56 protein-coding genes and 1 pseudogene (1 of these 57 cut by a window edge) are annotated in these 54,148 nt (G+C 70.8%); 28 read left to right on the plus strand and 29 right to left on the minus strand.

Annotated features, from left to right (window positions below; all coding sequences use genetic code 11):
* The 3 genes and pseudogenes from ACLBXX_RS09975 to ACLBXX_RS09985 all read left to right on the plus strand — a co-directional run.
* A pseudogene (locus ACLBXX_RS09975) lies at positions 1–249 on the plus strand (hypothetical protein); the annotation flags it as partial.
* 51 nt (positions 250–300) lie between these two features.
* Positions 301–678: an STAS/SEC14 domain-containing protein gene (locus ACLBXX_RS09980; RefSeq protein WP_447657895.1), complete on the plus strand. Its 378-nt coding sequence runs from the start codon at positions 301–303 to the stop codon at positions 676–678.
* A gap of 96 nt (positions 679–774) precedes the next feature.
* Entirely contained in the window at positions 775–1,191 is a 417-nt protein-coding gene (locus ACLBXX_RS09985) for a VOC family protein (protein ID WP_387139605.1), read from the plus strand.
* Between the two features lie 63 nt (positions 1,192–1,254).
* Here the strand turns inward: ACLBXX_RS09985 and ACLBXX_RS09990 are convergent, their stop codons facing one another.
* Complete coding sequence (locus tag ACLBXX_RS09990) at positions 1,255–2,172, minus strand: aldo/keto reductase (protein ID WP_447657896.1); 918 nt, start codon at positions 2,170–2,172, stop codon at positions 1,255–1,257.
* A gap of 96 nt (positions 2,173–2,268) precedes the next feature.
* Between ACLBXX_RS09990 and ACLBXX_RS09995 the strand changes: the two genes are divergently transcribed.
* Entirely contained in the window at positions 2,269–2,493 is a 225-nt protein-coding gene (locus ACLBXX_RS09995) for a hypothetical protein (protein WP_387139611.1), read from the plus strand.
* Between the two features lie 70 nt (positions 2,494–2,563).
* A complete protein-coding gene (locus ACLBXX_RS10000; protein ID WP_447657897.1) occupies positions 2,564–2,749 on the plus strand; it encodes a DUF1918 domain-containing protein in 186 nt (61 codons plus the stop codon).
* Between the two features lie 35 nt (positions 2,750–2,784).
* On the opposite strand, the gene ACLBXX_RS10005 is transcribed toward ACLBXX_RS10000, so the two are convergent.
* Positions 2,785–4,932 (minus strand): S9 family peptidase, encoded by a 2,148-nt coding sequence (locus ACLBXX_RS10005; RefSeq protein WP_447657898.1) that lies wholly within the window; start codon positions 4,930–4,932, stop codon positions 2,785–2,787.
* 47 nt (positions 4,933–4,979) lie between these two features.
* On the minus strand, positions 4,980–5,864 hold the full coding sequence (sigJ, locus tag ACLBXX_RS10010) for an RNA polymerase sigma factor SigJ (protein WP_387139617.1): 885 nt from the start codon (positions 5,862–5,864) through the stop codon (positions 4,980–4,982).
* 126 nt (positions 5,865–5,990) lie between these two features.
* On the opposite strand from sigJ, the gene ACLBXX_RS10015 reads away from it, so the two are divergent.
* Positions 5,991–6,734, plus strand: a complete 744-nt coding sequence (locus tag ACLBXX_RS10015) for an SDR family oxidoreductase (protein ID WP_447657899.1) — start codon at positions 5,991–5,993, stop codon at positions 6,732–6,734.
* Positions 6,735–6,919: 185 nt separating this feature from the next.
* Positions 6,920–7,666 (plus strand): SDR family oxidoreductase, encoded by a 747-nt coding sequence (locus ACLBXX_RS10020; protein WP_447657900.1) that lies wholly within the window; start codon positions 6,920–6,922, stop codon positions 7,664–7,666.
* Positions 7,667–7,717: 51 nt separating this feature from the next.
* Here the strand turns inward: ACLBXX_RS10020 and ACLBXX_RS10025 are convergent, their stop codons facing one another.
* The 3 genes from ACLBXX_RS10025 to ACLBXX_RS10035 form a co-directional block, all read right to left on the minus strand.
* On the minus strand, positions 7,718–8,551 hold the full coding sequence (locus ACLBXX_RS10025; RefSeq protein WP_447657901.1) for an aldo/keto reductase: 834 nt from the start codon (positions 8,549–8,551) through the stop codon (positions 7,718–7,720).
* A gap of 53 nt (positions 8,552–8,604) precedes the next feature.
* Positions 8,605–8,823, minus strand: coding sequence for a hypothetical protein (locus ACLBXX_RS10030; RefSeq protein ID WP_387139627.1), 219 nt, complete (start codon positions 8,821–8,823; stop codon positions 8,605–8,607).
* Positions 8,824–8,994: 171 nt separating this feature from the next.
* A complete protein-coding gene (locus tag ACLBXX_RS10035) occupies positions 8,995–9,624 on the minus strand; it encodes a TetR/AcrR family transcriptional regulator (protein ID WP_447657902.1) in 630 nt (209 codons plus the stop codon).
* Positions 9,625–9,724: 100 nt separating this feature from the next.
* Here ACLBXX_RS10035 and ACLBXX_RS10040 point away from each other — a divergent pair, with 100 nt between their 5' ends.
* The 3 genes from ACLBXX_RS10040 to ACLBXX_RS10050 are packed head-to-tail and all read left to right on the plus strand — an operon-like array spanning position 9,725 to position 13,577.
* On the plus strand, positions 9,725–10,759 hold the full coding sequence (locus tag ACLBXX_RS10040) for an agmatine deiminase family protein (protein WP_447657903.1): 1,035 nt from the start codon (positions 9,725–9,727) through the stop codon (positions 10,757–10,759).
* Complete coding sequence (locus tag ACLBXX_RS10045; RefSeq protein WP_447657904.1) at positions 10,756–12,513, plus strand: amidase; 1,758 nt, start codon at positions 10,756–10,758, stop codon at positions 12,511–12,513. Before ACLBXX_RS10040 ends, ACLBXX_RS10045 begins: the two co-directional genes overlap by 4 nt.
* Entirely contained in the window at positions 12,510–13,577 is a 1,068-nt protein-coding gene (locus ACLBXX_RS10050; RefSeq protein WP_447657905.1) for a C45 family autoproteolytic acyltransferase/hydolase, read from the plus strand. Before ACLBXX_RS10045 ends, ACLBXX_RS10050 begins: the two co-directional genes overlap by 4 nt.
* 9 nt (positions 13,578–13,586) lie before the next feature.
* On the opposite strand, the gene ACLBXX_RS10055 is transcribed toward ACLBXX_RS10050, so the two are convergent.
* A complete protein-coding gene (locus tag ACLBXX_RS10055) occupies positions 13,587–15,062 on the minus strand; it encodes an MFS transporter (RefSeq protein WP_447657906.1) in 1,476 nt (491 codons plus the stop codon).
* A 114-nt stretch (positions 15,063–15,176) separates the two neighbouring features.
* Here ACLBXX_RS10055 and ACLBXX_RS10060 point away from each other — a divergent pair, with 114 nt between their 5' ends.
* Positions 15,177–15,824 carry a TetR/AcrR family transcriptional regulator gene (locus ACLBXX_RS10060; RefSeq protein WP_447657907.1) on the plus strand — a complete coding sequence of 216 codons (648 nt, stop codon included), beginning with the start codon at positions 15,177–15,179 and terminating at the stop codon, positions 15,822–15,824.
* 10 nt (positions 15,825–15,834) lie between these two features.
* Entirely contained in the window at positions 15,835–16,677 is an 843-nt protein-coding gene (locus ACLBXX_RS10065) for an esterase/lipase family protein (RefSeq protein WP_447657908.1), read from the plus strand.
* 6 nt (positions 16,678–16,683) lie between these two features.
* Here the strand turns inward: ACLBXX_RS10065 and ACLBXX_RS10070 are convergent, their stop codons facing one another.
* The gene (locus ACLBXX_RS10070) at positions 16,684–17,265 is read right to left on the minus strand and encodes a TetR/AcrR family transcriptional regulator (RefSeq protein ID WP_447657909.1); all 582 of its coding nucleotides are present in this window, start codon (positions 17,263–17,265) and stop codon (positions 16,684–16,686) included.
* A gap of 108 nt (positions 17,266–17,373) precedes the next feature.
* On the opposite strand from ACLBXX_RS10070, the gene ACLBXX_RS10075 reads away from it, so the two are divergent.
* On the plus strand, positions 17,374–18,129 hold the full coding sequence (locus ACLBXX_RS10075) for an SDR family NAD(P)-dependent oxidoreductase (protein WP_310285441.1): 756 nt from the start codon (positions 17,374–17,376) through the stop codon (positions 18,127–18,129).
* Positions 18,130–18,201: 72 nt separating this feature from the next.
* Here ACLBXX_RS10075 and ACLBXX_RS10080 read toward each other — a convergent pair whose 3' ends face one another.
* Genes ACLBXX_RS10080 through ACLBXX_RS10090 form a run of 3 tightly spaced genes read right to left on the minus strand, consistent with a single transcriptional unit; the run spans position 18,202 to position 19,892 of the window.
* Positions 18,202–18,675: an N-acetyltransferase family protein gene (locus ACLBXX_RS10080; protein ID WP_447657910.1), complete on the minus strand. Its 474-nt coding sequence runs from the start codon at positions 18,673–18,675 to the stop codon at positions 18,202–18,204.
* Positions 18,672–19,040, minus strand: a complete 369-nt coding sequence (locus ACLBXX_RS10085) for an HNH endonuclease (RefSeq protein WP_447657911.1) — start codon at positions 19,038–19,040, stop codon at positions 18,672–18,674. The genes ACLBXX_RS10080 and ACLBXX_RS10085 overlap by 4 nt, the downstream gene beginning before the upstream one ends.
* 9 nt (positions 19,041–19,049) lie before the next feature.
* Entirely contained in the window at positions 19,050–19,892 is an 843-nt protein-coding gene (locus ACLBXX_RS10090) for a Cof-type HAD-IIB family hydrolase (RefSeq protein ID WP_447657912.1), read from the minus strand.
* Between the two features lie 122 nt (positions 19,893–20,014).
* Here ACLBXX_RS10090 and pgi point away from each other — a divergent pair, with 122 nt between their 5' ends.
* On the plus strand, positions 20,015–21,697 hold the full coding sequence (pgi, locus tag ACLBXX_RS10095) for a glucose-6-phosphate isomerase (protein ID WP_447657913.1): 1,683 nt from the start codon (positions 20,015–20,017) through the stop codon (positions 21,695–21,697).
* A gap of 323 nt (positions 21,698–22,020) precedes the next feature.
* Here pgi and ACLBXX_RS10100 read toward each other — a convergent pair whose 3' ends face one another.
* Entirely contained in the window at positions 22,021–24,126 is a 2,106-nt protein-coding gene (locus ACLBXX_RS10100) for a glucose PTS transporter subunit IIA (RefSeq protein ID WP_447657914.1), read from the minus strand.
* 132 nt (positions 24,127–24,258) lie between these two features.
* Complete coding sequence (locus tag ACLBXX_RS10105) at positions 24,259–26,214, minus strand: GMC family oxidoreductase N-terminal domain-containing protein (RefSeq protein WP_447657915.1); 1,956 nt, start codon at positions 26,212–26,214, stop codon at positions 24,259–24,261.
* Positions 26,215–26,517: 303 nt separating this feature from the next.
* On the opposite strand from ACLBXX_RS10105, the gene ACLBXX_RS10110 reads away from it, so the two are divergent.
* On the plus strand, positions 26,518–27,411 hold the full coding sequence (locus tag ACLBXX_RS10110; protein WP_447657916.1) for an aggregation-promoting factor C-terminal-like domain-containing protein: 894 nt from the start codon (positions 26,518–26,520) through the stop codon (positions 27,409–27,411).
* Positions 27,412–27,415: 4 nt separating this feature from the next.
* Here ACLBXX_RS10110 and ACLBXX_RS10115 read toward each other — a convergent pair whose 3' ends face one another.
* The gene (locus ACLBXX_RS10115) at positions 27,416–28,186 is read right to left on the minus strand and encodes a DUF899 domain-containing protein (RefSeq protein WP_447657917.1); all 771 of its coding nucleotides are present in this window, start codon (positions 28,184–28,186) and stop codon (positions 27,416–27,418) included.
* Between the two features lie 177 nt (positions 28,187–28,363).
* Here ACLBXX_RS10115 and ACLBXX_RS10120 point away from each other — a divergent pair, with 177 nt between their 5' ends.
* Positions 28,364–29,962, plus strand: a complete 1,599-nt coding sequence (locus tag ACLBXX_RS10120; RefSeq protein WP_447657918.1) for a DUF5060 domain-containing protein — start codon at positions 28,364–28,366, stop codon at positions 29,960–29,962.
* Between the two features lie 462 nt (positions 29,963–30,424).
* On the opposite strand, the gene ACLBXX_RS10125 is transcribed toward ACLBXX_RS10120, so the two are convergent.
* Both ACLBXX_RS10125 and ACLBXX_RS10130 read right to left on the minus strand, forming a co-directional pair.
* Positions 30,425–32,041: a solute symporter family protein gene (locus tag ACLBXX_RS10125; RefSeq protein WP_310285456.1), complete on the minus strand. Its 1,617-nt coding sequence runs from the start codon at positions 32,039–32,041 to the stop codon at positions 30,425–30,427.
* Positions 32,041–32,409: a DUF485 domain-containing protein gene (locus ACLBXX_RS10130; RefSeq protein ID WP_310285457.1), complete on the minus strand. Its 369-nt coding sequence runs from the start codon at positions 32,407–32,409 to the stop codon at positions 32,041–32,043. The genes ACLBXX_RS10125 and ACLBXX_RS10130 overlap by 1 nt, the downstream gene beginning before the upstream one ends.
* 180 nt (positions 32,410–32,589) lie before the next feature.
* Here ACLBXX_RS10130 and ACLBXX_RS10135 point away from each other — a divergent pair, with 180 nt between their 5' ends.
* The 4 genes from ACLBXX_RS10135 to ACLBXX_RS10150 are packed head-to-tail and all read left to right on the plus strand — an operon-like array spanning position 32,590 to position 36,453.
* Positions 32,590–33,828, plus strand: a complete 1,239-nt coding sequence (locus ACLBXX_RS10135) for a sensor histidine kinase (RefSeq protein WP_447657919.1) — start codon at positions 32,590–32,592, stop codon at positions 33,826–33,828.
* Complete coding sequence (locus tag ACLBXX_RS10140) at positions 33,825–34,568, plus strand: LytR/AlgR family response regulator transcription factor (protein WP_447657920.1); 744 nt, start codon at positions 33,825–33,827, stop codon at positions 34,566–34,568. The genes ACLBXX_RS10135 and ACLBXX_RS10140 overlap by 4 nt, the downstream gene beginning before the upstream one ends.
* Positions 34,565–34,975, plus strand: coding sequence for a hypothetical protein (locus ACLBXX_RS10145; RefSeq protein ID WP_447657921.1), 411 nt, complete (start codon positions 34,565–34,567; stop codon positions 34,973–34,975). The genes ACLBXX_RS10140 and ACLBXX_RS10145 overlap by 4 nt, the downstream gene beginning before the upstream one ends.
* The gene (locus tag ACLBXX_RS10150) at positions 34,972–36,453 is read left to right on the plus strand and encodes a sodium/solute symporter (RefSeq protein WP_447657922.1); all 1,482 of its coding nucleotides are present in this window, start codon (positions 34,972–34,974) and stop codon (positions 36,451–36,453) included. Before ACLBXX_RS10145 ends, ACLBXX_RS10150 begins: the two co-directional genes overlap by 4 nt.
* A gap of 34 nt (positions 36,454–36,487) precedes the next feature.
* Here the strand turns inward: ACLBXX_RS10150 and ACLBXX_RS10155 are convergent, their stop codons facing one another.
* Positions 36,488–38,287 carry a DUF2207 domain-containing protein gene (locus tag ACLBXX_RS10155; protein ID WP_447657923.1) on the minus strand — a complete coding sequence of 600 codons (1,800 nt, stop codon included), beginning with the start codon at positions 38,285–38,287 and terminating at the stop codon, positions 36,488–36,490.
* Positions 38,288–38,329: 42 nt separating this feature from the next.
* On the opposite strand from ACLBXX_RS10155, the gene ACLBXX_RS10160 reads away from it, so the two are divergent.
* Positions 38,330–38,770 carry a MarR family winged helix-turn-helix transcriptional regulator gene (locus ACLBXX_RS10160; protein WP_447657924.1) on the plus strand — a complete coding sequence of 147 codons (441 nt, stop codon included), beginning with the start codon at positions 38,330–38,332 and terminating at the stop codon, positions 38,768–38,770.
* Between the two features lie 15 nt (positions 38,771–38,785).
* On the opposite strand, the gene ACLBXX_RS10165 is transcribed toward ACLBXX_RS10160, so the two are convergent.
* From ACLBXX_RS10165 to ACLBXX_RS10175, 3 genes are read right to left on the minus strand one after another with little or no spacing between them, the layout of a single operon-like run.
* Positions 38,786–39,520: an ABC transporter permease gene (locus ACLBXX_RS10165; RefSeq protein WP_447657925.1), complete on the minus strand. Its 735-nt coding sequence runs from the start codon at positions 39,518–39,520 to the stop codon at positions 38,786–38,788.
* Positions 39,517–40,341 (minus strand): ABC transporter ATP-binding protein, encoded by an 825-nt coding sequence (locus tag ACLBXX_RS10170; protein ID WP_447657926.1) that lies wholly within the window; start codon positions 40,339–40,341, stop codon positions 39,517–39,519. Before ACLBXX_RS10170 ends, ACLBXX_RS10165 begins: the two co-directional genes overlap by 4 nt.
* 54 nt (positions 40,342–40,395) lie before the next feature.
* On the minus strand, positions 40,396–41,445 hold the full coding sequence (locus ACLBXX_RS10175) for a DUF2804 domain-containing protein (protein WP_447657927.1): 1,050 nt from the start codon (positions 41,443–41,445) through the stop codon (positions 40,396–40,398).
* A 63-nt stretch (positions 41,446–41,508) separates the two neighbouring features.
* Here ACLBXX_RS10175 and ACLBXX_RS10180 point away from each other — a divergent pair, with 63 nt between their 5' ends.
* On the plus strand, positions 41,509–42,090 hold the full coding sequence (locus tag ACLBXX_RS10180) for a thymidine kinase (RefSeq protein ID WP_447657928.1): 582 nt from the start codon (positions 41,509–41,511) through the stop codon (positions 42,088–42,090).
* A 39-nt stretch (positions 42,091–42,129) separates the two neighbouring features.
* Here the strand turns inward: ACLBXX_RS10180 and ACLBXX_RS10185 are convergent, their stop codons facing one another.
* Both ACLBXX_RS10185 and ACLBXX_RS10190 read right to left on the minus strand, forming a co-directional pair.
* Positions 42,130–43,713, minus strand: coding sequence for an L-serine ammonia-lyase, iron-sulfur-dependent, subunit alpha (locus ACLBXX_RS10185; protein ID WP_447657929.1), 1,584 nt, complete (start codon positions 43,711–43,713; stop codon positions 42,130–42,132).
* A gap of 106 nt (positions 43,714–43,819) precedes the next feature.
* A complete protein-coding gene (locus tag ACLBXX_RS10190) occupies positions 43,820–44,191 on the minus strand; it encodes a VOC family protein (protein ID WP_447657930.1) in 372 nt (123 codons plus the stop codon).
* A gap of 104 nt (positions 44,192–44,295) precedes the next feature.
* Here ACLBXX_RS10190 and ACLBXX_RS10195 point away from each other — a divergent pair, with 104 nt between their 5' ends.
* Together ACLBXX_RS10195 and ACLBXX_RS10200 are read left to right on the plus strand one after the other, a co-directional pair.
* The gene (locus ACLBXX_RS10195; protein ID WP_157549612.1) at positions 44,296–44,466 is read left to right on the plus strand and encodes a hypothetical protein; all 171 of its coding nucleotides are present in this window, start codon (positions 44,296–44,298) and stop codon (positions 44,464–44,466) included.
* A 97-nt stretch (positions 44,467–44,563) separates the two neighbouring features.
* A complete protein-coding gene (locus tag ACLBXX_RS10200) occupies positions 44,564–44,974 on the plus strand; it encodes a GreA/GreB family elongation factor (protein WP_447657931.1) in 411 nt (136 codons plus the stop codon).
* 45 nt (positions 44,975–45,019) lie between these two features.
* Here ACLBXX_RS10200 and ACLBXX_RS10205 read toward each other — a convergent pair whose 3' ends face one another.
* Together ACLBXX_RS10205 and ACLBXX_RS10210 are read right to left on the minus strand one after the other, a co-directional pair.
* Positions 45,020–45,859 (minus strand): ADP-dependent NAD(P)H-hydrate dehydratase, encoded by an 840-nt coding sequence (locus ACLBXX_RS10205; protein WP_447657932.1) that lies wholly within the window; start codon positions 45,857–45,859, stop codon positions 45,020–45,022.
* Positions 45,843–46,568 (minus strand): histidine phosphatase family protein, encoded by a 726-nt coding sequence (locus tag ACLBXX_RS10210; protein WP_447657933.1) that lies wholly within the window; start codon positions 46,566–46,568, stop codon positions 45,843–45,845. Before ACLBXX_RS10210 ends, ACLBXX_RS10205 begins: the two co-directional genes overlap by 17 nt.
* A 227-nt stretch (positions 46,569–46,795) precedes the next feature.
* Here ACLBXX_RS10210 and ACLBXX_RS10215 point away from each other — a divergent pair, with 227 nt between their 5' ends.
* Entirely contained in the window at positions 46,796–47,527 is a 732-nt protein-coding gene (locus ACLBXX_RS10215; protein WP_387139793.1) for an alpha/beta fold hydrolase, read from the plus strand.
* A gap of 37 nt (positions 47,528–47,564) precedes the next feature.
* On the opposite strand, the gene ACLBXX_RS10220 is transcribed toward ACLBXX_RS10215, so the two are convergent.
* From ACLBXX_RS10220 to ACLBXX_RS10230, 3 genes are all read right to left on the minus strand, one after another.
* Positions 47,565–48,236, minus strand: coding sequence for a class I SAM-dependent methyltransferase (locus ACLBXX_RS10220; protein ID WP_447657934.1), 672 nt, complete (start codon positions 48,234–48,236; stop codon positions 47,565–47,567).
* A 76-nt stretch (positions 48,237–48,312) separates the two neighbouring features.
* A complete protein-coding gene (locus ACLBXX_RS10225) occupies positions 48,313–49,344 on the minus strand; it encodes an alpha/beta fold hydrolase (RefSeq protein WP_447657935.1) in 1,032 nt (343 codons plus the stop codon).
* 69 nt (positions 49,345–49,413) lie between these two features.
* The gene (locus ACLBXX_RS10230) at positions 49,414–50,478 is read right to left on the minus strand and encodes a winged helix DNA-binding domain-containing protein (protein ID WP_447657936.1); all 1,065 of its coding nucleotides are present in this window, start codon (positions 50,476–50,478) and stop codon (positions 49,414–49,416) included.
* A gap of 207 nt (positions 50,479–50,685) precedes the next feature.
* On the opposite strand from ACLBXX_RS10230, the gene ACLBXX_RS10235 reads away from it, so the two are divergent.
* Entirely contained in the window at positions 50,686–52,386 is a 1,701-nt protein-coding gene (locus ACLBXX_RS10235) for a hypothetical protein (protein ID WP_447657937.1), read from the plus strand.
* Between the two features lie 27 nt (positions 52,387–52,413).
* Here the strand turns inward: ACLBXX_RS10235 and ACLBXX_RS10240 are convergent, their stop codons facing one another.
* Together ACLBXX_RS10240 and ACLBXX_RS10245 are read right to left on the minus strand one after the other, a co-directional pair.
* Positions 52,414–52,584 carry a hypothetical protein gene (locus tag ACLBXX_RS10240; RefSeq protein WP_447657938.1) on the minus strand — a complete coding sequence of 57 codons (171 nt, stop codon included), beginning with the start codon at positions 52,582–52,584 and terminating at the stop codon, positions 52,414–52,416.
* Between the two features lie 58 nt (positions 52,585–52,642).
* Positions 52,643–53,170 carry a DUF1269 domain-containing protein gene (locus ACLBXX_RS10245; RefSeq protein ID WP_387139813.1) on the minus strand — a complete coding sequence of 176 codons (528 nt, stop codon included), beginning with the start codon at positions 53,168–53,170 and terminating at the stop codon, positions 52,643–52,645.
* A gap of 212 nt (positions 53,171–53,382) precedes the next feature.
* Between ACLBXX_RS10245 and ACLBXX_RS10250 the strand changes: the two genes are divergently transcribed.
* Positions 53,383–53,721 (plus strand): ArsR/SmtB family transcription factor, encoded by a 339-nt coding sequence (locus tag ACLBXX_RS10250; RefSeq protein ID WP_447657939.1) that lies wholly within the window; start codon positions 53,383–53,385, stop codon positions 53,719–53,721.
* A gap of 1 nt (position 53,722) precedes the next feature.
* A protein-coding gene (locus tag ACLBXX_RS10255; protein WP_387139817.1) for a dihydrofolate reductase family protein crosses the window boundary here: on the plus strand, positions 53,723–54,148 show its 5' portion. 237 nt of this gene lie beyond the right edge of the window; the window shows 426 of its 663 coding nt (coding positions 1–426); it begins with the start codon at positions 53,723–53,725; its stop codon lies beyond the right edge, outside the window.

Here is a 54,148-nt window from a genome sequence, read left to right on the forward strand (position 1 = left end):
CCCCCCCCCCCCGCCCCGCCCGCCGGCCCCCCGGCCCCCCCCGACGCCGTGAGCGTCGGCGACTATCACGTGGCGCACGAGGTGGGCTATGCGCTGACCGGCCACCGCACGGACGATGAGGGGATGCTGCGGCTTCTGGCCGCGTGGCCGGGTCAGCGTCAGCGCGTCATCCGCCTCATCGGCGCGAGCGGTGTGCGAGAGCCCCGGCGCGGCGCGCGCCTGCACCCCGAGGACCACCGCGACCGCTGACTCTCCGCGCGTCCGCGTCGCGGTCGCCGCGTCCACCGACAGGATGGACGCATGATCGAGTCTCTCCACGGCCTGCCGGACGGCGTCATCGGGTTCCGCGCCGTCGGCGCCGTCGACGCATCGGACTACGTCGGGTCTCTCGACCCGGCCATCGACGCGGCGGTCGACGCCGGTCGCAAGGTCAACCTGGTCTACGTCCTCGGCGACGAGTTCGAGCGCTACTCGCTCGGCGCCCTCTGGCAGGACGCCAAGCTCGAGGGCAAGCCGGCCCACGTGTGGGGGCGCATCGCGCTCGTCACCGACCACAGCCTGATCGGCGAGGTGATCCACGGGATCTCGTTCCTGTTCCCCTGCGAGCTGCGCATCTTCGCGGTGTCGGCGCTCGACGACGCGATCGCGTGGGCGGCGGAAGGGCCCACGGAGGCCTGACGCGCGGACTCCCTTGTGGATGTCGGAGGTCAGGGCGACACTGGGACGCGCCACGCGGCCGGGCGCGGCATCCACCACCCATCTCAGGAGTTCGACATGCCCAGCCTCAACCCGTATCTCTCCTTCAAGAACGAAGCCCGTGAGGCGATGACCTTCTACCAGAGCGTGTTCGGGGGCGACCTCGACATCTCGACGTTCGGCGAGTACGAGGGGATGGTGCAGGACCCCGCCGAGAACGACCTCGTGATGCACGCGCAGCTCACCAGCCCCGACGGCTTCATCCTCATGGGCTCCGACACGCCCACCGGAATGAACTACGAGAAGCCGGCCGGCATCTCCGTCTCGGTCAGCGGTGACGACGAGTCCTCGCTGCAGGGCTTCTGGGACAAGCTCGCCGACGGCGGCACCATCACGATGCCGTACGACACCCCGCCGTGGGGCGGCAAGTTCGGCATGCTCACCGACCGGTTCGGCATCGACTGGATGGTCGCGGTCAACGCCCAGCAGGCGTGAGACCGGAGCGCGGACCCCGGCAGGAGCCGGGGTCCGCGCTTGCTCGACGCAGGGCGCGAGCGATCAGGCGTAGGCGCTGTCGTCGACGGGCGACGGCGCGGGGCCGAGTGCTTCGAGCTCGGTCCACACCTCGTCGGGGATCGGCGTCGCGGCGAGCTCGTCGAGCTGCGCGAGACGCTGCGCCGACGAGATGCCGACGATGGTCGAGTCGACGAGCGGCGACCGCAGCGAGAAGTGCAGCGCCACCGCCGGGAGGCTGACGCCGAATGAGGCGGCCACGCGCTCGAGGCGCGACACCCACTCCTGCAGTTCGGGCGTGGCCGGACGGTACCCGTACATCGCACCTTCGCGCGTGCCGGTGGCGAGGATGCCGGCACCGAACGGCGCCGCGTTGAACACCGTCATGCCGCGCTCGCGCGCGTCGGCGAACACCGGCGCGGCGGAGTGGTCGACGACAGTGAAGCGGTTGTGGATGAGCACGGCGTCGAAGACGCCGGTCTCGACGTACCGGGCCATCATCCCGACCGGCCCCGCGGCCACGCCGATCGCGTCGACGCGACCCGACTCGCGCAGCTCGATGAGCCCCTCGACCGCGCCGCCGCGGCCGATCGCCGCGTCGAAGGTGACGGTGTAGGGATCATGCAGGTGCAGCAGCGGCAGACGGTCGACGCCGAGGCGCGTCGTCGTCTCCTCGAACGAGCGCAGAACGCGGTCGCGGTCGAAGGCGCCGGTCTCGGGATCGCAATCGACCTTCGAGATGACGCGGGTGGCGGCATCCGTCCCCTTCCGCGCGATCGCGAGGCCGAGCACCGCCTCGGACCGCCCGCCCGCGTAGTTGTTCGAGGTGTCGATGAAGGCGTGGCTGCTGTCGAACAGCTGCTCCGCGAATCGGACGGCGGCGTCCTCTTCGGGGGAACCGGGCTCGGTGTCGCGGCCGAGAGGCGACGTGCCGAGCGTGAGCGGGCTGACGTTGAGGGTCATGGCGTCCGTTCCGTATGGGGTGGTCCTTCCAACCTACCGAGAGGCTCCGGACCACAGGCCGCCCCTGGGCTCCGCCGCGGCCCCTAGGCTTTCGACATGACCACGACGCGGAAGGGCTGGACGCGCGGGCACTCGGGCTGGGCGCTCGGCACAGCCCTCATGTTCACGCTGGGGATCGTCTTCGGGCTCATCTGGGGCAACCTGCTGCTGGGGGTGGTGCTCGCCGCCGCGGTGTCGATCGGCTGGCTCATGGCCTACGAGTCCTGGCGCGGTCGCAGCGTCGGGCTCGAGAATCGCGACGACGACGGAGCCCAGCTGTAGGGTCGCGCCCGCCCACCCCTACCCCTGACCGCCGCCGCGTCGTATGGTGAGCGCCAGGAGGTGGTCCGCCATGCAAGCGAGCGTCGGCGATCGCGTAATCATCCACGGCCGTGTCGTCGGCGCCGTGGAGCGCGCGGGTGAGGTCATCGAGGTCCGCGGCACCGGGGACACCCCGCTGCTCGTGGTCCGCTACGACGACGGGCACGAGGCGATCCTGTCGCCGGGAAGCGACTGCGAAGTCCGGCACGCGTCCTGAGGGGCGCGCCGGACCCGCCTTCGGATCGGCGCCGTTCAGCCGAGCAGCTCGTACCGTGACGGCTCCGCGCCGAGCACGTGCTCGCCGAGGAACGCGAACACCGTCTCGTACCAGACGACGGCGTGCTGGGGCTTGAGCACCCAGTGGTTCTCGTCCGGGAAGTACAGGAATCGGTGCGGCATCCGGCCGTCCTCGTCGGCGTGGTGCTCGGCGAGCTCCGACCAGAGCCGCAGCCCCTCGCCGACCGGCACGCGGTAGTCCTTGTCGCCGTGCACCACCAGCAGCGGTGTGCGGATCTCGCGCACGAACTGGTGCGGCGAGTGCTCGATCATCGCCTCGGGCGTGAAGATCCGCTGCCAGTACTCCGAGCTGTCGGTGGTGCCCGAGAACTGGTCGAGCGCCCAGAGGCTCGCGTGGGTCACGATAGCCCGGAACCGGTCGGTGTGGCCGGCGACCCAGTTCGCCATGTAGCCGCCGAACGATCCGCCCATCGCGGCGGTGCGCGTCTCGTCGATGTCGTCGCGCTCCTCGACGGCGTCGGTGATCGACAGCAGGTCGGTGTAGGGCTTCCCACCCCAGCTGTTCCAGCCGCGCGCGATGAAGTCCAGGCCGTAACCGGTCGACAGGGCGGGGTCGGGCAGCAGCACGGCGTACCCGCGAGCGACCGCGAGCAGCGGCGCCCACCGCCAGCTCCACGCGTTCCAGCTGTTCAGCGGACCGCCGTGGATCCACAGGAGCAGCGGCGCCGGCGTCTCGGCCGACGCGCCTTCGGGCAGCAGCAGCCAGCCGCGCACGCGCGCGCCGTCCTCGGCGGTCGTCTCGACCTCGGTGATCGAGCCCGGTGCGGCCGGCGTCGGCGCAGGGGATGCGAGCGGCGTCACCGCGCCGTCGCGTGCGATGCGGACCGGATGCGGCGGCACGACCCACGAGGAGCGGAGTGCGACGACCTCTCCCGTGCCGCGGTCGACCACGACGTTCGAATAGGCGAAGTTGTCGTCGGTGAGCTTCTCGGGCGCGCCGCCGTCGGCGGGGATGCGGAACACCGGTCCACGGCCGTCGTGGTCGGCGGTCGCGATGAGCGCCGTGTCGTCGGCCGCGAACGCCAGCGACGACGCCCAGTGGTCCCACTCGGCCGCAACGCGCCGTGCGCCGCTGCCGTCGATGCCGGCGAGCCAGATCTCGGAGTCCGTGGGCGCGACCGGGCCGCTCTTGACGGTGCGGACATACGCGATGCGCGTGCCGTCGTGGCTGATCGCCGGCGCCTCGTAGTCCACGCCGACCTCGTCGAACAGCGTCGTGCGCTCACCCGTCGCCGTGTCGATCGCGACGATCACCCGGCGCCCCGCGCGCTGCTCACGGTGATCGAGCGATACGACGAGCGTCGACCCGTCCGGTGTGAGTGCGGCTTCCGCGTGGTCGAGCGACCGCACCGGCTTCGGCGTGAGGTCGCGCGGGCGCGGCAGGGTGGCCGGGTACGGCTTCTCATCGGATGTGGATGCCGCGGCCTCGGCGTCCGTGCCGGGGGTCGAGGCATCCACTTCCGACGCGTCCGCCGCCGCCGTGTCGGCCACCGCGGCGGCGATGGTGTCCTCGAGGGCGTCGATGTCGATCGCGAGCAGGTGCGGCTCGGCGGGACCGAGGTCGTGGTCCCAGTAGCGCACGGGGTAGGTGTCGTGGAGGATCGCCGACACCTTCTTCTCCTTGCGCTTGGCGCGCAGCGCCGCCTCGGCCTCGAGCGTGTCGGCGCCCGGCAGCAGGGAGGCCGAGATCACGAGCCGTGCGGAGGCATCGGCGGTCGCGGCGATGCCGTCGACCCCGCCCGCCAGTCGCGTCACGGGGCGGGCTTCACCACCGGTGGCGGGCAGCAGCCACAGCTGGCCCGACTCGTCGTCGGCGTCGCCGTCGGCATCGGGGCGGGCCGAGACGAACAGGATGTCGCCGGCGGCGGTGAACGCGGCGCCGGCCTCGCCCTTCGCCGACCGCGTCAGCCGTCGGGGCGTGCCGCCGCCCGTCGCCGGCACCGCCCACAGCGACCGGTCGTAGCCGGTGCCGTCCTTCTTCAGCGCCGCGACGGTGAGCACGGCGGTCTTCCCGTCGGGCGAGAGGGCGAGCGCCTCCACCCGCGGAAGGGCGATGTAGTCGGTCAGTGAGTCGAACGGGGTGGAGTTCGTGGGGGACGCCATGCGGTCCACGCTAACCGACGCTCCACGGACCGCGGAATGTCGATCCGTCAGCTCCCCCACTGCGTGAGCTTGTCGGGGTTGCGCATGATGTAGACGTCGGTGACCCGCCCGTCGCGCACCTCCAACGTCACCAGCGCGCTGGGCTCGTCGTCGATCGTCGCGAGGAAGCCGAGCCCGTCCGGCGTCTCGATCGCGACGAGCACCGCGTCGGGCTCCAGTCGCGGCAGACCGAGGAGGAACCTCCCCACGCGGTCGGCGCCGCGCACCGGGCGCAGCGCGGCCGAGACGCGCCCGCCGCCGTCGGAGCGCAGCACGACGCCGGGGTCGAGCACCGCGACCAGGGCGTCGAGCTCGCCGGTGGTCGTCGCCGCCGCGAAGGCGCGGGCGACCGCGTCGTGCTGCTCCCGCGAGGCCGCGCCGGTGCGGCGTTCCTGCACGCGCCGCCGCGCCTGCGACGCGAGCTGGCGCACGGCATCCGGACTCCGCCCCACCGTCTCGGCGATCTCGGCGAACGGCACGCCGAAGACGTCGTGCAGCACGAAGGCGACGCGCTCGGCAGGGGTGAGCGACTCGAGCAGCACGAGCAGGGCCATCGAGACGGAGTCGTCGAGCGTGACCTGCTCGATCGGATCGAGAGGGACGGATGCTGTGAGCGGCGAGTCCTGCGGCACGGGCTCCGGCAGCCACTCCCCCACGTAGCGCTCGCGCCGGGCGCGCGCCGAGCCCAGCATGTCGAGGCATACGCGTCCGGCGACCCGCGTCAGCCAGGCGGCCGGGTTGCGGATCGCGGTCCGCTCCTCGTCCGACAGGCGGAGCCAGCGGACATACGTCTCCTGCACCGCGTCCTCGGCGTCGGCCACCGTGCCGAGCATGCGGTAGCAGAGACCGAGCAGGGCGCGGCGTTCGCCCTCGACCTCGTCGGTGGGAGGCATCCGTGATCCCTTCTCGATGTTCCGACGATGCGTGCCGGGTGATTGTGAGCCGTTTCCCTCACATTCTGGCGTGCCGCGTCGTCGGACTGTCGAGGATCCCCGATCGGGGACGAGAGGAGTGATGTCATGAGGATCGCGGTCGCCGGAGGCACGGGTGTCGTCGGAAGCCATGTGGTGGAGGCGGTGCGGGCGGACGGGCACGACGCGGTCGTGCTCAGTCGCGGCACCGGCGTCGATCTGACCACCGGGGCGGGTCTCGACGCCGCGCTCGACGGCGTCGATGCGGTCATCGACACCGCGAACGTGTCGACCCTGTCGGCGGATGCCGCGACGCGGTTCTTCGAGACCGCGACCGGCAATCTCGTCGCGGCGGCCGGGCGGGCACGCGTTCCGCACGTGGTGCTGCTGTCGATCGTGGGGATCGACCGGATGCCGTACGACTACTACGCCGGCAAGCTCGCGCAGGAGCGCGTGGTCGAGGCGGCATCCGTGCCGTGGACGATCCTGCGCGCGACGCAGTTCCACGAGTTCGCCGCGCAGCTGTTCGACCGTGCGAAGGTCGGGCCGCTGCACGTCGCGCCGAGGGCGCGTGTGCAGCCCGTCGCCGCCCGCGAGGTCGGCGCGCACCTCGCCCGACTCGCCGCGGGCGCACCCCAGGGGCGTGCCGCGGACCTCGCGGGACCCCGCGAGGAGCGGCTCGACGACATGGTCAAGGCGTATGCACGGCGCACCGGCCACGGCGGCTGGATCCCCTCGGTGAGCCTGCCGGGTGCGCAGATGAAGGGCATGCGGGCGGGCCTCGCGCTCCCCGGCGACGGCGCCGTGCTCGGCGTCCAGCCGTTCGCGGAGTGGCTCACCGAACTCGGCTGAGCCCATCGGTATCTGAGCGGCGCCAGCGCGCCTCCCTCCGATCGAGGCGGCGCGCTCGTCGGGCCGCCTCGTGAGCGGCTCGGGTGCGAACTCTCCCCCGAGCGGGCCCGAGCCGCTCGTATCGTGCGGCGGGACCGCGGGTCTACGCTGGGCGGGGGTCGGGGTCACACGCACCAGGAGGATTCGTGAGACTCGCCATCGCCGGCGGCACCGGCATGACAGGCGGGCACATCGCGGAGATCGCGCGCGGGCGCGGCCACGATGTCGTGAGCCTGTCGCGCCGCACGGGGGTCGAGCTCCTGAGTGGTGCGGGTCTCGCCGGCGCCCTGGACGGGGTCGACGCGCTGATCGACGTGACCAACGTGACGACCGCGAAGCCCGACGTGTCCGTGATGTTCTTCGCCGGCGCCACGAAGAGCCTGCTCGCGGCCGAGCGGAGGGCCGGCGTCGCGCACCACCTGGTGCTCACGGTCGTCGGCGCCGAGGCCGCGCCCGACGGCTACTACGCCGGCAAGCTGGTCCAGGAGCGACTGGTCGCGGATGCCGACGTGCCGTGGACGGTGCTGCGCACGACGCAGTTCCACGAGTACGCGGCGATGACGTACCACCGCGGCCATGCCGGCACGCACGTGGCGCCCTCCGGCCGTGTGCAGCCGGTGGCCGTGCACGAGGTCGCGGCGCACCTCGTCGACCTCGCCGAGCAGGGCCCCGCGGGGCGCGCCACCGACCTCGCCGGACCGCAGGAGGAGAGCCTCGCCGACATGGTGCACCGCTACGCCCACGCGATCGGGCACCGCACGCCGGTTCCCGTCGTGAACACCCCCGGCGCCTTCGGCCGTGCGCTCCGATCGGGCGCGCTCCTCCCCGGCCCCGAAGCGATGCGCGGCACCCAGACCTTCGCCGAATGGCTCGACGCCCTCCCCGACGCGTGAGAGGGGAACGGATGCTGCGACCCGGCGCATCGCGCGGGGCCGCAGCATCCGTCACATCTCTTCGTGGGTGTTCGGGTCGCCGTCCCACAGCCGACCGCGCTCGAGCGCGCTGATCGCGGCGAGCTGGTCGTCGGTGAGGGTGAAGCCGAAGACGTCGGCGTTCTCCCGCTGCCGGTCGGCGTCGGCCGACTTGGGGATCGGCGTGCTGCCGATCTGCGTGTGCCAGCGAAGGACCACCTGCGTCGGCGTCGCGTCGTGCACCGTCGCCAGCTCGGTGAGGATCTGCTCGGTGAGCAGCTCGCTGCGCTTGGCGAGCGGGCTCCAGCTCTCGGTGCGGATGCCGTGCGTCGCGTGGAATGCGCGCAGCTGCGCCTGCGGGAAGTACGGGTGCAGCTCGACCTGGTTCACCGCGGGCACGACGCCCGTCTCCTCGATGAGCTCGCTGAGCTGGTCCTCGGTGAAGTTGGAGACGCCGATCGAACGGACGAGACCGAGCTCGCGCGCCTCGATCAGACCGCGCCACGTGTCGACGTACTTGCCGACGCTGGGGTTCGGCCAATGGATCAGCTGCAGGTCGATGTGGTCGAGGCCCAGCCGATCGAGCGAGCCCTTGATGCTGTCGACCGCCTCCTGCCGGCCGTGATGGCGACCGGGGATCTTCGACGCGACGAGCACCTTGCCGCGGTCGACTTCGCTGCGGCGGACGGCCTCGCCGACCTCGCGTTCGTTCTCGTAGTTGACCGCGGTGTCGAGCAGGCGGTAGCCGGAGTCGATCGCGGCGACGATGGCCGCGATCCCCTCCTCGCCTCGCAGGTCGTAGGTGCCGAGGCCCAGCTCGGGGAACCAGGCGCCGTCGTTCAAGGTCACGGTGGGGATCGCGCTCATGGCTCCATCCTGGCCCGGCTGCGCCGCGCGCGGCGCGTGTCGCGCGCGGGGCGTCACGGACGGTCGTCGACGTCGAGGGTGCCCTCGGTCGCCGCTCGCTCGTCGGCGGCGGCGCTGTCGATCCGGTCGTCGTCGAGGTCGGGGTCGAGCGGGCGGTCGTCGTCGAGCGTGGGATCGAGCATCCCGTCTGCGTCGTCGGCTGTTCCGTCGGCGACCGTGGGATCGTCGTCGTCACCGAGGGGTGCGGGGATGAGCGGCGGCTGGTTCGACATGGCGTGCTCCTTTCGCTGCCACGACCGTATGGGCGATCGGACCCGGAGGCGGAGGGGCTTGCGCCGCGGCGGGACGACGGTTAGTGCAGCCGGGACGATGAGATCGCACGACTGCACCTCGAGGCGCGGCCAGGTGGTGCTATCGCGCGTTCTCGCGGGGCAGTCGGCGGCTCACGAACTCACCGGGACCGATCCGGGCCGGGCGCCGACCAGAGCCTCGGCGGCGCGGGCCGTGCGGGCGGCGAAACGCGTCGTGTCGGTGCCGCGCGCGAGGGACTGCGCATTCAGTCCGTCGATCATCCCGATGAGCTCCCACGCCACCTCGCCGGGCTCGGTCGTCGAGAACGCGCCGGTGCGGCAGCCGTCCTCGATGATCGACTCGACGAGCGTCTGCCACCGTTCCATCTGCGCCGCCACAGCGCGCGCGAGCGCGTCGTTGCGGCGGGCCATCGCCCAGCCCTCGACCCACACGACGGTGAGCTCCTCGCGCTCGCCGTCCATGAGGGTGTCGATCAGAGCCCCGAGCCGCGCCGCCGGATCGGCGACGGCACCGACGACGCGTTCGACGTCTCGCACCTCCTCGTCGACGAGGTCGGCGTAGACGCGGGCCACGAGGTCGTCCATCGTCGGCTGGTAGTGGGCGACGAGGCCGGAGGCGACGCCGGCCCGCTCGGCGACGGCGCGCAGCGTGAGGGCGCTCAGCCCCTGCTCCCGCGCGATGGCGGTTGCGGCCGCGATGATCTCCGCGGCCCGCTCGGCAGGAGCCTTGCGGGTGCGCGGCCGGGACGATGTGCTTGACATGGTCTCGCCAGCATAGGTATCTTTCCTATTGATCGCTAGATCAATTACTTCGCGAGGCGCATCGACCGCCACCGCGACAACGCCGAACGAAGGGGCGACGATGGCCTGGAGGATGCCGCACGAGGGCGATCCGCACGAGCGCACGTGGATGGCGTTCCCGAACGAGGGGCCGACGCTCGGCGACGACCCTGCCGAGCAGGAGCGCTTCTACGCGGCCTGGAGCGCGGTGGCGAACGCCGTCGCCGGCTTCGAGCCGGTGACGATGCTCGTCGATCCGTCGAAGGCCGAGCGCGCCCGGCGAATGCTCGACTCCGCCATCGACCTCGTCGAGACCCCGGTCGACGAGTTCTGGTTCCGCGACCACGGCCCGACGTTCGTCGTCGACGACGAGCGCCCCGGCGCGCTCGGCGCCGTCGACTGGATCTTCAACGGCTGGGGCGCGCCCGAGTGGGCCTCGTGGGAGAAGGCGGCGCAGCACGCCCGCTTCACCGCTGACCTCGTCGGCGCCGAGGTGGTGAGCTCGCTGCTCGTCAACGAGGGCGGCGGCATCCACGTCGACGGCGAAGGCACGGTGCTCGTCACCGAGACGGTTCAACTCGACCCGCGCCGCAACCGCTTCGCAGACCGGGCACGCGTCGAGGCGGAGCTCGCCCGCACGATCGGCGCGACGAAGGTCGTGTGGCTCCCCCGCGGCCTGACCCGCGACTACGACGAGTTCGGCACGAACGGCCATGTCGACATCGTGGCCACGATCCCCACGCCCGGTCGCGTGCTGCTGCACGCGCAGCAGAATCCCGAGCACCCCGACTTCGAGGTGTCGCGTGACCTCCGCGCCTTCCTTTCGCAGCAGACGGATGCCGCGGGCCGAACCTTCGAGATCATCGACCTGCCCGCCCCTGAGACGCTCCGCGACCACGAGGGGTTCGTCGATTACAGCTACGTGAACCACCTGGTCGTGAACGGCGGGATCATCGCGTGCGGCTTCGGCGAGGAGCGCGCCGACGCGCAGGCGCGCGACATCCTCGAGGCCGCCTACCCGGGCCGCCGCGCCGTCACGGCCGACGCCCGCCAGATCTTCGCGGGCGGCGGCGGGATCCACTGCATCACGCAGCAGCAGCCGGCGGTGGCCCGGTGAGCCGCCGCTACCCCGTCGTCGAGAAGACGATCGCCGAGCTCCGCGCGTCCCTCGACTCGGGCGCAGTGACGAGCGTCGAGCTCGTGGACGCGTACCTGGCCCGGATCGACGCCTACGACGCCCCCGGCACGGCGACCGCGCTCACCGCGGTGGTCGTGCGCAATCCCGACGCGCGGGCCGAGGCCGAGGCATCCGATCGCCGTCGCGCCGCCGGGCACACGCTCGGGCCGCTCGACGGCATCCCGTACACCGCCAAGGACTCGTTCATGGCCAAGGGTCTGACCGTCGCAGCGGGCTCGCCGGCGTTCGCCGACCTCGTCGCGCAGCGCGACGCGTTCTCGATCGAGCGACTGCGCGCGGCAGGAGCCGTGCTCATCGGACTCACCAACATGCCCCCGATGGCGAACGGCGGCATGCAGCGCGGCGTCTACGGCCGCGCCGAGAGCCCCTACAACGCCGAGTACCTGACCTCGGCGTTCGGGTCGGGGTCGTCGAACGGCTCGGGCACGGCGACCGCGGCGAGCTTCGCGGCGTTCGGCCTCGGCGAGGAGACCTGGTCGAGCGGCCGCGCCCCCGCCTCGAACAACGCGCTGTGCGCCTACACCCCGTCGCGCGGCGTGATCTCGGTGCGCGGCAACTGGCCGCTCGTGCCCACGATGGACGTCGTCGTGCCCCACACCCGCACGATGGCCGACCTACTCGAGATCCTCGACGTGATGGTCGCCGACGACCCCGAGACCCGCGGCGATTTCTGGCGCGCGCAGCCCTGGATCGCGATCCCGGATGCCTCGGCCCTGCGCCCGGCGTCGTACCCGGCGCTCGCGTCTGGCGATGCCGACGCCGCCGCCGCGACCCTCGCGGGGCGCCGGTTCGGCGTGCCGCGCATGTACATCAACGCCGATCCGGACGCCGGAACCGACCCTGACGGCGGGATCGGCGGACCGACCGGCACCCGCATCGAGACCCGGCCCTCGGTGCTCGCGCTGTGGGAGAGGGCCCGGCTCGACCTGGAGGCGGCCGGCGCCGAGGTCGTGGAGGTCGACTTCCCGGCCGTCACGAACTACGAGGGCGACCGCCCGGATGCCCCGACGCTCACGACGCGGGGGCTCGTGACCGAGGAGTTCCTCCAGCGCGAGATCGTCGACCTGTCGGCGTGGGCGTGGGACGACTTCCTCCGCGCCAACGGCGATCCGGCGCTCGACCGGCTCGACGACGTCGACGGCGCGACGATCTTCCCGCACCCCGACGGCGCGCTGCCCGACCGGTACACCGGCTTCGACGACGACATCGCGACCTATCCGGCCCAGGTGCGCGAGCACCCCTACCGCTCGTTCGCCGACATCCCCGAGATCGCCGATGGTGTCCGCGGCCTCGAAGAGACCCGGCGCATCGACCTCGAGGACTGGATGTCGATCCTCGGCCTCGACGCCGTGCTCTTCCCCGCGGTCGCCGACGTGGGCCCGGCCGACATGGACGTCAACGAGGCATCCGCCGATCTCGGCTGGCGCAACGGCGTGTGGGTCGCCAACGGCAACCTCGCGATCCGCCACCTCGGCATCCCGACGGTCACCGTGCCGATGGGGACGATGGACGACATCGGGATGCCGGTTGGCCTGACGATCGCCGGTCGCGCGTACAGCGACACCGACCTGCTCGCCTGGGCCGCGGCGTTCGAGGCCCTGCGGCCGCGCCGCACCGCTCCTCCGCGCACGCCCGAGCTTCGCCCCGGCGGGTCCGACACCGGAGAACGATGAAGCTTCGCACAGCTCTCTCGAGGGAGACGGATGCTGTGGCCCGCGGCCGCGGACTCGGCACGGCATTCGCGCCGCAGTACGCGAAGACGGCGGCCCTTTACCTCGCGCACTTCGCCGAGCTCGGCATCGGGGAGCGCGACGTCAGGACGATCGCGGAGCGCAGTCGCACGGCGCTGGAGGCGTGGGCGCCCGATCTGGCGGCCGAATCCGACGCGATCGCGGATGCAGCAGGGATCGAGCGGTGGCGGCTCGCGGCGGTCGGTGCGCGCACCGAGATCCTCGCGGTGGCGCCGCCCCGGGTCGGCGAGTGCTCCACCGCCGTGCATGTGGGCGCCGGAGTCGCGGCCGAGTCCCTCCAGACCTGGGACTGGCACGACTTCCTCGTGCCCGAGGCACTCCTGGTCGAGTTCCGTGCGACGAGCGGACTGGACGTCAAGATGTTCACCGAGTTCGGGACCCCCGGCAAGATCGGTGTGAACAGTGCCGGCGTCGGACTGCACTTCAACATCCTGTCGCACGAGTCCGACTCGGCGGCAGGCGGCGTTCCCGTCCACGCAGTCGCGCGCCGCGTGCTCGACGAGGCACGGTCGATCGACGACGCACACCGCATCGCGGCGAGCGCCGCGGTCAGCGCATCCACGGTGCTGACGGTGTTCGACTCGAACGGGTCCGAGTCCCGAGCGATGGCCCTCGAGCTCTCGCCTGCAGGGATGGGTGTCGTCGAGCCGGGGTCCGACGGCTGGCTCTTCCACACCAACCACTTCCTGAACCCCAAGCTGTCGGAGGGCGACACGATGTCGGACGAGACGACGGTGGTACGCCTGGCGCACCTCGACGGCGTGCGGGCCGAGCTCACCGGCCTCGACCCGACCGCGCGCGCCCTCGCGGTGTGCGGCGGACAGGGCGCCGCAGCCGAGATCTGCATGACGCCGGACCCGACGCTCCCCCGCCTCGACCAGTGGACGACCCTGCTCACGGTCGCGGTCGACACCGAGGGCTTCGCGCTCGGCGTCTTCCCCGGCCGTCCCGACGAGGCGGCGGCCGCAGGCCTCGCCCGCTTCTGACCCGCAGCGTCAGCGCAGCCCCGAGCGCAGGTCCCCCCCGGCCCCGCCGACCGCGCCGCCCGCCGACGCGGCCGGGGTTGCAGCATCCGCCCCGTCCTCGTCGGTGTGGAGCGACGGCGGGGCCGCGGCGTACGCGTCGGAGAGCTCGCGGTAGGGCTTGGACACGAAGGCGAGCAGCACGACGAGAAGGAGCACAAGGCTCGCGCCGACGAACGCCAGCGCGATGCCGCGGGCCTCACCCTGGCCGAGCAGCCAGCCCCACGCCTGCTGGCCCTCGGGCGAATTCATGTACGGGATGAGCCAGAACTGCGCGATGGGTCCGATGAGGAATGCCGAGACCGGTGCCGCCGCGGACTCCACGCTCGCGGCGAAGCCGAAGACGCGTCCCTGCTTCTCGAAGGGCACGACGCGCTGCACGATCGTCTGCTCGGAGGCCTCGGCGATCGGCATGAGCGCCATGAAGATCAGGATGCCGAGGCCGTAGAGCCACCACCACTCGCGGATCGCGAAGGTCATGCCGAGCAGCGCGATGCCGATGTTGACGAGCAGCATCGTGCGCACCGGGTTCTTGCCCAGGCCGAACTTCGCCACGAGCGCGCCGCCGATGATGAACCCGAAGCTCGTCACTCCGAGGACGATCCCCCACATCTCGACTGAGAAGAGCGTGAGTCCGTACGGGTCCATGAGGGCCATGAAGACCCCGCCCACGAGGTTGTTGAACGTGGAGAAGAGGATGAGGGCGAGCAGCCCCGGCACGACCATGACCGCCGGGATCACGCCCTTGAAGCCGAACCCCTTCGGCGCCTCCCCCTCGACGTGGGCGACACCGCGCTCGGGGATCGGGACGAAGATCAGGTGGATCAGCGCCACGCCGGTGGCGGCGATCGCGATGGCGACCGTCCAGCCCATGCCGAGCAGCCCGATCGACAGACCCGAGAACACGCTGGTCACCATGAAGGCGATGCCCTGCACCGCGCCGACGAGACCGTTGGCCTTGTCGCGCCGGTCCCCCGGCACGAGCAGCGTCACCGTCGTCGACAACGCGATGTTGCGCAGGTTCTCGACGACCCCGCCGATGAGGATCACCCCGGCGAACGCCCAGAACCACGGACCGGTCCAGTCGAGCAGCGCACTCTCGGGGAACGCCAGGAACATCGCCCCGGCGACGACGTACGCCGACACCGTCACGATGCTCGAGAGCAGCATGACCGACTTCTTCTTCATGCGGTCGACGATCACGCCGAAGACGACGCCGAAGACCGCGACGAGCAGCATGTACGAGCCGCCGATGACTGCCGTCGCGAGCACCGACTTCGTCTCGAGATAGACCCAGAACGTCAGCGCGAACCAGAGGTAGCTCGAGGTCACGTTGGCGAGCGCGGTGTTGACGAGCACCTGGTAGAACGCGCGGAGAGTGCGCGCGTCGGGATGGTGCTGGACGGGATCTTCGGATGCTGCGGGCCCGGCAGGGCTCGGCTGGCTCATGACGATTCCTTCGGCGTGTTCGCGGAACAAGCAGTGAGGGCGAGGGTCTATGGTGAATGTGGACACTGTTCACATTCGGTGTTCACAACGTACACACCCGGCCGGGAGGACGCAATGACTTCGCCCCTGCGTGCCTATCATCACGGCGACCTCCGACACGCCCTCATCGGCGAGGGCCTGCAGCTCGCGCGCACCGGCGGCCCGGCCGCCGTCACGCTGCGCGAGGCGACTCGCGCCGTCGGCGTCTCACCCAATGCCGCCTATCGGCACTTCGCCGACCGCGACGCCCTGGTGCGCGCCGTCGCGCGCGAGGCGCAGCTGGCTCTGGCCGCCGCGATCACGTCGCGCGTCGAGGCCACGCCGACCGGTCTCTCGCCCGCAGCCGCCGCGACCGAGCGGCTGCGCCGCGTCGGCCTCGCGTACATCGACTTCGCGCGGACCGAGCGCGGCTGGTTCGAGACGGCGTTCTTCACCCAGGACACCCACGCGAACGACGGCATCGTGACCCTCGACGACGAGATCGTCGCCCCGTTCCGGCGCCTGATGGACACGCTCGACGCCATGGTGGAGGCCGGCGCGCTGCCGCCCGACCGCCGCCCCTACGCCGAATGGGCGTGCTGGTCAGCGGTGCACGGGTTCGCCGACATCGCCGTGCACGGCCCGGTGCGGTGGCAGCCGGCATCCGTCATCGATGCCCTCGCGGCGTCCGTCGTGGAATCGGCCATCACGGGCGTCCGCGGCACGCCCGCCCCACCCTCGTAGACTTTCGCCCATGCCGCCCTCGCCGGAAGCGACCACGTTCTCGCGCCCGTCGATGGTGGGGCGCGGGTTGTCGTGGATCGCCGACTACGTCTACGCCGGCCGCCGGCAGCTCGCCGTGCTCTCGCTCCCGTGGGCGATCGGGCGACCGCGCCCCGCTCCGCCATCGTGGCGCCGCGGCGACCCCGCGCTGCCCGAGGTCTATCTCATCCCGGGCGTGTACGAGCACTGGACGTTCCTGCGCCCGCTCGGCGACGCGCTCGCGGCGGCGGGCCACCGTGTCACGGTCGTCCACGGCCTGGGCGTGAACCGCCGCACCATCCCGTCGACCGCCGACCGCCTCGGCGAGCTGCTCGCCCGCACGCCGGCCCCCGATGCCGGCCGTGTGCTCGTGGCCCACAGCAAGGGCGGGCTCATCGGCAAGCACCTACTCGTCTCGTCCGGCGCCGCCGCGCGCGCCGCCGCGGAGGCGTCAGCGGGCGGCGACCCGGCCGAGGGCGCCGCGGCCGCTCCGGACGGCGGGCGCCCCCTCGGCCTCCTCGGACTCGTCGCCGTGGCGACGCCGTTCGGCGGCTCGCGGCTCGCCCGCCTCTTCGTCGTCCCGAGCATCCGCGCCTTCAGCCCCAAGGACGAGACCATCCTCACCCTCGGCCGCGAGAAGTCGGTCAACGGCCGCATCGTGTCGGTGTTCGGGCCGTGGGACCCCCACATCCCCGAGGGGAGCGCCCTGGACGGCGCGACCAACATCGCGGTGCCGACGTCCGGTCATTTCCGGGTGCTCGGCGCGCGGTCGACCGAGCGCGCGGTGCTCGACGGCATCGCCGTGCTCACCGGAACGCAACCCGCGACCTCGTAGCCCTGGTCACACCTCGGGGCGGTGCGGCCACCAGGCCGGCAGCAGCGCGAGATACACGCGGAGGAAGTCCTCGACCCGCGGAGACGGATGCCGCAGCCACCCGTCGATGATCCCCACCGTGCCGTCCGCGAGGAAGCGGGCCGCGGCGGCCTGGACGGTCGCGGTGCTCACGCCGTCGACGTCCACCGGGATCCGGACGCGACCGCGCTCCAGGAGCGTCTCGGTGGTGCCGCGGAAGTGGCGGCCGAGCATCGCGTGGAGCGCTCCCCCGCCGTCGGCGAGTTCGCGGCGGTAGATGTCGACGTGCCGCAGGATGTGGTGCAGCACGCCCTCGGTGACGGTCGCGACGGCGGTGGCCGCATCCGCCGGATCCTTCATGAGGTCGCTGCGCAGCACGTCGAGCTCCGCGGTGAGCGCGGCCTCGACGAGCCCCTGCGGCGAATCGGCGTGCTCGTAGAACGTCGAACGGTGCACGCCGGCCGCGTCGGCGAGCTGGGTCACCGTCAGGCTCGAGATCGGCTGATCTGCCGCGAGGGTGAGCGCCGCGGCGTACAGGCGGTCACGGCTGCGCTGCTTGCGGGGATCCATCGCGCCTCCGGGGAATCTTTTCGACAGGTGTAGGTTAACTCATATATACCCGACAGATGTCGGAGAAGTGATCGGCGCCACGCGATGACGCCACCAACGGAGGTAATCATGGCTACGTACGATGTCGCGGAGCGTTCCGCGATCGTCACCGGCGCAGGATCCGGCATCGGCCGGGCGGTCGCCCTCACCCTCGCCGCCAACGGCGCAGCGGTCCTCGTCGCGGACGTGCGACAGGAGGCCGCGGACGCGGTCGTCGCCGAGATCACCGGCGCGGGCGGCACGGCCGCCGCGTTCGTCGGCGACGTGTCGGACCCCGCGGTCGGGCAGGCGGCCGTCGAGGCCGCAGAGGCCCTCGCTCCCCTGCGGATCGCGGTCAACAACGCCGGCATCGGCGGCGCGGCGGCACCGGTCGGCGAGTACCCGATCGACTCGTGGCAGAAGGTCATCGAGATCAACCTGAACGCGGTGTTCTACGGCACGCGCGCGCAGGCGCCCGCGATCGCGAAGAACGGCGGCGGTTCGATCGTCAACATCTCCTCGGTGCTCGGCTCGGTCGGCATCCCCATGTCGTCGGCGTATGTCGCGTCCAAGCACGGCGTCGTCGGCCTCACCAAGAACGCTGCGCTCGAGTACGGCACGCAGGGAGTGCGCGTGAACGCGGTCGGCCCCGGCTTCATCCACACGCCGCTCGTCGACGCGAACCTCGACGCCGACGCGCAGACGGCTCTTGCCGCGAAGCACGCGCTGGGCCGCCTCGGCGACCCGCAGGAGGTCGCGAACCTCGTGGCCTTCCTCGCGTCGGACGCCGCCACGTTCGTCAGCGGCAGCTACCACCTCGTCGACGGCGGATACGCCGCGCAGTAGCAGCCGTCGCGCCGGAACCGGCGGCCCGCGTGCACCCGAAGCACGCGGGCCGCCTCCCATTCCGCGCGATGTCTACAGCTGCGGCGGGGTCCAGACCAGAGTGTGTCCGGTCGCGGTGAACATCTCGTTACCGGCGAGCTTGCCGGTCGTGGTCGACTCGAGCACGAAGCCTAGCGCCTCGTAGAAGTCGCGCGCCGCGTTTCCGTCGAGCACCTCGAGCTCGACCCGTCCGCCGGAGCGCGCGACGAAATGCTCGACGAGCGCCCGGCCGATGCCGCGGCGGTACTGGCCGGGGTCGACGTAGATCCAGGTGATCTCGCCACCGTCGGGGCCGACGCTGCCGGCGATGAAGCCCGTGACCGCGCCGTCGGTCTCGGCGACCCAGACCTCGTCGTCGAAGAGGCCCTCGTTCTCGTACGTGGCGGCGAGGTCGAGATAGGCATCGAGGAGACCGGCGCCGCGGAGCTCGTCGAGCCGCGCGGCATCGTGGATGCGCTGGATGTCGTCCCAGTCGGCGCTGTCGTAGGGACGGATGCTGACGGTCACGGTGTCTCCTGGGGAACCGAGGCGGTGCCGCGCCCCGCGGCGAGCACCTCGACATGACGCAGCAGGAACGCGCGCTCGTCGAGCCGCTTGCGCCGCAGCCACCCGGTGACCTCGTCGTTGCACTTGCTCGCGTTGCACGACCGGCACGCGGGGACGACGTTCTCGAACGTGTAGCGGCCGCCGCGCGAGATCGGCAGCACGCAGTCCTTCTGGAACGGGCCCGCCGTCACGCCGCAGTAGGCGCACGCTCCCCACGCCTCGACCAGGGACTCCCACTCGTCGAGCGTCAGGTCGTTGTCGGCGGCGGCCACCCGGCGTGCACGGCGTCGGGATGCGCGCGCACGCCTGGTCTGACTCACCGCCATGCCCGAAGGCTATCGACTCCGTCGGGCGACGGGGTCGGGCACGCCGTCGAGGAGCTTCTCGATCGTGGTGATGACGCCGTGGTCGAGGTTCGACGGGGCGCGGAAGCGCGCCCGCGCCGCGACGTCCGGGTGCGCGTTGGCCATCGCGAACGACAGGGACGCGGCATCCATCATCTCGAGGTCGTTGAGGTAGTCGCCGAACACCGCCGTCTGCTCGGGCGTGATGCCGGTCGCCGCCTGCAGTCGCCGGAGCGCGACGCCCTTGTTGACGCCCTGGTTCATCACGTCGATCCAGTGCTCGCCCGAGACCACCACCTGGTGGGTGCCCCGCAGGTCCTCGAGCGCGGGCGCGGTGGCCGCGGCATCCGCGAAGTCGAAGATCGCCACCTTGAGGATCTGGTCGTCGACCGCGAGCAGGTCCGGCACCGCCTCGAGGCGGGCGTAGTACTTCTCGGCCTCGGGGAGGAACGCGTGGTCGGCCCGCTCGATGTAGGCCGACCGCTTGCCGCACACGACGACTCCGAGGTCGCGCCCCTCCGCGGCGAGCGCACGAAGACGCGTGACGAGAGACGCCGTGAACGAGGCATCCATCGCGTCAGAGCTGATCTCGGTGTCGCCCTCGACGACGTACGCGCCGTTCTCGGCGATGAACACCATGTGGTCGAGGTGCTCGGCGAACGCGCGCTGGAGAGTCGCGAGCTGCCGCCCGCTCGCCGGCGCGAAGCGGATGCCGTCCGCGTGCAGGCGGTCCAGCAGCGGCCACAGGCCATCGGGGATGCGGCCGTGGCCGTCGAGCAGGGTGCCGTCCATGTCGACGGCGATCAGGCGGAGGTCGGGCGAGGGGAAGGGCATGGTGCCTCCAGCCTACGGTCGGCTTCCTGAACGCCGGGCGGGACGCCTGCTCACAACAGCCGGCGGCGGTCGGTGAGTAACGCGTAACCAACGCGCACACCCGCGCGGGTACCTTGGGGTGCGTGACAGCTCCCATCGACGCCACCACCACGTCCGCCTGGGCCGAGCTCAGCTCGATCCGCGACTCGTTCGCCCCCGATCTGCGCGACTGGTTCGCCATCGATCCGCGTCGCGCCGAGCGCCTGAGCTTCGAGCTCGCCGACCTGCACGTCGACCTGTCGAAGAACCTCGTGACCGACGAGATCCTCGCGGCGCTCGTGAAGCTCGCCGAGGAGACCGGCGTCGCCGAGCGCTACGCCGCGATGCTCGCCGGCGAGCACATCAACACCACTGAGGACCGCGCGGTGCTCCACACGGCGCTGCGCCGTCCGGCAGGCGCCCAGCCCGCGCTCGTCGTCGACGGCCAGGACATCGACGCCGACGTGCAGTCGGTGCTCACCGCGATGACCGCTTTCGCCGACCGCGTGCGCTCCGGCGAGTGGAAGGGTGTGACCGGCAAGAAGGTCACGCACATCGTCAACATCGGCATCGGCGGCTCCGACCTCGGCCCGGTGATGATCTCGGCCGCGCTCGAGCCCTACGCCACCGCCGGCATCCAGGCCCGCTTCGTGTCGAACATCGACCCCTTCGACATCGCGAACAAGACGAAGGACCTCGACCCCGAGACCACCCTCTTCATCGTCGCGTCGAAGACCTTCACCACCCTCGAGACCCTGACCAACGCGCGCCTGGCGCGCGACTGGCTCTGGGCGGGCCTCGCGGCGTCCGGCGCGATCGACGGATCGGATGAGGCGAAGACGGATGCCGTCGCCCACCACTTCGTCGCCGTCTCGACCGCTCTCGACAAGGTCGCCGCGTTCGGCATCGACACCGACAACGCGTTCGGCTTCTGGGACTGGGTCGGCGGCCGCTACTCCGTGGACTCGGCCATCGGCCTCTCGCTCATGATCGAGCTCGGCCCCGACGTGTTCCGCGAGCTGCTGGCCGGCTTCCACGCGGTCGACGAGCACGTCGCGAACACGCCGCTCGAGCGCAACGTGCCGGTGCTGATGGGTCTCCTCAACGTCTGGTACTCGAACTTCCTCGGCGCCCAGTCGCACGCCGTGCTCCCCTACGCCCAGCAGCTTTCGCGCTTCGCCGCCTACCTGCAGCAGCTCACCATGGAGTCCAACGGCAAGTCCGTCCGCTGGGACGGCTCCCCCGTGACGACCGACACGGGCGAGGTGTTCTGGGGCGAGCCCGGCACCAACGGGCAGCACGCGTTCTACCAGCTGATCCACCAGGGCACGCGCCTCATCCCCGCGGACTTCATCGCGTTCGCGAACCCCGCCTACGCCCTCGAGGACGGCGGCCGCGACGTGCACGGCCTGTTCCTGTCGAACTTCCTCGCGCAGACCAAGGCCCTCGCCTTCGGCAAGACGGCCGAAGAGGTCGAGGCCGAGGGCACGACCGGCGCCCTGGTCGCCGCTCGCACGTTCGCGGGCAACAAGCCGACGACGTCGATCTTCGCGCCGGCGCTCACGCCTGCCGTGCTCGGCCAGCTCGTCGCGCTGTACGAGCACATCACCTTCACGCAGGGCGTGATCTGGGGCGTCAACTCGTTCGACCAGTGGGGCGTCGAGCTCGGCAAGCAGCTGGCGCTGCAGATCGCGCCGGCCATCGAGGGCGACGAGGCGGCGATCGCGGCTCAGGATGCCTCGACCCGCGCGCTCCTCGCCTACTACGCCGCGCACCGCAAGGCGTAATCCGCACGACCTCGAGGGGGTGGATGCCGTGGTTCCCGGCATCCACCCCCTTCGTCGTTCGCGGCACGTGGGATTTGGCGAGTAGCCAGACTCTGCGGATCCACCCCGCGCTTCTTGGCGAGTCGCCAAACCGCCGTCGCGCGCATCTCCACGACCCGCCAAACTCGGCGCATCCCCGCTGCGCGTCTTGGCGACTCGCCAGAACCGCCAGAGCGCGCATCTCGCCGAAGCCACCACCGCGCAAATCTTGGCGACTCGCCAAGGTGCTCACGAATTCGCCGCAGTCTCTGGCGAGTCGCCAAAATGAGGCACCAGGCGAAGGATCAGCCCTCGGCGGGCTTCGGGTCGACCGTGATCAGCGAGCCGCCGACGGCGATGTCGCCCTCGAGCACCGGCGAGACCTCGCCGAAGTCGTCGGCGTTGAGCACGATGACGGGCGTGATGAGCGGGTAGCCGGCCTTCTCGATCACCGCGCGGTCGAAGGTCACGAGGGGGGTGCCCAGCTCGACGCGGTCGCCGTTCTTCACCTTCACGTCGAAGCCTTCGCCCTTCAGGTTGACGGTGTCGATGCCGACGTGGATCAGCAGCTCGACACCGCCGTCGAGCACGATGCCGAATGCGTGCCCGGTGGGCTGCGCCGCCGCGATCACGCCCGCGCCCGGTGAGAACACCGTGTCGCCGACCGGTTCGATGGCCGCACCCGGGCCCATGACCCCGCCCGCGAACACCGGGTCGGGCACCCCCGACAGCGGAACGACCTTGCCCGCCAGCGGCGCCAGCACTTCGATCGACGCCTTCTCGAGCACGGCGGTGGCCACCGGGACGGCGGCCGCAGCCGTGGCTGCCTCCGACGCGTCGATGGCGCGGGGCTCGCTCGCCTCGATGACCGCGGGCGCGACGTGCTCGGCCGCAGCCGCCGCCTCGGCCGCGTCGCGCGCCGCCTCGAACTCGGCCTGCTGCTCGGGCGTGCGGAAGTTCGACCAGATCACCAGGAACATCGATGTGAAGAACGCGAGACCGATCGCGATCGCGTAGAGCCCGATCGGGTTGAACGCCGGGATCGTCAGCAGCGACGTGAAGACGAACGCCTGCGTCGTGACGCCGTCGGGCAGGCCCATGATGAGGCTGCCGATGCCGATCGTGAGACCGCCGACGAAGCAGCCCACGAGCATGCGGGGATAGATCCGCTTGAACCGCAGATGGATGCCGTACAGCGACGGCTCCGAGATGCCGCCGAGCAGGCCTGCGGCGAGCGCGCCGGTCGCCGTCTGGCGCATCTGCGTGTCGCGGTGGCGGAGCGACAGCACGAGCACGCCGGCGGTCGCGCCGAAGCACGCGAAGTTCCACGCGCCCATCGGGCCCTGGATGAAGTCGTACCCGAGGGTCTGGATGTTCAGGAGCATGACGGCGTTGATCGGCCAGTGCAGGCCCAGCGGCACCATGAAGGGGTACGCGAGCGGAATCACGATCGCGAAGATGAACGGCGAGAAGTTGTTGATCGCCGCGAGCCCCTGCGCGAGCGCGGCGCCCGCGTAGACGCCGATCGGGCCGATGATGAACGCCGTCAGCGGGATCATGACGAGCATGGCGAAGAACGGCACGAAGATGAGCTGCAGGTTCGCAGGGATGAGCTTGCGCAACAGCTTGTACAGCGGGCCGAGAGCACCCGCCATCAGCAGCGGCGGGAACACCTGCGAGCTGTAGTCGAAGATCGTCAGCGGGAACCCGAAGATCGGCACGATCGTCACATCGACACCGAAGACCACGGTGGGCTCGACCCCGTCGCCGAGCGCGAGGAAGCCCGGGAGCATCAGCACGGCCATGATGCCGAAGCCCACCCACGGGTCTGCGCCGACCTTCTTCGTCGCGTTGTACGCCACCATCAGGGGCAGGAACACGAAGATGCACTGCCACATCAGGTTGACGAACGCCCACGACGGCTCGAGCGTCACGCCCGGGGCATTCCAGTCCGGGATGGCGCCCACGGTGGCCAGCAGCGCCATGAACGTGATGAAGAACGACGCTCCGAGGAGAGCGCCGAGAAGCGGCCGGAACGAGTCCGACAGGAACTCGAAGAAGGAGTCGATCCACGCGACCTTGCCGCGCACGCCCTTCGCGCGCTCGCGCGCCTTGATGGAATCGAGGTCGTCTGGATCGGATGCTGCGCCTCCGGCGCCGCCCTTCATCTCGGGCAGGGCCATGATGTCGTTGTAGACGTTCTGGACGCCGCCGCCGATGACGACCTGGAACCGTTCGCCGGCCTGCGGCACGGCGCCCATGACTCCGGGGATCGCCTCGACGGCCTTGGCGTCGACGCCGGACGCGTCATGGAGCTGGAATCTCAGCCGGGTGGCGCAGTGCGTCAGGCTCTCGATGTTGCCGGCGCCGCCGACGGCCTTGACGATGTCTGCTGCGGACGATGTAGCCATGGATCTCTCCTTCGCGAGGTGTCGTGCGCGCACCGACGACGCACCGCACCACGCCGTGCCCCGTCGAGCGCAACGCTAGCGCCCGCCCGATGGCGCGGGAAATACCCACACGCCAGGACTTTCGTTACGGAGTCATCCCCCCAGACGGCCGGCGAGACGGGTCGCCGTCATGTACGCGATGGCCTCGATCGAGATCATCGGGTTGACGCCGGAGGCCGTGGGGAAGGTGGAGGCGTCCGCCACGACGAGGTTGGGCACCTCCCACGTGGCGCCGTCGGGGTCGACCGCGCTCGTGGCCGCAGAGCCGCCCATGCGCGCGGACCCCATGATGTGCAGGGCCGCCATGGAGCACCGCCCCGGCCCGTACCCGGCCGCGGCGCAGCGCGCGATGAAGGCGTCGAGCGGCTCGCCGTCGGCGCGGGTCCACTCGATGCCCGCCTGATGCCCCGAGAACATGCGCAGCGCACCGGCCGCTTCGAGGATGCGGGACGCGCCCGCCACCCCCGCCTGCACGCGGGCGGCGTCGCGGTCCGACAGGAGGTAGTGCATGGTCGGCTCACCGGACTTGTCGACGCGCACCTCGCCCGCGTCCTGGTCACGTGTGATGACGCCGACGCTCGAGTAGTGCGCGAGGCGCTTCATCACCTCGAGGTGGGACTGCGCGCCGCGCCACGACTGGAACGCCACCGACAGGCCCGGGTTGGCGGCCGCGGTCTCGTACACGGCGCCGTAGCCCGAGCCGTCGAGGTCGGCGTGCTGGGCGGAGTAGCGCGCCTGCATGGCACCTTCCCACGGACGCACCTCCTCGTCGAACTCCGCCCACACCGCCGTCGCGGGGTGCAGGCGCAGGTGCTTGCCGATGTTCGGGTTCGTCAATCCCGAGCGACGCAGCAGCGCCGGCGTCTGAACCGCTCCGCCGGCGACCACGACCGCGCGGGCGCGGACCGTGACGAAGTGCCCGGCCGCGGTGCGGCCCGTCACGCCCGTCGCCCGGCCCGCCGCGGTCTCGACCTTTCGCACGTCGACGCCCGTGTAGAGCCGCGCACCGGAGCCCTCGGCATCCGTCAGCCATGTCTTCGTGACCGACTGCTTCGCGCCGATGCGGCACCCGTAGCCGCAGCGGCCGCACTCGAGACCGGTGTCGCAGCCGACGACGTTGCGCTCGAGCGCGCCGACATGCCAGCCGAGGCTCGTGAGTCCGCGCTCCATGATGCGGTCGCGCGCCGACGGCGCGCTGTACGCGCCGTTCACGCCGAGCCGCGCCCACACGGCGTCGAGGGCGGCGTCGAACTCGGGCGTCGTGAACTGCGGCACCCCGTGCGCGGCCCATTCCTCGCGCACGTGATCGGGTGTGCGGAACGAGGTCGAGAAGTTCACGACGGTGCCGCCGCCGAGGCATTGCGCCGACAGGATGCTGAGCTGCCCCTCGGCCGTCGCGGAGGGTCCTGGCGCGTACAGGCGGGCGAGTCCGCCGAGCTCGCTGCCGTCGAAGTCCCGATCGTCGTAGTAGGCGCCCTTCTCGAGCACGATCACCTCGAGCCCCCGCGCGGCGAGCACCGCGGCGGCCGTCCCGCCACCCGCCCCCGAGCCGACGACGACCACGTCGCAGTCGAGCGAGAGATCGGACTCGGGCGTCTGCGGGTGCAGCGGCGGCGTCGCCGCTTCGGCGCGCGGACCCGGAGGACCGGGATAGCCCATCGACGACCACAGGGGTGAGGCGCCGTCCGCTCCCGGGGCGATGTAGTACGACAGCATCGCGGCCGACTTCAGGTTCTGGAACAGCACGCGCTTGAGGGGCACGCGCGAGTCCGACAGCGCGATGAGCGCGGCCTCGCGCTTCGCGGCCGGAAGCGTCGAGAACCGGCGTGGGCCGATGCCCAGGAGCACGCCGCCGAGCGGCGTGTCCCACAGCGACAGCACGCGGGCGAGGAGCTCCGCCTCCTCCTTCCGCGGGTTCGCCTCGAGCATGCCCTCGGCGATCGGGACCGCGCCCAGCCGGGTGGCCGAGGGGATGCCGTTGCCGTCGCCGGGAGCGAAGGTGTCGAAGATGGACTCGAATGTCGCCCGCTGCGCTGCGGTCAACGTCATGGGTGCCTCCAGGTGCGCCGTTGCTGCGGCCAGCATGCACCATCCGTCGGGCTCCGACAAGGGTTAAGTGAACAGCGATTCACAGCGCGTGGCCGGCGTGGGAGACCCACCGAGTCCGTCACGTGAGAAGATTCTCATTCTCCGATCAGGCCTTTCCCGGAAAAGCGCTCTCACGTTCCGTCCAGGAAACCACCGGGAACCGTCCAGACACGATGAGGCAGACTCGGGGACTTGTGCGTCCGACCCGAAGGCGCACGGGCGCCGATACCCGCGGCGCGAAACCCGAAGGATCGTACGTTCGTCATGCATTCAGACCAGTCACCCACGCCTGCCCGCCGTTCACGCCGCCGCTTCTTCGTGCCCGCCGTCGCCACCGGAGCCGCCCTGGGCGTGCTCCTCACGACGGGCCTCACGCTCGCTTCTCCGGCACTCGCCGCCGCCGCCCCGCTGGCCGCCTCGGCCATCGCCTCGGCCGCCGCACCCGAAGCGACCGCCGACTCCTTCCGCGACATCCGCGTCGACGCGCAGGGCACCCTGCTCTCGGCCCGCGTCGCGCTGAGCGACGCCGCCTCGGTCACCGCCGACATCGCCGCCGCGGGACTCGACCTGGGCATCGGCGACACCTCTGTCGACACCGCTGGCCTCGAGCAGGCGGCCGACCGCCTCGCGAAGGTCGACCTCGTTCCCATGCTCCTGGTTCCGGGCCTCACCGCCGACGCGAGCGCCGTCACCGAGACGGTGAAGACCCGGGTGGCAGAGCTGCGCGAGCACCTCGCCGCCGCCAAGGAGAAGAAGGCCGCGGAAGAGGCGGCCGCAGCCGCCGCAGCCGCAGCCGCCGAGGCGCAGCGCCAGGCCGAAGAGGCTGCCGCCGCGCTCGCCGCCGCGAACACTCCCGAGGGCGCCAAGGCGACCGCGCGCCAGATGGCCGCCTCGCAGTACGGCTGGGGCGACGGCCAGTTCTCGTGCCTCGAGTCGCTCTGGAACAAGGAATCGAGCTGGAACTACCAGGCTTACAACGCCGGCAGCGGCGCGACGGGCATCCCGCAGTCGCTCCCCGGCAACAAGATGGCCAGCGCGGGCGCCGACTGGCAGACCAACGCCGCGACCCAGATCGCGTGGGGCCTCGGCTACATCGCCGGCTCGTACGGCACGCCGTGCGCCGCGTGGGGCCACTCGCAGGCCACCGACTGGTACTGATCGGTCAGCTTCGACCTGAAACGGATGCCGCACCCCGGCCGCAGTCGCGGGGTGCGGCATCCGTGCTCGACGCGTGCGTGTGCACGCCGGGTCCGTACAGCTCCGCGACCTTCTGCGACGTGAACCAGCCGTCGTAGGCGTCGGTCTTCGGCCAGCCCTCCGGCGAGTCCTGCCATTCCTCCTGGCGGCCGTACGGGAGCACGTCGATGAGCGGGAACGTGTGGCTCAGCTGCTCGGTGCCCCGGCCGTTCGTGTGCCAGGTGCGGTAGACGGTGTCGCCGTCGCGGAGAAAGACGTTCACCGCGAAACCGCCTCCGGCGGGCGCGTCGACGTCGGCGCCGAACGGGCTGCCGGCGGTGGAGTACCAGTCCATGCGGTTGCCCGTGCGCTCCTTGTACTCGAGCGCTTCGTCGATCGGACCCTGCGTCACGATGACGAACCGGGCGTCGTAGGCATCGAGGAAGTCGAGCCGGGTGAACTGCGAGGTGTAGCCGGTGCAGCCCGGGCAGTGCCATTGCTTCCCCTCGAACCACATGTGGTTGTAGACGATGAGCTGCGACTTGCCCTCGAAGACGTCGACCAGGCGCACCGGGCCGTACTCGCCCATCAGCGTGTAGTCGGGCATCTCCACCATCGGCAGCCTCCGGCGCTGCGCCGCGATGGCGTCGAGCTCTCGCGTCGCCGCCTTCTCGCGCACGCGGAGCTCATCGAGCTCGCGTCGCCATTCCTCGGCATCGACGACGGGCGGAAGGGCGTTCTGGGTCGAGCTCTGCATCGGAACCTCCGAGTGTGCGAGTGCGTATGTTGACACTGTACACATCTGGTTTTCGACGTCAAGGCCCTCCGTCGATCAAGGGGCTGCATGTTTATACGGGCTAGCGAGAATACTCGCAATGTTCATAGCCTGGGGAGGCAGTAAATCCACCTCGAAGAATCATCTGGAGGATGATCGATGGAGATCACACGACGAACGGTCTTGACCGGCGCCGCCATTCTGGGCGCCGCTGCGGCGATCGGAGTGCCGAGCCCCGCGACTGCGGCGACGCCCGGGGGGCAGGGAGAGAGTGCGAACAACCCCAAGACGGTCGAGCGCTGGGGCATGCACGAGATCGTTCTGCGCGGTCCCGACAAGGGCAACCCCTACGTCGACGTCACGCTCGCGGCCGTGTACCAGGGCGCGGGCCAGACGATCACGGTGCCCGGCTTCTACGACGGCGACGGGACCTTCCGGGTGCGGTTCTCGCCACCCCAGACGGGCGAGTGGACCTGGGCCGTCGACAGCAACCAGCCGGCGCTGCGCCAGACGGGCCGACTCACCGTGGTGGAACCGTCCGCAGGGAACCACGGTCCGGTGCTGGTCGTCCCGAACGGGTACCACTTCGTCTACGCCGACGGCTCGCCCTACCGCCAGATCGGCACCACGTCGTACTCGTGGGCGCTGCAGTCCGACGAGAAGTGCGAGGTGACGCTCGACACCCTCAGCACGTCCCCGTTCAACAAGATCCGCATGCTGGTGTTCCCCAACGTGCCGGCTGAAGCGACCGATCCCTTCATCCGCACCGGCCCCGGGCTCAAGGACTGGGACCCGACGCGCATCGACCCCGCCTACTTCCGCCGCTACGAGAGCCGCATCCAGAGGCTGCTCGAGCTCGGGATCCAGGCCGATGTCGTGCTGTACCAGCCGTACGACACCGCTCGCGGCTACTCCGACATGGCGCGCGAGCACGATGAGCGGTACGTGCGCTACATGGCCGCGCGCTTCGGCGCGTACCGCAATGTGTGGTGGTCGATGGCGAACGAGTACGACGGCATCAAGACGAAGAAGCTCGACGACTGGGACCACCTGTTCCAGGTCCTGCAGTCAGCCGACCCCCACAACCGACTGCGGTCGATCCACAACAAGAACATCTACTACGACCACCGCAAGCCCTGGATCACGCACGCGAGCGTCCAGAGCGCAGGCGCCGCACTGGACGGCCTCCGAGCCCACTTCCACCGCCAGTTCGCGTTGAAGCCGGTGATCTTCGACGAAGTTGCCTACGAGGGCAACATCAGCGAGCGGTGGGGCCAGCTCTCCGGCGAGCAGATGACCCACCGGTTCTGGAACACGTTCGTCGGCGGCACCTACTGCGGGCACGGCGAGACCCTCAACCCCGAGCAGAAGCCGAGCATCTCGTGGCTCGGGCAGGGCGGCACGCTCAACGGCAACAGCGCGCCCCGGCTGGCCTTCCTCAAGCAGATCATGGAGGACGGCCCCGCGCCCGGCATCAACGCGCTCCAGCCGGACTGGGACTACGACATCGCCGGCGTCGACAACCAGTACTACGTGAAGTACTTCGGCGAGGACACCCCGACCGAATGGGCGGCCATCCTGCCCAGCGGCGCGGGTCGCTCCTACAAGGTCGACATCATCGACACCTGGAACATGACGGTCACCCCCGCAGGCGTGTTCAACATGGCGAAGGTCCCCCGCGGCGCACAGGACCCCGCGCGTCCATCGATCGGCCTGCCCGGAAAGCAGTGGATCGCGGTGAGGTTCACACAGGCCTGAGCGGCCCCGCGGAGCTCTCAGGAGACCGATCACGAAAACATAACAGCGAACTCTTGTCAGCGTTATCTGGCCGTTATAGAGTGCTTGCACGGTAGTTGTTTTGCTGTGGCAGCTACCGGCATGTGATTGCAGGACACTCTTGGTGCAAGGGACAAGGGCCGGTCGGTAGCCTCTCCGACCGGCCCTTCACTTTTGCCTTCCGACCAGGACATCTGCGACCGCTCGGCCGCTCGTCGGCGAGGACCTTCGACGCTCGCGCACCCGCCCGTCGAGCCGCATCTGGGAAGATCACGAAAAGATCACAGAAAACGCTTGTCAGCGTTATCTCACCGTTATAGAGTGCAGGCACGGTAGTTGTTTTGCTGTGGCAGCTACCGGCATGTGATTGCAGGACACTCTTGGTGCAAGGGACAAGGGCCGGTCGGTAGCCTCTCCGACCGGCCCTTACTCTTGCCCTCCGCTCTAGTGGCTGACCGCCTTCTCGGCGCCGATGCCGGTGAGGGAGCGGACCTCCATCTCGGACTGCTTCTTCGGGTCCTCCGGCGTCTTGTCGAGCACGCTGACGATCCAGCCGAGGAAGAACGCGAGCGGGATCGAGATGATGCCGGGATTCGACAGCGGGAACCACGCGAAGTCGATCGCGTCGGTCTTCAGCATCGACGTCTCGGAGCCCGAGACCACCGGCGAGAACACGATGAGCAGGATCGCCGAGGCGAGACCGCCGTACATGCTCCACAGCGCGCCCTTGGTCGTGAACCGCTTCCAGAACAGCGAGTACACGATCGTCGGGAGGTTCGCCGAGGCCGCGACGGCGAACGCGAGGGCCACGAGGAACGCGACGTTCTGACCGTTCGCTCCGATGCCGCCGATGATCGCGACGATGCCGATGATGACCACCGTGCGGCGCGCGACCTTGACTTCGGCGCCCGGCTCGGGCTTGCCCTTCTTCACGACCGACGCATAGATGTCGTGCGCGAACGACGCGGCGGCGGTGATCGTGAGGCCGGCGACGACCGCGAGGATCGTCGCGAATGCGATCGCCGAGATGAGGCCGAGCAGCAGCGGTCCGCCCAGCGAGAACGCGAGCAGCGGGGCCGCCGAGTTCGGGCCGCCGGGCGCCGCGGCGATGACCGCAGGACCGACCAGAGCGGCGGCACCGTAGCCGAGGACCAGCGTGAAGACGTAGAAGATGCCGATGAGCCAGATGGCCCACACGACGGACTTGCGCGCTTCCTTGGCCGTAGGCACCGTGTAGAAGCGCATCAGCACGTGAGGCAGCGCCGCGGTGCCGAGCACCAGGGCGAGACCCAGCGACAGGAAGTCGATCTTCGAGGTGTCCGAGACGCCGTACTTGAGGCCCGGGTCGAGGATCGCCGGGTTCTCGGCGACGGCCACGGCCTTGTCGAGCAGTGCCGAGAAGTCGAAGCCGTTGAGCGCGAGCACCCACACGGTCATCACACCGGCGCCAGCGATGAGCAGCACGGCCTTGATGATCTGCACCCAGGTGGTGCCCTTCATGCCGCCGATGAGCACGTAGAGGATCATGAGCGCGCCCACCACCGTGATGACGACGGCCTGGCCGAGCTGGTCGCCGATGCCGAGCAGCAGCGACACCAGGCCGCCGGCGCCCGCCATCTGCGCGAGCAGGTAGAAGAAGCAGACCACGAGGGTCGTCGTCGCCGCGGCGATGCGCACCGGGCGCTGCTTGAGGCGGAACGACAGCACGTCGGCCATCGTGAACTTGCCGGTGTTGCGCAGCAGCTCCGCGACGAGCAGGAGCGCCACGAGCCACGCGACGAGGAAGCCGATCGAGTAGAGGAACCCGTCATAGCCGGTCATCGCGATCGCTCCGACGATGCCGAGGAACGACGCCGCCGACAGGTAGTCGCCGGCGATGGCGGAGCCGTTCTGGCCGCCCGTGAACGAGCGGCCGGCAGCGTAGTAGTCCGCCGCGGTCTTGTTGTTCCGGCTGGCGCGGAACACGATCACCATCGTGACGGCGACGAACGCGCCGAAGATGGCGATGTTGAGCCAGGGCTCACCCGGCGACGTGGTCGCCGCTTCCGTGAAGTGCCGCATCAGCGCGTCTCCCCTGCGTTCTCGAATTCGCCGGTCTCGATCTCGTCGCGGATCTCCTCCGCGAGCGGGTCGAGGCGCTTGTTGGCGTAGTGGACGTACCAGGTAGTGACGGCGAAGGTCGTGACAACCTGCGCCATGCCGAGGACCATCGCGATGTTGACGCTGCCGAACACCCGGATCGACATGAAGTCGTGGGCGTAGCTGGCGAGGAGGACGTACGCGAAATACCAGGCCAGGCACGCGCCCAGCACCGGAAAGACGAAGCTCCGATGCGTGCGGCGGAGCCGTTGGAATTCAGGTGATGCTTGCACCGCGCCGTAGTCGACCTCTGCGAGGTTCGTGGCGGCGCTGGGGGCTTCGTTGCCCATGGCGTCTCTCCTTCGAGGGGGATCGGCGCGTCCGTCGGCCGCGCCTCTGCGTTGACAGTGCGACCATGCTCGCGTTCGGCCGGTGGGACTGGGGGCGGTCGCCGTTCGTCGTCGGTGAGCGGCGCCCACGGTGCGACGAACGGCGGTCGGCTGACGACGAACGACGGCTACGCTGGCCGCATGCCCGAGTCGATGCTGCTCGCCGCTGCCGCCGGCGTCCTCGCCGGGGCTCTCGCGGTCGGCGTCGTGATCCTGCTCCGGCGCATCGTGGTGGCATCCAAGGAGCTCGGCACCGACGTCGAGCAGGCCACGTACCAGACCCTCCACCTCGCGAGCCGCGCCGCCAAGCACCTGCGCGGCGGCATCGCCGAAGGGGACGCGACCCGGGCCGGTCGCCATCTCAAGGCCCTCCTCGGGTGCGAGACGCTCGCGCTCGTCGACCCGTCGGGTCACGTGACCGTCGAGGGCGACGACGCCGTCCGCGAGGTCGCCGGGCGGCTGGCCGCCGAGGCCCGCGCGTCGGGTCGCACGCAGATGCAGCGACGCACCCGGATCGGCGAACGGGAGACGGATGCTGTCGCAGCGCCGATCCTCGCGGGCGGCGTGCCCGCGGGGGCCATCGTCGCGTTCGCGCCGCGCGTGCGGGCCGGGCTCGTGCGCGCGACCGGCGAGGTTGCGGACTGGGTGGCGGCCCAGGTGGAGCTCGGCGAGCTCGACGCGTCGCGCGCGGCCCTCGCCGAGGCCGAGGTGCGCGCGCTCCGCGCGCAGATCAGCCCGCACTTCATCTACAACTCGCTGAACGCCATCGCCTCCTTCATCAACACCGACCCGGCGAAGGCCCGCGACCTCGTGCTCGAGTTCGCCGACTTCACGCGGTACTCGTTCCGCCGGCACGGCGACTTCACCACCGTCGCCGAGGAGCTCCGCTCGATCGACAGCTACCTGAAGCTCGAGCGCGCGCGGTTCGGCGAGCGCCTGAAGGTGACCCTGCAGATCGCCCCCGAGGTGCTGTCGACGGTGGTCCCGTTCCTGTCGATCCAGCCGCTCGTCGAGAACGCGGTGCGCCACGGACTCGAGGGCAAGGAAGGCGGCGGCCACATCACGATCGAGGCCTCCGATCGAGGGGCGTTCGCCGAGATCAGCGTCGAGGATGACGGCGTCGGCATCGACCCGGTCGTGCTCGAGCGCGCGCTCGCCGGCGGCGCGCCGGGTGAGCACGTGGGCCTCCGCAACGTCGACGCACGGCTCCGGCAGGTCTACGGCGATGAGCATGGGCTCGTCGTGGACACGAACGTCGGTGCGGGCACGCTGGTGCGGATGCGCGTGCCGAAGTCGCAACCCGGCCGGGTCGCGGCATCCACCGGTCCCGTCCGTGCGACGGCGACCCTCGAGCGGCCCGAGGGCAGGCGCGAACCGTGATCTCCGTCCTCATCGCCGACGACGAGCAGCCCGCGATCGACGAGCTCGCGTTCCTGCTCGGACAGGACCCGCGCATCGGCGTCATCCACCAGGCCCCCTCCGGTGCGGAGGCGATCCGGCTGCTCACGCGGGAGAGCGTCGACGCCGCGTTCCTCGACATCCACATGCCGGGTCTGAGCGGCTTCGACCTCGCGCGCGCCCTGCAGCGGTTCGAGCGCCGGCCGGCCCTCGTCTTCGTGACCGCCGACGAGGAGAGCGCCCTCGAGGCCTTCGACCTCGCGGCGGTGGACTACCTCCTCAAGCCCGTGCGCACCGAGCGGCTGCATCGGTCGGTCACGCGCGTCATCGAGGCGATGAAAGCGCAGGCTGCGCCGGCGACGGATGACGCGGCCTCGGCCCAACCGGAGCTCATCGCCGTCACGCTCGGCGGAACGACGCGCATGATCCGGCGTGACGAGGTGCGGTACGTGCAGGCCCAGGGCGACTACGCGCGGCTGCACACCGAGGAGGCGAGCTACCTCGTGCGCGTGCCGATGTCGGATCTCGAGCGGCAGTGGTCCGATGCGTTCGTGCGGATCCACCGCTCCTACCTCGTCGCGATCCCCCACCTCGCCCGCCTCCGGCTCGGGGGCGACCACCCCAGCGTCACCGTCGGCGGTGCCGAGCTGCCGGTGAGCCGGCGGTGCCTTCCGGCGCTCCGCGAGAGGCTGGAGTCGACGACGATCCGGCCGCGCTCATGACCTCGGGCGACGCCGCACCCCCTGACCGGCAGCCGCCCGCCCCGGGTCGGGTACGCGTCACCGCTCCGCACGCAGGCTCCCCCGCAGCATCCGTCCGCTCGTCCTCGCCGGAGGCGGACGGAGGGCCGACGAGCGACATCGCCGGCGTATACGTGCGCTCGCTGATCCGCTCGCAGCTGCGGCTCGGGATCGTGTTCGCGCTGGGATTCGTCGTGGCGACCGCGCTGTTCGTGCTCGCCATCGCCCTCGTCCCCCAGCTCGACACGACGTTCGTCCTCGGGGTGCCGCTGTCGTGGCTGCTGCTGGGGGCCGGCGTCTACCCGCTCGCCATCACCGTCGGCGGACTCTACGTGCGCGCGGCGTCGCGCAACGAGGCGCGCTACCGCGCGCTGGCGGAGGACGAGTGAACCCCGCGATCGGCTACGTCGCGATCGCCGCGGTGGCCGTGGCGTCGGCGCTCATCGGCTTCTACGGCCTGCGGGTGTCGCGCACGACGAGCGACTTCTACGTCGCGAGCCGCACGGTGCGGCCGTGGTGGAACGCGTCGGCGATCGGCGGCGAGTACTTGTCCGCGGCGTCGTTCCTGGGCATCGCCGGTCTCATCCTGCTCACGGGCTCGTCGGCGCTGTGGTTCCCGATCGGGTACACGGCGGGATACCTGATGCTGCTGCTGTTCGTGGCCGCACCGCTGCGCCGCTCGGGGGCGTACACGATCCCCGACTTCACCGAGGCGCGGCTGGACTCCCTGTGGGCGCGGCGCGTGACGAGCACGCTCGTGATCGTCATCGGGTGGTTCTACATCGTGCCCCAGCTGCAGGGCGCGGCCCTCACCGTGCGGATCACGACGGGTCTTCCCTCGTGGGTGGGATCCGTCGCTGTCGCCGTCATCGTGGCGGTGGTCGTCGCGGCGGGCGGCATGCGCTCGATCACCTTCGTGCAGGCGTTCCAGTTCTGGCTGAAGCTCACGGCCCTCGCGATCCCGGTGGTCGCGATCCTGCTCCTCATCGGCGACGTGCAGCCCGCGCTGCCACCGGTCGAGGCGTTCCCGCCGAGCGCCGGCCCCGGCGACCTCGAGGTCTACCGCACGGTGTCGCTCATGGTGGCGCTGCTGCTCGGCACGCTCGGACTGCCCCACGTGCTGGTGCGCTTCTACACGAACCCCGACGGCGTCGCTGCACGGCGCACGACCGTCATCGTGCTCGTGCTGCTGTCGGTGTTCTACCTCTTCCCGACCGCGTTCGGATTCCTCGGCCGCGCGTTCGCGCCCGACCTCGCGCAGTCGGGCGACGCCGACGCGCTCATCCTGCTGCTGCCCGATCGGCTGATCGCGGGGCCGCTCGGCGACGTGCTGACGGCCCTCGTCATCGCGGGGGCGTTCGCGGCCTTCCTCTCCACCTCGTCGGGGCTCGTCGTGTCGCTCGCCGGCGTGATCAGCCAGGACCTGCTCGGCGGCAGCGTGCGCGGCTTCCGCATCGCGGCGGTGCTCTCGTCGTTCGTCCCCCTGGTCGTCGCACTGGCAACGGAGCCGGCGGGGCTCGCCGGCAGCGTCGGCCTGGTCTTCGCCTTCACCGCCTCGACGCTGTGCCCCGTGCTGCTGCTCGGCATCTGGTGGCGCGGGCTCACGGCACGCGGCGCGATCGCGGGGATGCTCACCGGCGCGGTGCTCTCCGGCGTGGCGATCTTGGGCAGCGGGCTCGTGACGGCAGGACTCCCCGTCCTGCGCCCGTTCCTCGAGCAGCCCGCGGCGTGGACCGTCCCGGTCGCGGTGGTCGTGACGGTGGTCGTCTCACTCGGCGATCGCCGCGGCATCCCTCGCGGCACGGACCGGTTCCTCACCCGGCTGCATGTGCCGGAGCCGATGCGCTCTCACCCGCGCGAAGGCTGAAGCGACCGCGTTTACCGAGGGGCAGCATCCCGGATCAGACGCCGCCGCCCCCGCCGCCGCCACCGCCGCCGCCCGCGGAGCCGCCGCCCGACGACCCGCCGGAGGACGACGACGAGGAGGCCGACGTCGACAGGTTCGAGATCCCGGCCGAGAACGCGGCCGCGTTGAAGCCGGTCGATCCCGAGTACCAGCCGGGTGAGTTGCCCGAGCCGTAGAGCACGGCGAGCTCCTCGGCCCATTCCTTCTCCTGGCCGAACACCACCGCGTACGGCAGCAGGGTCTCGTACAGCTTCAGCTTCATGCGCGGGTCGGAGACGTCGACGCGCACACGCTCAGCGCCCTGCGGAGACTGCAGCATGCGGATGCGGTCGGCCTCGGCCCACTCGATGAACTCCTTCAGCCCGAGCAGGTGGTCGCGCGTCTCGGCGCCGGCGGCGGTGAGGGGCTTGCGCGACACCATCCCCGCCACCAGCAGCACGACGAGCACCGAACCGATGATCAGCAGGATCGGCACCCACGCCGTCACGTAACCCGCCAGCGCTCCGATGCCGAAGAGCAGCACGAGGACCGCGGAGACGATCGCGATGACGACCGGCCACGCGCGGGCGCGGAGCGCCACCTTCCGCCGGAGTCCCCTCGACGACAGCTCCGCCGACGCCGCCTTCAGCACCTTCTGCGCCGTCGTCGAGAACCTCGTGTCGGAGCGGCCGAACTCGAACTCCTCGCCCGGGAAGCCCTGCGGGAACAGGCCGGGCAGCAGCATCCGTCCGTCTCCGTCGGCGAGGGACGGGTCCACGAGCACGGCCTTCAGCTTCGTGCCGCCGAACCACTTGGGCGGGCCCTCTTCGATACGGATGCTGCCCACCACCGCCTGCTCGAGCACCTCGGCCGGGATCGCCTTCGTGGTGCGGCCGAGCAGCACGGCGCTCTCGAGGGCATCGATGCCGCGCGGCGGCGTGTACTCCGCGATGATGACGGGACGCCCGGGCTCGTCGCGGAGATGGCGACGGCGGGTGACGGCTGCCAGTACGAGGGCGGTGCCGAGTCCGAGCACGGCCACCCCGCTCTGCAGCCAGCCCCAGGGCGAGGCCAGATAGTCCGGGTCGAACTCGGTGAACGTGTCGGGGTCGAACCCGATCGCGATCGTCAGCGTCTGATACGGCTGCACATTCTCGGCCGAGGCCGCGATCGTCCCGTCGGCATCCTCGATCGGGCAGGTCTGGGTCGAGCCCTGGTACCCGACGTAGCAGGACTGCGCGCCGGTGCGCGCGGCCTCGAGGTCGTCGGGCATCGTCACGCGCGCGGTGATGCGCCCGAACGGCTGCGGCCAGGCGACCCCGTTGACGTCCCAGTAGAACTCGTCGGCGCCGGTGTCGGCGAAGTACCGCGTCACGTTTTCGAGCGTGTAGGTGAACACGTACGTCTGGCGCCCGTGGACGTAGTCGTCGGCGCGGGACGTCATGGAGTAGGAGCCGTCCTCGGACTCCGTCTCCTGGGCGCGGGGTGCGCCGGTCTCGTCGGTGATCGAGACGAGCTCGGGGTGCAGCGGTGCACCCAGATAGCTGTCGGGGATCGAGCGGCGCATGCCGCGGTTCTGGTCGAACTCGGGGAACAGCGCCACGAACGTCTCGACGACGGTCAGGGTGCTGGTGCCGTCCTCGGCGCGGCCCAGCTGGTACTCCACGTCGAGGCTCTCGAACGAGAAATCGTCGACACCCGCGTGCGCCGGGCTCGGGGTCAGGCCCGCGAGCACCACTCCGGCGAGCAGCGCGAGCACCAGCCCCACGACTCCGAGACGATGCGTGCGCCAGGACGCGACTGCAGAAGACGCCATGGGGCCAGCCTAGGGTCGGCGCGAGGCTCTAATCTTGACGCTATGACCGATCGCCGTCTCGCCATCGACGCGTGGGAGAGTCTCTTCCGCGCGCAGCACGAGGTGTTCGGCGACATCAACGACGACTTCGACGACGAGACGCTGAGCCAGGCCGAGTACGACGTGCTCCTCACGGTCACCCGCGCCGACGACCTCACCGCGCGTCTGCGCGACGTGACGGCGAACATGCTGATCAGCCAGCCGAGCGTCTCGCGCCTCGTCGACCGCATGGTCGCGCGCGGACTGATCACGAAGTGCGCCGACCCCGACGACGGGCGCGGGGCGCTCGTGCATGCGACGGATGCCGGGGCGTCGCTGTTCCGCCGCATCGCCAGCGCCCACGGCAGGGCGATCGCCGAGCGCATGTCGCTCCTCTCGGACGACGAGCTCTGCCAGCTGCGCGACCTCACCGCGAAGCTCCGCAAGAAGCAGCCCAGCTGCTGACTCCGGGCCGTCGGGCTATGGTGTCCGGCGCCGGAGCGTGAGCGACGCGAGGATCAGCGCGCCCACGGCGAACGCGACCACGATGAGCAGGGGCCCGAAGACCTCCCAGCCCTCGTCGCCGTCGGTGACCGCGTTGATCGTGTCGATGGCGTAGCTCAGCGGCAGGATCTTCGAGATCTGGTACAGCGCCTCGGGCATGTCCTCGCGGGGCATGAACAGGCCGCCGAGGATGATCTGCGGGAACACGATGAGCGGCATGAACTGCACCGCCTGGAACTCGGTGCGTGCGAAGGCGCTCGCCAGGAGCCCGAGCGCGGTGCCGAGGATCGCATCGACGACGGCGACGAGCCCCAGCTGCCAGAGCGGACCGTCGACCTGGAGCCCGCACACCCACACCGCGAAGGTGACGGTGATGACCGCCTGCAGCGTCGCCATGAGCCCGAACGCGAGTCCGTACCCGAGGATGAAGTCGGCCTTCGCGATCGGCGTCGTCATGAGCCGCTCGAGGGTTCCCGACCGTCGCTCGCGGAGCGTCGTGATCGAGGTGATCAGGAACATCACGATGAACGGGAACAGCGCCAGGATCGGACCGCCGAACTGGTCGAACACGCCCTCCTGATCGCTGAACAACCACGCGAACAGGCCCACGAGCAGGCTCGGGGCGACGAGCATGAGCGCGATCGAGCGCGGGTCGTGGCTGAGCTGCCGGAGCACCCGCCCGGCGGTCGCGAGGGTCAGCACCCCGTTCATGAGGCGCTCCCCTCGTCCGCGTGGTGCGCATGCTCGGCCTGCTCGCGCGCCTCTCTGCGGGTGAGCGGATGCTGCGCCTCGGCCTCCGTGCGAGCGTGCGCGTCGCGCTCGATGAGCGTGAGGAACGCGGCATCCGGGTCCGTCGTCCCGGTGTCGGCGAAGAGGCCGTCGGGGGTCGTGTCAGCGATGATGCGGCCCGCGCGCATGAGGACGAGACGGTCGCACCGGAGGGCTTCGTCCATGACGTGGCTCGAGACGATGAGCGTCGCGCCGGCGTCGGCGAGGCCGCGGAAGACCTCCCACAGCTCGGCACGCAGCAGCGGGTCGAGGCCGACGGTGGGCTCGTCGAGCACGAGCAGCTCGGGCACTCCGAGCATGGCCACCGCGAGCGAGACGCGGCTCTCCTGTCCGCCCGACAGCGAGTCGATGGTCTGGTCGCGCTGGTCGGCGAGGCCGACCTGCTCGATGACGCGATCGACGTCGGTGCGGGGCGCATCGACCAGCCGCGCGAAGTAGCGCAGGTTCTGCTGGATCGTGAGGTCGCCGTAGACCGACGCGGCCTGCGTGTCGTACGCGACCCGCTTGCGCAGCGCGCGCGACCCCGCCGGTTCGCCGAGCACAGTCACGTCGCCACCCGCCATCTTCTGCACGCCCACGATCGAGCGCATCAGCGTGGTCTTGCCGCAGCCCGAGGGTCCGAGCAGGCCGGTGATCTGCCCCCGGGGAATGTGCAGATCGAGCCCGGTGAACACCTCGGTCTTTCCGCGCGTGACGTGCAGACCACGCACGCTCACAGCATCCGTCTCCGCATTGTTCGTCACGAGACGAATAGTGCTCCCCCACCCCCTCGCCGTCAACGAGACGCGCGGCAAGGGTCACCAGCGGTTTCGGACCTCCTCGGCGAAGCCGACGATCCCGTCGAACGCGACGATGTCGCCGTTCGGCACCGCGAACGTTCCTGCCCAATGTCCGAAGCACTGGTCGGTGCGGGAGGCGACGATTCCGAGGTTGGTGCGGGTGACTTTGTCGTAGAAGGGCGTGAAGGATGCCTCAAGCCCGCCGCCGCTGATGCGCCAGGGCGTCCGCCAGTCGGCGATGTCGTAGTCCCAGTCGAGCTCGTCGTGGATCTTGTGGAGCCGTCCGTCGATGAAGACGGCGTTCTCGGTCGACCCCGTGCCCGCGGTCCAGCCGCCGCCGACCTGGATGCCGATCGTGCGCCCGCCCGAGCTGCCGGAGCCCGCGCCCCAGTTCCAGCCGATGTCGTACGGCCACCGTCCGCGGCCGTGGTCGAGCACCGCCCACGACTCGCCGGCAGGCACGTCGTCCGTGCTGCCGTCGATCGTCACCGACCCCGAGGCGGGGCGCGCGACGTCCTTGACGGTGTACTGGAAGCGGGTCGTGCTCCACGGCACCACCACGGCCAGACGCTCATGATGCTCGGGGAGCGCGGCGAACACGTCGAACGAGGCATCCGGGATCCGCGCACGCAGGCGCGCACCCCCGGGCTCGGGGACGATCTCGATCTCGAGGTCCTTCGCGCGCCCGCGCGCAGGACCGCTCTCGACGTTCGCCGGGAGTTCGACGTCACGGGCCGGGATCACCGTCGCGCTCTTGCCCCAGGCGCGCTCGGTGGCGCGGTCGAACACCCACACCTCGTGCACCGCGGCGTAGTCGATCGACGACACGGTGAGCGCGAGGATGTGGGTCGGCGTCGTGACGTTCCAGTACTCCCACCGCTTGTTGCGCCCGAGTCCGCGACCGATGCCCGACGTGTCGACGAGCGGCTGCCGCGCCCAGCCGATCGCGTCGGGGTTCACCCGACCGTTCGGGAGCGTGAGCGACACGGGTGCGGTCAGCTCGCGCTCGGGGCGGGCGCGATCGGCGGGATGGCGCGGGCGGGCGGGCGCGGAGGATTCTGCGGTCATCGGCATCCTTGCTGACGGTCCGGGGTCGGGTGGTTCGATCCTAGGCGGACGTAGTCTGGCGCCATGCACACGCGCGCCCAGGCGAGGCTGCAGGTCGTCGCCGGTCCGATGTTCGCCGGAAAGTCGGAGGAGCTGCTGCGCCGCGTCCGCCGCGCGCGCATCGCGGGACTCGAGGTCGAGGTGGTGAGTCACGCCCTGGACGACCGCCGCGGCGAAGGGCTGGTGAGTTCGCACTCCGGGCTGAGCGTGCCGTCGCGGTCGGCGCCCGACGTGGCGGCGCTCGTCGCCGGCGTGCAGGGCCGCGGCCTCGACCTCGTCGCGATCGACGAGGCGCAGTTCTTCGGCACGGACCTCGTGGCGGCCGTCGACGAGCTCGTCGCAGGAGGCGTGACCGTGGTGGTGTCGGGGCTGTGCGTCACGTTCGACGGGCGCCCGTTCGAGCCGCTTCCGGCGCTGATGGCGATCGCCGAGGACGTCCTCAAGCTCACGGCCGTGTGCGCGGTCTGCGGCGAGGACGCCGCCTTCCACCAGCGCATCGCCGCCGACACCGCCGGCGACCCGCGGGTGCCGACCGCCGCGCAGGTCGGCGGCATCGAGTCCTATCAGGCCCGCTGCCGCCGCCACTTCACCGCGGGGCGTACCTGAGCCCGCAGCATCCGTCCCGACTCCAGGGATCGGGCCACCTCAGCACTCGATGACGTTCACCGCGAGGCCGCCCTCGCTCGTCTCCTTGTACTTGTGCGACATGTCGATGCCGGTCTGGCGCATGGTCTCGACAACCGCGTCGAGCGAGACGTAGTGCGAGCCGTCGCCGCGCAGCGCGAGGCGCGCGGCGGTCACCGCCGTCGACGCGGCGATCGCGTTGCGCTCGATGCACGGGATCTGCACGAGCCCGCCGACCGGGTCACAGGTGAGGCCGAGGTGGTGCTCCATCGCGATCTCGGCGGCGTTCTCGATCTGCCGGTTCGTGCCGCCCATCACGGCGGTGAGGCCGCCCGCGGCCATCGCACACGCCGATCCCACCTCGGCCTGGCAGCCGCCCTCTGCGCCGGAGATCGACGCGTTGGCCTTGAACAGCGAGCCGAGCGCAGTGGCGGTGAGGAGGAATCGACGGATGCCTCGGCGACGGTTCGCCTCCGCCACCTGTTCGTCGTCCCAGCCTGCGGCCTCCTCGGTGGTCGCCGCGTGCCCGAGATAGCCGAGCAGTGCGCTGCCGACCAGCTCGCCGTAGGGCGTCACCGCATTGCCGGCACCGAGGCCGGAATCGGCGAGGAAGCGCCACCAGTACATCGCGACGGCGGGCAGGATGCCGGCAGCGCCGTTCGTCGGCGCGGTCACGACCCGCCCGCCCGCGGCGTTCTCCTCGTTGACCGCGAGCGCGAACGCGCCCAGCCACTCCCCCGGCAGCTCGCGACGGCCGTCGGCCTCGGCGGCCTCGAGCTGCTCGCGGATGGATGCTGCGCGGCGCTTGACCCCCAGGATCCCGGGGAGAACGCCCCCCGACTCCAGGCCGGCCTCGACGCACGCGGCCATCGCGTCCCAGATCGCATCCAGCCCCTCGGCGATGTCCTCGTCGGGGCGCAGCGACTCCTCGTTGATGCGCGCGGCCTCGGCGATCGTGATGCCCCGCTCGTCGCACACGGCGAGCATCTCCTCAGCGCTCGAGAAGTCGAGGGGGAACGCGTGGGGCCGCACGCCCGCCGCCTCGCCCTCGCGACGGATGAAACCGCCGCCGACGGAGTAGTACGTCTCGCGGATGAGCAGTCCGGCATCTGTCCCCGTCACCGGTTCGACCGCCGCGGACGAACCCGTCTCGCGCACGCCGGGCGCGGCGAGCGCACGCGGCGGTCCGTCGTCGGGCGCGGCCCACGCTTCCAGGGTCATGGCGTTGGGGTGGCCGGGGAGCCGGGTGCGCGGCGCGAACACGACGTCGCCCCGCTCGAACGGCACCGCGTGCACCCCGGCCAACTCGAGCGCGCGATCGTCGGGCCAGGCGCTCCAGGCCGAGCGCACAGCAGCCGGATCCACCGTCTCGGGTTCGAGGCCCTGCAGTCCCGCGACGACGGCGTCGGGTGTGCCGTGGCCGATGCCCGTGGCGCCGAGCGAGCCGTACAGCGTGCAGGTGACGCGGCCGACCTGCGGCAGGACCCCGCTTTCGCGCAGGCGGACGACGAAATCGTGGGCGGCCCGCATGGGACCGACCGTGTGGGAGCTCGAGGGTCCTACGCCGATGGAGAACAGCTCGAACGCCGAGACGTAGGCGCTCATCGCGACCAGGCTAACCCGCCAGGAGCGTGCACTCTGATTCCTGTTACCGACTCGATACGAGCAGGATGCCTCATCTCGCGCGCATTCGTCGTGCAGCCTGGCGGTCTCAGGAAGCGACGGGCCGGAACGAGACGAGGCCGACGGTGTTGCCCTCGGAATCCTTGACGAACGCCTGCCACTCCTCGTGACCCGCCGGACCGAGGGTGTCGTCCTCGTGGGTGAAGATCACGTGCGGCGGCGAGACGACCTCGGCCCGGTCGCCGATTCGCTCGAGGGCCACCGCGACGTCGTCGACGTGCAGGTAAAGCAGCGCGGTCGGGGCGTTGCGGTCCAGCAGCAGCCGCACGCCGTCGAGGTCGAAGAAGAGCAGGCCCGGCGGATCGAACACCGCCGTCGCGTCGGTGCCGAGCAGGGAGGTGTAGAAGCCTGCGGCACGCTCGAGGTCGTCGGCGTGCTGAGCAACCTGCACAAGTCTCATGGCGTCATTCTCGCTCCCGCCGAAGTCCGATGCCAGGGATGCGGCCCTTCCCGCGGCGGGCCGGTGAGGAGTATCAATGAGGGAGGCGATCCTGGAGGTTGGCGATGCTGCTTTTCGTGCTCTATCTGATCCTGATGGTCGGCGGAATGGTGATCCTGGGGCTGTCGTTCGCGTCACCGGTCCTGCCCGCGCTGGTGTTCGTCCTGGGCCTGCTCTGCATCGTGGCGGCCGTCGCGATTCCGGTCACGGCGGGAGCCTTCGAACAACGCCGGTAGGCGAGCGCCCGAGCAGGCGGCGCCTGCTCGCGGTGCGCCCCACGACGGGAACCGCTAGGCTCGGGAACTTCATCTGTCCCGGCTGTGGAGGTTTGCCGTGTCTGTTGTGGAGGAGCCGATCTGGCTCACGCAGGACGCTCTGCGTCAGCTGCAGGAGGAGCTCGAACTGCTCGTGCGCGAGGGCGCCGAAGACGAGCAGAGCCAGGTCCGTGCGCTGGAGCTGCGCGGCACCATCCGTCGAGCCCAGGTCGGCGAGCGCCCGGACGACGGCATCGTCGAGCCCGGGATGCGCGTGACGGTGGAGTTCGACGCGGACGGATCGCGGGAGACGTTCCTGCTCGGCTCCCGCACCCTCCTCGGTGCGGATTCCGACCTGGCCGTCTACTCCCCCGACTCACCGCTCGGCCAGGCGATCGCGGGGCTGCTCCCGGGCGACCGCTTCTCGTACGCCGCGCCGAGCGGGGCGACGATCGCCGGCGCCGTGGCGGACGCGGTCCCGCACAGCTGACAACGGGGTGATCCGGCGGCGCACCCGTTCGGGTGCGGGGACGCCTCAGCGTGAGACGCTGTGGACCGCCGGCGTCAGTTCGCGCGCGAGGTCGCGCGCGAGGTAGCCGAGACCGATGCGCTCGCCGAGCCGGGCGCCGGCCCGGGCGTGCGTCCACGAGCCCCACACCGCCGCGCGGGCGGGGACCACGCCGCGCGCGGCGAATCCCGCGCTCGCACCGGCGAGCACATCGCCGCTCCCGGACGTCCCCAACCCGCTGTCCCCGTCGTCGACCCGCCATGCGCACCCGTCGGCCTGCGCCACCACGCCGTAACAGTTGACGACCGCATCGAACCTCCGGGCGATCTCGCAGACGTCGGCGACGTCGTCGGCGAGCTCACGGCCGAGGAGGATCCTCGCCTCGTCCTTGTTCGGGCTCAGGATGATGTCGTCGGGGAGATCGCCGCGATCGACGTCGGGAAGCACCCCGAGGGCGAAGGCATCGAGCACGACCACGCGCGGACCCGAGGCAACGACGGCGAGCAGCGTCGCGCGCGTCTCGTCGGGGTCGCTGAAGCCGGGCCCGACCAGCACGGCATCGGCGGCCGAGACCTTCTCGCGCACCTCCCCCTTCAGCGGCGCGTCGGCATCGTCGGGCAGCGCGAGGATGCCGGCCTCCGGGAGCGCGATGCCGACCTGGGCGTCGATCGACTGCGGCACCGCGAGCGCGACGCGCCCCGCGCCGACCCGGAGCGCCGACTCGCCCGCGAGGAGCACCGCACCCGGCGAGCTGCGCGAGCCACCCACGACCACGACATCGCCGCGGGACTTCTTCGAGTCTCCCGGGTCGGGCAGGCCCCACTCCCGCAGCAGCGCTTCGGTCACGGGCTCAACGCGGCTGGACATCGGGATCCCCGGGGTGAGCGGTGACATCGGCGCCCTCGCGCTGGAGGTGGGCCACGTCCGAGAAGGCGGCGAGCTCCCAGCCCGCCTCGGTGCGGATCACGTGGGTGATCGAGGCGTTCAGGACGGTGTGTTCGTCGGCGAAACCGAGCAGCTCGTCCTCTCGCAGCGGCAGCAGGATGTAGAGCAGCAGCATCACCACCGCGTCGTGCACCACCAGCATCGCCGTCTCGGGGCCGCTCTCGAGCGCCTCGCGCAGGAACGAGCGCAACCGCAGCGCGACGTCCGCCCACGACTCTCCGCCGGGCGGCCGATGGTAGAACTTGCCGAGGTGGCGACGCCGAGAGAACTCTTCGGGATGCAGTCGCGCGACGCCCTGCCGCGTGAGCAGATCCAGGATCCCGAGCTCGCGGTCGCGCAGCCGCTCGTCGACGAAGATGGTCCGGCCCGCCGCCCCGTCCCCGAGGGCGATCGCCAGCGTCTCCCTCGCGCGGGCGTAAGGCGATACCCAGAACAGATCGATGTGGTCGAGGTGCGGCGCGAGCCACGTTCCGAGTGCGGTCGCCTGTTCCTGCCCGGTGGCCGAGAGCGGGACATCCGCGTCCCGCACGTCGAGCGGGATCACGTCGAGCCCGTCGATCTCGGCGCGCGTCGCCGCGATGTTCCCGATGCTCTCGCCGTGCCGGACCAACCACAGCTCTCTCACCGTCATCGCCCCAGGCTAAGGACGGCGGCCGGGCCGCGGATCCCCATTGACAGGGGGCGGCCGCGGTGTCGTGCGCAGGTTCGGGCAAACGTTCACCGCGGCATCATCCGGCGGATGCTAGCGCTCACACCGCGCGCGCCCCTAGGGTGTCGGACAGCGCGTCCAGGACAGCACACGACGCGACTTTGATCATCCGCAGCCGCCTGGGGGCGGCGCAACAGATGGGAAGTCGAATGTCAGAGAGCAAGCCGACGATCGTCCTCGTCCACGGTGCGTGGGCCGACGCCTCGAGCTGGAACGCCGTCAGCGTTCCGCTCCAGGCCGAAGGGTTCACGGTCCTCGCCCCACCGAACGAGCTGCGCGGACTGTCGTCCGACGCGGCGTACATCGCGTCGTTCCTCGCGCAGCGGACGAGCGGGCCCGTCGTGCTCGTCGGCCACTCGTACGGCGGCGCGGTCATCACGAACGCCGGCGCACACGGCGGTGACGTGAAGGCGCTGGTGTACGTCGACGCGTTCATCCCCGACGAGGGCGAGACCGTCGTCGGCATCCTCGAGGGATCGGGTTCCGCCCTCGCGGTCGCGGATCCGACCACGGTCCTCGATGTCGCGGGCTATCCGGGCGCTCCGGAGGGCGCGGCCGAGGCGTTCCTCAAGCCGCAGACCGTGCATGACGCGTTCGCACAGGACCTCCCCGAGGCCGACCGATGGACGATCGTCGCGACGCAGCGTCCGGCCTCCTTCGTCGCGAACGTGACGCCGTCGGCCGCGCCCGCGTGGAAGACGATCCCGAGCTGGGCCGTCCTCGGCACCGAGGACCGCGTCATCCCGATCGACACGCAGCGCCGCATGGCGGAACGCGCCGGCGCCACGATCACCGAGGTCGACGCGTCGCACGTCTCGATGGTGTCGCAGCCGGCGGCGACGCTGGAGGCGATCCGCGCGGCCGCGGCCTCGATCGGCTGACCGCCGTCACCACGCGCTTCGCCGGTGTCGCACGCGGTCACGCCCGTGCGATACCGGCGATGTGGGTGTTGAACGGGAGGAACGGGGTCCGGATCCGGTAGCGCTCGATCGTCACGCTCTCGAACCCGGCGGAGCGGACGGCCTGTTCCAGATCGCGTTCGCACGAGCAGCCCTCGAACGTCCACGCCCACGGGCGGCGCAGAATCCGCTGCGCGGCGCGGGTCGGCGTGCCGTCGGGGGCGGCGACGTGCTCGAGGAAGCGGAACGTGCCGCCCGGGCGCAGGATGCGCCGGATCTCTGCGAGCACGGCCGCGGGATCCTGTACCGAGCACAGCACCAGCGACGAGATCACACTGTCGGCACTGCGGTCGGCGAGCCCCGTCTTTTCGGCCATGCGTTCCCGCAGATCGAGGAGCACACCGTGCCGCTGCGCCGCGCCCCGGAGCGGCCCGTGCATGGATCGATTGGGTTCGATGGCCACAAGGGTGCTGCCCTCGGTGAGGTACCGCAGGTTGGCGCCGACGCCGGAACCGATCTCGACGACCTGGCGGGGAAGGTTCGCGAAGATGCGCTGCTTGTGCCGGCGCAGGTTGCGTTCGATGTACGGGCCCATCACGCGGAAGAACGCCGCGTTGAACGCCCCGCGCAGCGTGTGCTGCGGGAACTCGAACGCCGTTGTGCGGTCGTCGGCGGTCGTGGTGTCGGCCATGTCTCCTCCTGAACTCAGCCTGTCGCTTGAGACCAGCCTGGGCCGCAGCATCCGTGTCGACAGGCGGGGAAGTACCTCAGTTCGACGGCGCAGAGCCCTCGCGCTGGGCGACGAACCAGGCGGCGATCTGGGCTCGCGACGTGAAGCCGAGGCGCAGCCGGATCCTTTCGACGTGTCCCTCGGCGGAGCGCTCGTCGATGCCGAGCGTCTGCGCGATCTCACGGTTGGTGCGGCCCTCGCTGACCAGAGCGGCGACCTCCGTCTGGCGCGGAGTCAGATCCCGCGGCGAGCGCCGCAGGCCGCGCATGCCGAGGAACCGGCGGATCTGTGCCACGACGGCGTGCGCATCCCCGATGTAGGGCAGATGCGAGCGACCGGGCAGCACGACCAGAGTCGCGCCGGAGATGCCGTCGGCCAGGGAAGCGGCCTCCGCGACGGGGGCGGCGCGGTCCTCGGCCCGATGCACGACCAGCGTCGGGGCGCGGACCTGCGCGAGGAGGTCGCCGATGTCGAGGTCGTAGCTCAGCGCGAGGAGGGAGCGGGCGGTCTCGGCGGAGGACGAGGCCCGCTGATACCGGCCGAAGTCCTTTCGCATCGCGGACGTCGCGTCCGGCGCGAAGATGTCGGTGAGCACATCGGCACCCAGCCCCCAGTGCGACTCGACCAGTCCCAGCACGTGATCGCGCACGTCGGGGGTGGAGATGTTCGCGCCCGAGACCCATCCGCCGTACAGCACGAGCCGCCGCACGGTCTCCGGATGCGCCGCCGCCCATGCGACCGCGACGAGCGCTCCCATCGATGTCCCGACGACGTCGAACGGCTCCGGACCGACGAGATCCGCGACCGCCGCGAGCTGCTCGAGCTCGGACTCCAGGGAGGGCACGCGACCGGATGACACAGACAGCCCGCACCCGGCGCGGTCGTAGCGCACGAGCCGGCAGCCTTCGGCGAGGCTCTCGTAGAAGGCCCGCTCCTCCGGCATCTCCCAGCTCAGCTGCAGATGACTGAGCCACCCGCCGACGTACACGAGCGGGCGCCCCTCACCGACCGAGGCGTACGCGACCTCGGTGCCATCAGCCGTCGACACGCGACCGATGCGTTGCTGCACACGCCCATTATGACGACGGCTCCTCCGCAGCAGCGGGATCGATTGCGCCGCACAACGCCGCCGGAGACTCTACGGTTCTTGCCACGTCAGGCGAGGCTCGAGTTCGAGGTAGCGGGCGCAGCGGGCCGCAGCATCCTGAATCGCGTCCTCCTCGTCGGGAGCGAGGCGCCGCAGCCTGCGGATCTCGAAGGTCACCGCCCGCTTCGTGAGCGTGCGCTTCATCCCGGCGACGACCTGCCCGTCGACGAGCGCCATGCCGATCGCGGTCTCGCGCCCTCGCGACAGCAGCCCGTCGGCATCGAGCACCCAGCGCGAGTCCTGATAGCCGCGATACGTCTCGTCGAGCACCTGCAGGAGGTGGCCTTTCGGCGAGACGGATGCTGGCCGGCCGGGTGCGTGCCAGTAGGTCCGATCGTCGTGATCGAACGACTCGAGTCGGTCGGCGGCGCCCGCGAGTCCGCGACGGGCATCGGTGAGGGTGAGCGTCGCCCAATAGGCGAGATCGCGTGCGGTGGCGGGTCCGTGAGAGGTGAAGTAGCGCACCGCGAGCTCGACGAGCGCCTCGTCGCGATCCAGCCGTCGCGGCGCGTCGACGCGGTCGGAGAACAGCGCGTAGGTGTGCTCGCCCTCACGCGGAACGCCGCTGCAGATCAGAGCGTGCAGCTCCAGATGGCCCGCCAGGAGCATGAGCTGCATGCCCGTCAGCTCGTATCCGCGCTGCGCCAAGGCGTCGGCGAGCTCGGCGCGGGTGCGATCGGGCGACGCGGCGAGGAGTTCGAGCACGGCGTCGGCGACAGCGCCCAGTCGGTCACCGAGCGGGACGAGCTGCTGATCCACGACGGGCAGCACCCGATCGCGGGTCAGCTCGAGGAGCCACAGCACGTCATCGGCGTGGACGTAGTGCCAGGTCGGACGAAGGACGTGCGTCCTGAGCACCCGCCCGCTCTCCAGGAGCCCGGCGAGGTCTGACTGCTGCGGGTGGCGCGTGCGGGTGGCGACGGCCCACGCCGACTGCGACGGATTCTCCGCCTGCACGGCGAGGAGCGACCGCACCACCTCTTCCGCACCGTCGACGGGTGCCGCGAGATGCTGCGAGTGCAATCGCCAGCGTGCGATGTCGCGATCGGTGAGCACGTGACGAGCGTATGCGCCAGGCCCGCCAGGGGTCGACGGTCGCCATCGCGAGTCGACGGCGAGACGGAGCCACCGGCCTGACCGGGGCATCGAGACTGCCCGTCCCCTATACTCCACTGAAGTATCCCCCCAAATACGACGCCGTATTCCTCAGATACGTCGACGTATCCCCGAAGCGGGCCCCACCCGCCGTCCATCGGAGTGCATGTGGTTCGAGTGCAGCCGAACACGCCCATCGGCAGCGATGCCCCCACGCGGGCGGCCGTCCGCGCCGCACAGCGGCGGCGGCGGTCCCTGCTGCTGCTCGGAGTGATCCTCGTCCTCGTCGTGGCGATCGCGGTCGTCCTCGGCATCTTCCTCGCGCGCGGCACAGGCGGTGAACCCGAACAGGAGCCGGCGTCGACGAACGGGTGTCTGCCGTCGAGTCTGCGCATCACGGCGGATCCCGCGCTCGCAGGAGCGCTCGAGGCGATCGTCGCCGATCTGCCGTCATCCGGCTCCGACTGCCCCGACGTGACGATCGTCGCGGAAGACAGCGCCGCCACAGCCGCGGCGCTGGCCGCCGGATCCGCGCCCGACTTCGACGTGTGGGTGCCCGACTCCGCGATGTGGCCGGCGCGAGCGGCCGGCCAGGCGGAACTCACGGGTGTGGACGCGGCAGACCTGGTCGTGGGCGCCACGGTGGCCAGCACGCCGGTCGTCTTCGCGGCGACCGAACCCACGGCGGCGGCGCTCGAGTCGGCGGGCGCGGGGTTCTCGAGCCTCGCGGGCCGCGCGGTCGCTGCCGTGCTGCCGGATCCGTCGACGGTCGCCGCAAGCTCAGCGGCGCTGCTCGCGCTGCAGACCGCGGTCGGCGGGGACGCGCGCGCCTTCACGGCGCTTGTGCTCGGCCTCGACACCGGCGTCGTCCCCACCGCCGCCGATGCGCTCGCGGCCGTATCCGCCGCCACGACCCCGACGATCGCCGTCACCACAGAGCAGGCGCTGCGGAAGTACGGCCAGGAGACCCAGACCCCGCTCGTCCCCGTCTACCCGGCCGACGTGAAGCCCGCGCTGAGCATCCCCGTGGTGACGCTCGCCGAGGCTCCGACCGACACGCTCGAAGCAGTGGAGATGCTGACCGCCGCCATCGCGGAAGGAAGCGATCACCTCGCCGAGTTCGGACTGCGCGACGCGGCAGACGAAACGCCGGACGCGGCGACGGATGCTGCGGGCACCGGCGCGCCCGCTGAGCCTATCGACAGCGCCAACCAAGCCGAAGCGCTGCGCACCTGGCAGATGCTCACGGCGCCGTCTCGGATGCTGTCGCTCAACGACGTCTCCGGCTCCATGCTCCAGCCGGCGACCGCCGACATGCGGCGCATCGACTTGTTCGAGCAGGCCGCCGTCCGTGCGGTCAACTCGCTGTCGGACGACTCGTCGCTCGCGACCTGGGTGTTCTCGAGCCGGCGGATCGGCGGACAGGACTGGCAGGAGGTCGTCCCCTTCGGCCCCCTGGGCGATCCGGCGCACAAGCAGCGCACCATCGACACGGCCAACGGGCTCGACAGCCTCGTCGGCGGCGGCACCGGCCTCTACGACAGCGTGCTCGCGGCGGTGCAGTACATGCGCGACACGTATGTCCCCGGACAGGTGCATCTGGTGCTGCTCAACACCGACGGGGTCAACGAGGACGATGAGGGGCTGGGCCTGCCGGAGCTGCTCGCGCAACTCGAGACCCTGCGGGATCCCGCGAAACCCGTCGCCGTCATCGCGATCGGCTACGGACCCGACACCGACCAGGCCGCTCTGGAGCAGATCGCCGCCGCCACCGACGGCGCTGCGTATCAGGCCTTCCAGCCGACCGACATCGGCACCGTGCTCATCGACGCGGTCACCCAGCGCGGCTGCCGCCCGAACTGCGGCTGAGGGCCGCGGTTCGGGCTGCGGCAGTCGCTAAGACTGCGCCGGACGGAGGGCCGCGCCGGTGAAGTAGCTCACCGCGCCGTGGGCGTCCTCGACGCCGAAGACCCACTTGCCCGAAGGCGTTGCCCGAACATCGATGACGATGCCGCGTGCGTTCGTCGTGAAGACATCGTCACCCGGCTTGAAGACGGTATCGGTCATGCCTCGGATGCTACGGGCGGCACGTCTCGGCTCGCCTCCCCCGTGAGGAGGATTTCGTCTAGGAGTTGATCTGCTCGACGACGTCGTCCGCCGAATCCTCGATGGCCTTGCGCAGCTTCTCGTAGTCGTCCGCGTCGATCGCCTTGCTGATGCGCTTGTCCGACCGCTGAAGCGCCTTCTCCACGTTGTCGGCCCAGCGATCGTCGACCACGGCAACGACCGCCGATGTGCCGGGTGCGAGCCACTCGTCGACGTCGACGCCGAACTGCTTCTCCTCGCGGTTCTTCTTGATCTTTCCGAGGATCGCGCCGATGCCGGCGCCGACCGCGGTGGCCGCGAGCAGCGGCGGCGCGAACAGGCCGACGACCACGCCGGCGCCGGCACCCCAGGCGGCGCCCTTGCCGACAGACTTGTCGCCGTGCTCCTTGACCTGGACCTTGCCGTCCTTGTCGCGGACCAGAACGACCGCGCCGATGATCTCGTAGCCGCCGGCGTCCTGGCCGCTTCGGAGGGCCTTGTAGTCGTCCGACGCGGCCGCGGTGTCGTCGTACGAGCCGACCACCAGTGCGAGGTTCTCCGTACCCATCGATCTCTCCTTCGGTTGAACTCAGAGGCGACCGGCCGGCCGCTTCCGGACTCTGGGTCATCAGGGTGCTGTGATCCTATTGCGGGCCCCGCACGCTGGCGAGGCCCCGGCGGGTGAATTCTCGGGGTCCTGCGGTCGAGTCCGTTGCGCAACCCGCACCCTCGCTCGGCCGACGATTGACGAGCACCGATCAGTGAGGAATAGTTAGGCATATGCCTAACTATTTCGGAGAGCTGGATGCTGTGCTCCGAGCTCTCGCGGACCCCACCCGCCGCGCGGTCGTGGAGCGTCTGGCGAAATCCCCCGCTGTCGTGTCCGACCTGATGGCCCCGTTCTCGATGGCACTGCCGTCTCTGCTCCAGCACTTGCGGATCCTCGAGGACGCCAGAGTCGTCACCTCGAGCAAGCAGGGGCGCGTCCGGACCGTGAGCCTGCGACCCGGCGCGCTCGACGTGCTGCATCTCTGGCTCGGCGAGCAGCGAACCTCCGCGGAACGCCAGGCGGACCGCCTCGGCATCCACCTGGCCCGCACCACCCCGAAGGAGATCTGAAATGACCCGTGTTCGCGTCGACCTGTTCTCGTCACTCGACGGCTACACCGCCGCGCCCGATCCCGAGGCCGACAACCCCATGGGCGAGGACTGGGGTCCCCTGACCGCGGCCTACGCCGCCACGCGCACCTTCCGTCAGAAGGTCTTCGGCGACACGAGCGGCGCGGGAACCACAGGGATCGACGAATCGTTCGCCGCCTCGTTCTTCACGGGCGTGGGCGCCGAGATCATGGGCGCGGCCATGTTCGGTCTGCACGCGTACCCAGATGACCCCGATTGGAAGGGGTGGTGGGGCGACCAGCCGCCGTTCGGTTACCCCGTCTACGTGCTCACGCACACCGCGCCGCGGCCGTCGATCCCGATGGCCGGCGGGACGACGTTCGAGTTCCGCACCGGCGCCATCGAGGACGTGCTCGCCGAGGCGACC

The organism is Microbacterium sp. C23T (assembly GCF_053345975.1).

Coding starts and splice junctions, on each gene's coding strand:
- ACLBXX_RS09980 (WP_447657895.1), top strand. CDS start 301: ATGATCGAGTCTCTCCACGGCCTGCCGGACGGCGTCATCGGGTTCCGC.
- ACLBXX_RS09985 (WP_387139605.1), top strand. CDS start 775: ATGCCCAGCCTCAACCCGTATCTCTCCTTCAAGAACGAAGCCCGTGAG.
- ACLBXX_RS09990 (WP_447657896.1), bottom strand. CDS start 2,172: ATGACCCTCAACGTCAGCCCGCTCACGCTCGGCACGTCGCCTCTCGGC.
- ACLBXX_RS09995 (WP_387139611.1), top strand. CDS start 2,269: ATGACCACGACGCGGAAGGGCTGGACGCGCGGGCACTCGGGCTGGGCG.
- ACLBXX_RS10000 (WP_447657897.1), top strand. CDS start 2,564: ATGCAAGCGAGCGTCGGCGATCGCGTAATCATCCACGGCCGTGTCGTC.
- ACLBXX_RS10005 (WP_447657898.1), bottom strand. CDS start 4,932: ATGGCGTCCCCCACGAACTCCACCCCGTTCGACTCACTGACCGACTAC.
- sigJ (WP_387139617.1), bottom strand. CDS start 5,864: ATGCCTCCCACCGACGAGGTCGAGGGCGAACGCCGCGCCCTGCTCGGT.
- ACLBXX_RS10015 (WP_447657899.1), top strand. CDS start 5,991: ATGAGGATCGCGGTCGCCGGAGGCACGGGTGTCGTCGGAAGCCATGTG.
- ACLBXX_RS10025 (WP_447657901.1), bottom strand. CDS start 8,551: ATGAGCGCGATCCCCACCGTGACCTTGAACGACGGCGCCTGGTTCCCC.
- ACLBXX_RS10030 (WP_387139627.1), bottom strand. CDS start 8,823: ATGTCGAACCAGCCGCCGCTCATCCCCGCACCCCTCGGTGACGACGAC.
- ACLBXX_RS10035 (WP_447657902.1), bottom strand. CDS start 9,624: ATGTCAAGCACATCGTCCCGGCCGCGCACCCGCAAGGCTCCTGCCGAG.
- ACLBXX_RS10040 (WP_447657903.1), top strand. CDS start 9,725: ATGGCCTGGAGGATGCCGCACGAGGGCGATCCGCACGAGCGCACGTGG.
- ACLBXX_RS10050 (WP_447657905.1), top strand. CDS start 12,510: ATGAAGCTTCGCACAGCTCTCTCGAGGGAGACGGATGCTGTGGCCCGC.
- ACLBXX_RS10055 (WP_447657906.1), bottom strand. CDS start 15,062: ATGAGCCAGCCGAGCCCTGCCGGGCCCGCAGCATCCGAAGATCCCGTC.
- ACLBXX_RS10060 (WP_447657907.1), top strand. CDS start 15,177: ATGACTTCGCCCCTGCGTGCCTATCATCACGGCGACCTCCGACACGCC.
- ACLBXX_RS10065 (WP_447657908.1), top strand. CDS start 15,835: ATGCCGCCCTCGCCGGAAGCGACCACGTTCTCGCGCCCGTCGATGGTG.
- ACLBXX_RS10070 (WP_447657909.1), bottom strand. CDS start 17,265: ATGGATCCCCGCAAGCAGCGCAGCCGTGACCGCCTGTACGCCGCGGCG.
- ACLBXX_RS10075 (WP_310285441.1), top strand. CDS start 17,374: ATGGCTACGTACGATGTCGCGGAGCGTTCCGCGATCGTCACCGGCGCA.
- ACLBXX_RS10085 (WP_447657911.1), bottom strand. CDS start 19,040: ATGGCGGTGAGTCAGACCAGGCGTGCGCGCGCATCCCGACGCCGTGCA.
- ACLBXX_RS10090 (WP_447657912.1), bottom strand. CDS start 19,892: ATGCCCTTCCCCTCGCCCGACCTCCGCCTGATCGCCGTCGACATGGAC.
- ACLBXX_RS10100 (WP_447657914.1), bottom strand. CDS start 24,126: ATGGCTACATCGTCCGCAGCAGACATCGTCAAGGCCGTCGGCGGCGCC.
- ACLBXX_RS10105 (WP_447657915.1), bottom strand. CDS start 26,214: ATGACGTTGACCGCAGCGCAGCGGGCGACATTCGAGTCCATCTTCGAC.
- ACLBXX_RS10110 (WP_447657916.1), top strand. CDS start 26,518: ATGCATTCAGACCAGTCACCCACGCCTGCCCGCCGTTCACGCCGCCGC.
- ACLBXX_RS10115 (WP_447657917.1), bottom strand. CDS start 28,186: ATGCAGAGCTCGACCCAGAACGCCCTTCCGCCCGTCGTCGATGCCGAG.
- ACLBXX_RS10120 (WP_447657918.1), top strand. CDS start 28,364: ATGGAGATCACACGACGAACGGTCTTGACCGGCGCCGCCATTCTGGGC.
- ACLBXX_RS10125 (WP_310285456.1), bottom strand. CDS start 32,041: ATGCGGCACTTCACGGAAGCGGCGACCACGTCGCCGGGTGAGCCCTGG.
- ACLBXX_RS10130 (WP_310285457.1), bottom strand. CDS start 32,409: ATGGGCAACGAAGCCCCCAGCGCCGCCACGAACCTCGCAGAGGTCGAC.
- ACLBXX_RS10135 (WP_447657919.1), top strand. CDS start 32,590: ATGCCCGAGTCGATGCTGCTCGCCGCTGCCGCCGGCGTCCTCGCCGGG.
- ACLBXX_RS10145 (WP_447657921.1), top strand. CDS start 34,565: ATGACCTCGGGCGACGCCGCACCCCCTGACCGGCAGCCGCCCGCCCCG.
- ACLBXX_RS10155 (WP_447657923.1), bottom strand. CDS start 38,287: ATGGCGTCTTCTGCAGTCGCGTCCTGGCGCACGCATCGTCTCGGAGTC.
- ACLBXX_RS10160 (WP_447657924.1), top strand. CDS start 38,330: ATGACCGATCGCCGTCTCGCCATCGACGCGTGGGAGAGTCTCTTCCGC.
- ACLBXX_RS10165 (WP_447657925.1), bottom strand. CDS start 39,520: ATGAACGGGGTGCTGACCCTCGCGACCGCCGGGCGGGTGCTCCGGCAG.
- ACLBXX_RS10175 (WP_447657927.1), bottom strand. CDS start 41,445: ATGACCGCAGAATCCTCCGCGCCCGCCCGCCCGCGCCATCCCGCCGAT.
- ACLBXX_RS10180 (WP_447657928.1), top strand. CDS start 41,509: ATGCACACGCGCGCCCAGGCGAGGCTGCAGGTCGTCGCCGGTCCGATG.
- ACLBXX_RS10185 (WP_447657929.1), bottom strand. CDS start 43,713: ATGAGCGCCTACGTCTCGGCGTTCGAGCTGTTCTCCATCGGCGTAGGA.
- ACLBXX_RS10190 (WP_447657930.1), bottom strand. CDS start 44,191: ATGAGACTTGTGCAGGTTGCTCAGCACGCCGACGACCTCGAGCGTGCC.
- ACLBXX_RS10195 (WP_157549612.1), top strand. CDS start 44,296: ATGCTGCTTTTCGTGCTCTATCTGATCCTGATGGTCGGCGGAATGGTG.
- ACLBXX_RS10205 (WP_447657932.1), bottom strand. CDS start 45,859: ATGTCCAGCCGCGTTGAGCCCGTGACCGAAGCGCTGCTGCGGGAGTGG.
- ACLBXX_RS10210 (WP_447657933.1), bottom strand. CDS start 46,568: ATGACGGTGAGAGAGCTGTGGTTGGTCCGGCACGGCGAGAGCATCGGG.
- ACLBXX_RS10215 (WP_387139793.1), top strand. CDS start 46,796: ATGTCAGAGAGCAAGCCGACGATCGTCCTCGTCCACGGTGCGTGGGCC.
- ACLBXX_RS10220 (WP_447657934.1), bottom strand. CDS start 48,236: ATGGCCGACACCACGACCGCCGACGACCGCACAACGGCGTTCGAGTTC.
- ACLBXX_RS10240 (WP_447657938.1), bottom strand. CDS start 52,584: ATGACCGATACCGTCTTCAAGCCGGGTGACGATGTCTTCACGACGAAC.
- ACLBXX_RS10245 (WP_387139813.1), bottom strand. CDS start 53,170: ATGGGTACGGAGAACCTCGCACTGGTGGTCGGCTCGTACGACGACACC.
- ACLBXX_RS10250 (WP_447657939.1), top strand. CDS start 53,383: ATGCCTAACTATTTCGGAGAGCTGGATGCTGTGCTCCGAGCTCTCGCG.